This window comes from Stenotrophomonas sp., assembly GCF_032056425.1.
Classification (GTDB): domain Bacteria; phylum Pseudomonadota; class Gammaproteobacteria; order Xanthomonadales; family Xanthomonadaceae; genus Stenotrophomonas.
This window is the reverse complement of sequence record NZ_DAMBCN010000007.1, coordinates 1-56596: the sequence shown is the minus strand read 5'-3', so window position 1 is coordinate 56596 and position 56596 is coordinate 1. Positions and strand designations below refer to the sequence as shown.

Here is a 56596-nt window from a genome sequence, read left to right as displayed (position 1 = left end):
GCGTCCGCGCTATCCGACGCGCAAGCGAATGATAATCCGGCCGTTGAAGGGCGCCGCATCCGGGACGCGGCGGGCTGGGAAGCCGCGTCAGTCTCTTCATTACTGTCTCCATCTCCGCCTGCGACTGCGAGGCGCTCGTCCTGCTCCGGTGGTAGGACAGTGTTCTGAGGCCAGAGAATACCAGTGAGATAGACGTCCGATGGTCTAGCATCGATGATTTCGTCGTTAGCTAGCGGGCCGATCAGATCGATAGCAAGCTGGTCGACAAGAGTATCGCGAACGGTCATTGACGGGGCCTCGGTATAGCAATTGAGAGGGAGCTGAGGAGGGGGGCAAATAGAAAGCCGCTCGATTTCCACGGTTCAAGCATGCTTTCCGAGTAACTGCTGTCCGGCGCAACAACCATTGATCGAATGCCGATTGACCGACAAGCACCAAGCCAACCAATACGCTTTTGTATTTTCCATGAAATAAGATTGATATCGGACTTGAAACGCTCGCTCAGTCCAGCCAAGCGCTGCTCTCCATCATTCAATACGTACTGCCAGCCTGCGCTCTCCTGGGCGCGCAGGACCATGCGTTGTCGAAGCGATTGGGACGCCCAAGCTGACTGCGCAGCCATCGCGTCGTCTTGACGCGAGAAGAATGGTCGCCCTACAAGTCCCGGAGGATCAATGTCGTAGGGTCTGCCAACCTCCACCTGAATTGACTGTCCGGTGTTGCGCCACAAGCGGTCATTTGTGACTCTGCAGCTCGGCCCGTTGGTCGTACCAACGAGCAACCGCTCACGTGGTCTGGTAGCGCCGACAAGCATTACGCGAGACTCTTCACCCGTGTCATCTATTGCTAACCGCTCTTGCAGATAGAGATAAACAGTCGGCGCCTCGCGCCCTTTGCTTGCATGAATAGTTCCAAGAATTGGCCCTGAGGTACCAAACTCTGGCGTGCAGAAAATCATCGGCGGATTGGTGCGGGCAAGGACTTTGCGCAGCATATGTAGATCGACCGTCACTGCAGATTCGCCGGCTACTTCCACGCAGCGGCTCCATGCCTCAGCGCAATTGATGGGCGCCTGTATTCCACGTTCGTGCCAGCGTCTCTCGAACTCATCACGTGATATTCGCCGATGTACATAGTCCCAGAACAGGTGCGCAACCCACGCTCGCACGCAGATGGGCATGTTTGAAAGCCGCAGGCGATGCGGGGTCGTTCCAGCATGACTGGATGCGATAAGTACGTCCAAGCGATTGCGCATTAGCACTAACGAATCGCTCGAGACCATCGAAAGATCAAGTTTTCCTACGTCCCCAACATCCTCATGTGCCAAGCGCCGGATCTCGCTCTGGACATGCCTTTCGATGTCTGGCCTCCGGCTATCCAGTACTGTGCGACGAAGATCAGTGAAAATTGCAAGAAGATTGGGGTCGTTGGTGCGATGAACTTTTGTCAGGTAAAGCTGCCGAAATCCGCGCTTCACTAGTTCGTCGAGGAAGTTGGTGCATCTGCCCTCTTGGTTAAGCTCAGCGAAGCCGTAGATTGCCTGTGCGCGATCAGCGAATACGGTGATGCCACTCTCCGGATCGAGAGCGTCAATCATCGCAAGGATTAGATCGGCACGAGCTCCAACAATGTCTTGAGCTTCATCGATGATCAGATGCTCTATGCGGACGAGATCGTCACGAACATCAGGATCATCCAGCACAAGGCGGTGCGCGGCATTGATGTTGTCTTCATAGCTTCCCGTAAGACGGGCATTCTTCGTAAATCCTGATTGGACAGCCCACGCGAATGCATCGAGTGTAATGATTCGAATGCTGGCAGAGTCAGCTGGATCTTCAAGTGCTCTAGCGATGCGGTTGCGGATCTCTACGACTGCAGTGCGGGTGAAGCTGATCAGACTGATTCGAGAGGCTGGAATTCCGCTGTTCACCATAGATGCGACGCGCGCGCACGCGGCGTGCGTCTTTCCTGTTCCTGGACCTGCATCAACAATGAGGCGTGCGCTCGGCGGCTCAGTGATAGGGTCGTCCTGCCAGGTGGCTTCGCCAGCAGCACGATTCTCCTGTTCCTGCGCAGAGGCAGCCGGTGCCGCTACGGGGCCGGGATTGCCTGTTTTGCTTTCTGCCTCTGTGTGCTCACTGATTTCGGGAATGCCTACCTCGATTACGCCATCAGCGAGTGGCCATAATTTCCCTCTAAAGCTGATTGCTGGCGCCCCCCCCAACTCCAGTAGCGGCCTGCATATTGTGGCAATAGTTTTGCCAAGTCGCTTTACCCGGACCTCTACTTCCTCTGTCACGCCGCCTCCCTGTAGCGCCAGCCTAAGTCTGCTGTATTGATGTATCACTCTTCACAGAGGGGCGCTCATGGCAATTCACCTCATTTCAGTGGATTTTGATCCAATTTCATTTGAGATTTCAAGGGGGCATGTTAGGCAATTAGTCGCAGCGGTCTCCTGAGGGCGCGGGTTGTCGGCGATTGAAGTGATACAGCCCATGCTGCTACGGCGCGGTCAAATATTAGGGTCGTCCGGGGACTTGCCGCTGCCGCGTTCTGCGCTAAATGACCTTAAGGATCGGTACGGAGTAATACCGCGTAGTTCTGCGCCTGAGTTTCTTCGGCATGGCTTCGTAGCTCGGTTCTCGGCAAAAAAGTACCGCATGAGTGCCAAGCTTGTAGCTCGCTGAACGCGCGAGTGAAGTTGAAGTGGCGCGGTTGGGCTGTTGGAGCATAGCTCTGGTCAGCTTTGGCAGAGCTAATTTTTGGCGAAACGGTGGTCAATGACTAACTGCCAATCATCCCCCGTGAGTATGACAGTCGATGTGGGGCTCATTAAATATGTGGCGGCTTCGTCGCCACGCGTGACTCTGTGCGCAGGCTTAGTCCACCAAAAGGAGGGATGGCCGCTTGCGCGCCAACTCTTCGTCGAAGAACTCCCGGAAGGAAATCACGTTTGTGTCGTTGTAGTAGAGAGACTCATTGTTCTTCGTCTTCAGCGACTCGGGAACTACCAGCGTAATCTCTGCCTTCTGCAGATCTGCAAGCGCTTCCTTTGATACCCGGTCATCCACTGTCGCAAGGAAAATTGCACAGTTGAAGCGTTCGTGGGTGATCTGCTTCCAGCGCTCGCGTAGAGTTGTCTTGGCCGAAAGAATGGCCGCGTCTTCATATCGCCTTTGTGTGTCCAAGGCAACCGTTGCCTGGTCAGGTAGGACGAAGTCTGGGCGTCGCTGACCAAGAATTGCCTGCGCCTCGAATCTAACTCCGCCAGCCTGCAACATGGCTGCCAGATGGGACTCAAACGACTTGCCGGCGCGGCTCTTTCTCTGTTGGCTTGCGGATAGAAAAAGGGCGTTCAACGACGCAAACCCGCGCACAGCGGCCGTGGCAGTTCGATCATGCTCAGCCAGGACTTTGGAGACCTCGACAGCCCTCATGCGAAGCTCGTGTTTACGGTAGATCGCAAACTCAATATCCCTGCTCACGCGCATCAGAGCGTCACCAGGCTTCTTGATTTCCCATGGATTGAACGTCCGTGATCTCACTGATTCAAGGAAGTCTGCTCTCGCCTCGTCAGCCAGTACGTCCGGATCCGGCATTCTGGAGTACTTGGCAGCAAGTGCCTCGATGGAGCCAGTACGAAGTGCGGCGTCGATTTCGCTGATCAGTTCGGCAGCCTCATCGGAATCGATGGCCGCGGCCCGCTTGAACTTTGATGGACTGAAGAGCTCGAAGTGGAAGGTCGATTGGATATCCAAGCGACTCTCAAGCAACTCCGCTTCAGTAGATGCTGAGTCGATCACGATGAACCAGTGATATGCGCTCCCTTCTGCCTGCAAGAGCGACCCGGCCAACAGCCAGGATGCGGGATTCAGATCAGCAAAGAGCTCTGCAGGAATTCTCGTGAAGTGGCATTCAGAACGCTTGTTGCTGAAGTACTTGATCCCGGAATCAGTCCTTACTTCCCCGGTTTGGGGCCAGAAGGAGGGGCAGTTGGCCTCAAGGATATGAGGCTTGTCTTCCCGGGCATGAAGCTCTGGAAAAAAACCGGACTCGCGGATGTCGCGAGGTACGTAGAAGCCTGACTGATGACCTCCACCCTCATTTGCCCACGACGCATCATTGAACGACAGCTTCTTCAGGAAGAGCTTGTCGCTGCGACCGACAAATGACTCAACCAGCGACCATTGATCTGAGTACCGTTCCAGAAAATCCATCTCCACTCCCGTTCTCCTTCAGTGGGAAGCCTGCCGTAGGATTTCGGCCAACTGATCCAGAAATGAAGCCTGCTCACTGGCGGTCTTGCCGCGTAGGGAGCACTCCCATACGGTCAGTACCCGCCAGTTCATGGCTTCAAGCTCAGAGGTAACGCGGTGGTCTCGCGCTCTGTTCCTGCCAATCTTATCTGCCCAGAACTCCGGGCGCGTCTTGGGCAGTCGATACAGCGGGCAATCATGCCCGTGCCAGAAGCATCCATGCACGAACACCACGGTCCGATACTTCGGCAGCACGATGTCGGGCCTGCCAGGCAGCTTTGCACCACCCAGCCGATACCTTAGCCCCCGGGCATGGAGGCCCTTGCGGACAAGGACCTCCAGCTTGGTGTTCGAACCGCGGATCCGCGACATCTGCGCGGATCGCTGCTCCGGGGTGAGGCTGTCTACCAAAGTCAGGCCTTGGCCTTCTTCTTCGCCGGCTTGGTCGGCTCGGAAGCGGCTTCCTGGACGAGATGGGGCGTCATGATCCGCGCCACCTCTCCAATCATCGGGACGACCACGGAATTGCCGAACTGCTTGTAGGCGCGGGTGTCCGAAACCGGGATCCGGAAATTGTCATCGAACCCCATCAGGCGCGCACATTCGCGGGGCGTCAGCCTGCGGGGATTCTTCTTCGCCCCCTGAGAGATAAGGATTTCCGAGCCGTCCTTGTAATAGCGCGCGGACAGCGTGCGGCAGGTACTTTCGGGCGTCACCAGGCCGAAGCCGAAGCCATTGCCCTTGTCGCGGTGCTTGGCTGCATAGTTCTGCAGGTACTCCCACAGCTTGTCCGACAGCGTGTACTTGTCCAGCACCTTGCCCTTTGCCCCGCCGATGTAGGGCTGATCCTCGCCCTCACTGCCATCCTGCTTGTGCAGGACCGAGCCCATACGGGGCGAGATGCCGAAGTCAGGCAGCTGCAGGTCGTCCCAGTTGAAGGCGGTCTCTTCGCGGAAGCCCACGATGATGATTCGCTCACGGTGCTGGGGGCCGAAGTGCTTGCCGTTGATGACCTTGGCGTGCACGTGGTACCCAAGCTCATTCTTCAGCACGTCCATGATGGTCGAGAAGGTTCGACCCTTGTCGTGGCTCATCAGATTCTTCACGTTCTCCAGCAGGAAAGCGCGAGGACGCTTGGCATCGATGATGCGTGCCACGTCAAAGAACAACGTGCCCTGAGTCTTGTCCGAGAAACCATGCGGACGACCGAGAGAGTTCTTCTTGGACACACCCGCGATGGAGAACGGCTGGCAGGGGAAGCCCGCCAAGAGCACGTCGTGATCCGGCACGTCGTTCTCATGGACCTTGGTGATGTCCGAAGCGAAGAGGTGATCGGGGCCGTCGTGAAAATTGGCCTTGTAGGTTTTGACCGCGTAGGGGTCCCACTCGCTGGTGAATACGCAGCGGCCGCCTTGCTTCTCGAAAGCTGTACGGATGCCGCCGATGCCGGCGAAGAGATCGATGAACCGGAATTTGCCCTCGCCCGATGGCGGCTCACCGAAAGGCAGCAGGCGCTGACGAATGGCGTCTGCGATGTAGGGCTTGGGTTCGGTTTCACGCAGCTGCCAGCGGCGGACCGTCTTCGGATCAACTCCCAGTGCCTGGGCGACCTCCTTGGGGCTGAAGCGCTGGAGGGAGAGGTCGATCAGTTCGTACGCGTTCATGGGTGCTCCGGGAATTCGGGGGACAGTATGTCCAATTTCTTCCCGTGGGAGAAGTGGGGCAATCGGAATTCACCTCTGGGTGGCGTAGGACTGGGCCGGTGCGACCCTTCGGGTTCTTTGCTGCGCGAGCGATGTGATCGTTTCAGGCTCCTGTCGCATATCCTGCGACCGCAAGGTTGTCAGACCCTGCTGGGCGAGCGCGGCATTGCGGCGTCTGCTCCTCACGATGAACACGTTCGCCATGAGCGGCAATTCATGCGCGGGATCAGCGCACCTTCCGGTGACCGCGCATCAGTTCGCGGGTGCTCGCTTCCACTCGCTGCCATTCGATCAGAAGCACCCGCGCGTAGCTCATCTCCACAGCCACGCCATCCGCCACATCCACCATCGAATGCCGGCACATCGCCACCCGGTCCCCACTAGACCGAACAAGCTTCCCACCCTCGATCATCACCCCATCCGGCATGTACTCCCACGGGTCGCAGCTGATGAACGTCCTCACCCGTCCAGCCCCGTCCCGCACCACATACCAATCCGGCGCCGTCTCCCACGTATCCCGCGCCACCCACGACCGATCCACCGCATAAGGCGTCAGCCCCCAGCGCGGCGTCAGCGCCACGCGCTCGCTCAGATCCTGCGCCAGGTAATCCGCCGCCGCCGCGCCACCCACATACCGCAGCTCAATCGAGACCTGCCGGTACCCATCCTCCACCGACCGCACCGGATGATCCCCCGGCGGCGCGGCATCGAAATCCGGCCAGAACACCGCCAGCATCACGCCGCCACCGGCAAACGGGCCGATCTGGTTGTAGTAGAGATTGGCCGGGAACATGAAACGGTGCGGGCCCAGGTTGGCCTCCACCGGCTGCGCCGTGTAGGTGCGGCCGCCCACGGTGCGGGGGCTGTTGGTGCCTTTGAGCGTGGCGACGATGTCGTCATCCAACGCCGTGGATGGCGGCCGCGCGCAGCCGCTGGCAGCCAGTACGGCCACCAGCGCGGCGCAGGCCAACCGGCGTGCGGGTGTGCTGGTCATGGTGAAACTCCTTGCGCGTGATCGAGGGGATGCCGGGGCAGGGGCCTACCGCTGCCCCTGCACCCGCTCGCTGGCCATCACCGTCAGCGACAGCACCGCCATCAGCAGGCCCTCCATCTGCCGGTCGCCCAGACGCTGCTCGGGCGCGCCGTTCTGCCGCGTGCGCTCCTCGGCCAAGGCCATCTCGGCCACGGCGCGCAGGCCGCCCAGGGTGCAGTCGGCGTCGGCCAGCTGCATGCGTCGGCCGAGGCTCAGGTTGCGCTCGTGCCATGGCTGGCCATCGGCGCCGGCGCCTGCCGCAATGCGGCGCAGGGTAGCGACAAACCCGTTGGGATCGGTCGCGGGATCATCCTCGTGATCGGCGTTGGCCGGATCGCGCTGGGTGTGCAGATCAGGGAGTTTCGTTGCGCTCATGGCAGTGCTCCGTGCAGGAAGACAGCAGCCACCGATGAAGGTGGCGGACGATGCGTGGTTCGAAAGCCGGTCTATAGCGAAGCCGGTGGGTCCGAAGACCCCCACGCACCGCCCGCCATGGAACGCGAACGGATTGCCAGCCGGCGCCACGCAGAGGTGACGCCGGCTGACAAGCGTAAACACATCGCTATAGAACGGGCTTTCGACACCCGCGCCACCCGTGTCAGGTGGCAATGCCAAGGTGTACTCGCACGGTTGCGAGATGCCAAGAAACCGTAGCCCTGAGAGGCCGCAAGTGTTGACGCTTACGGCATTGTTGCATGCAGGCCCCAGCGCAGATCCTTTGTGCTAACGCGGTTTCGGCCGGTGTTAAGTTACCGCCCGGACGCGCCTGCAAATTCACGGTTTGCAGCAGCGCATAGTTCCGATTGCGACAGTCCACTTGTGTCGCAGATGCCGGAAGTGTGCCGATTGCGTCACCGCTTAACTGTGCAGGACCAGTCTCGACACCGGCCACAGCTAGGGCTTGCGGGCCAGGTCGCAGTCATTGCCGTAGGCCATCGCCGCCTCGCGCGGTGGCAAGTCGGCGTAGAGGGTAAGCGCGTGCTCATCCATGTCGGCGTCCGATTGGTCGATGGAGAACAGGTAGCGCAGCTCGCGGTCGAAGGCCTGCAGCTATTCGGTTTCGATTGGAGTCATGATCATCCTTCTGGGGGCAACAGAGGATGGCGTGGTGGCTTTTCAGAAGCTGGTAAAGGCTGAAAGCCATATCGGCGTTCCAGAGGCTCAGTGCTCAAGGCAATGCATCTGATGGAACGCGAGCTCAACCTATCCGCTCATCCGGTGCATCTTCCGTACTGCATTCCAATCCGTTCAATCGCGTCCTCCTCCAAACCTGACCGCATAAGCACAGATTCTGGCATTGGGCCCTTCCTCGGCTCGATACGTTAAGAGGCTGGTATGCATGTTCTGCTTGCCGTCCCTGCTGGATCGCCAGTACGGCCTCACACCCCCTCGCTGGAACGGGGCTTCCCCACCGGTTCTGTATCCGAGGCTTTCGAGCGCTCGACCTGCGCTTTCTGCATCCCAGTAGCACACCCCGTCCGGGGCTTCAGTTACCGGCGGCTTGCCCCGCTGATAGAAGGTCACCTCGTGGTGGGGAAAATCACGCGCCGACTCGACCGAAAAGTACGATGCGCCATAGTTGTAGCCTTCTGCCGTAACAAGGTCTCTGGCGTAGGTCCTGATACTGACCTTCTTGTCTTGTAGCAGAGTGAAGCCGATTGCGGCGCCGAACTTTTCCGGGCTGATATCCCCCCGCGACCTGAGTGAATCTGCGTAGGAGAGAATGCGCTTCTGCAGCTCGGTCATCGGGATACCGGACTGATGATGATCTGGTGCTGAGCTACCTTTTTCACTGACAGGCGCATCCGGTTGAGGTGCGCACCCGACCGCCAGTGCTGACACAGCCAAGAGCCAGCAGGCGGCGGGAGAAAGGGCAGATAGTCCTCGGCGGTTCCCGATCATCAGCAACTCCATTGCGGCATTAAGACCACTCTACGGGCTGCGGCGTGAGGAGCCCAGAATGTTGGCTTGCCTCGGTTCGAACTACCCGCGGGTTCCCACCTTCGCGACTCAGCTGTGCAGCACCAATCCCGGCATCGGCCACAGCAATGGCGTCCGGGCCAGATCGTAGTCATTGCCGTAGGCCATCGCCGCCTCGCGCGGCTCCAGATCGGCATAGCAACTCAGCAGGTAGGCATCCATGCCGGCCTCGCGGTGGTTGGTGGCAAACAGGCTCAGCAGGGCGTGATCAAATTCTTCCAGCCACTCGGCGTCGATCGGGGTCATGGTCATCCTCCTTGGGGGAGGGGAGGATGACGTGGCGGTGTCTCATGCGCTGGGACGGGGGCTGGCAAGCTCCGAACGTTGCTCGCGCCGATGTGTGGCAGAGCGCAAGGTTCTGACTGTTCCTAAGGACACCGTGAGGCATCAGTGGCAAAGTCGGCTACGGCACATGATTCTGAAAAGCCGTTGCGCAGCGCGAACCACAGCGCAGGAAATAAACTGGGTTGGGTATGAACAAGAGGGATCACCATGGGCGGAGCAAATCAACCCAGGAAAGGCGAGTTCTATCTTCTAAAGCCCGATGTTCTGAGCGGTGGCCGCGGGCATGGCGTAGTGCTCGACAACTCGCGATCCGTACCGCTGCCAGTCTGCCTTGACTCAACCTCAGAGAGAGCGGGGTTGGCTTCCATGAAGGAGCTTCCACGCCTCCGCTATGACAACAGTGTTGGCGACTTTCCTGGTGACCTGGAGAGTGGGTTCAGGGGCTACTGGCTTGTCTCGCAGCCGCTGAAGGATGTACTTGAATCCGTTGATCGCGCGGGATTCTCCTTCCTGAAATGCGAATTTGCTCTTGAAGATGGATCGGCCGCCCCGCCCCATTACCTGTGTGAAGTCACCAGGATGTTGGACGCCATTGATGAGGCAGCATCCACGGTGAACGTGCTCACAGAGGGCTATCCGCGCGGAAAGTTCTACAGCACTGTCGGTGGTGCGCGCTTTGCGATCAAGAAGGACACGGTGGGAGAGGCCCATGTCTTTCGAACGCCCTATGCCGCAGACGTGTTCTGTGATCGTGTTCTGCGCGACGCACTCATCCAAGCCGGATTCGCCAGGTCGCTAGCAACGCGTGGTGTCTGCTTGATAGATGCAGCCGATGTTTCACTGAGTTGATGTGTCGACCAACCGACTTCAAATGCCTGTCGAAGGCTGGTCAGTCCACTCATGGCTCTTCCTTGAATACAAACTACGACGTCACCCTGTGATTCCGCAGCAACCCGCGAACCGCTGATTCGAGACGCTGCCAGTCGCGCAGCATCACGCGTGCATAGCCCATCTCAATGGTGATGTTGTCGTCCATGTCCACCATGGAGTGGTGGCACAGTGCGACCCGCTTGGCACCTGTAGATACCAGTGCGCGGCCTTGCACCGACAACCCGTCGGGCACCCGATCGGCTGGGTCGCAACTGATGAAGGTGGTCAGCCTTCCATCGGTCGAGCGCGCGACATACCAATCGGGCTCCAGCGCCGGGTTACGCCGATAAGGCACGCCAAGTTCAGCCTCCGAATCCTTCACGTAGGCATCCATCAGTGCGGGGTTGATTGCATAGGGCGTCAGGCCCCAGCGCTCGGCCTGGGCGTCCCGCAACTCCAGACGCTGGGCCGGGTTGCGGCTGCGCAGGGAACCCGCTTCGGCCGTGGCATCGTTGCTGGAGCGTCGGCCAAGGTAGTCAGCGATCGGCACGCGATCCAGGTAGTTCAACTCGATCAGCACCTGCCGCTGACTGTCCTCTACCGACCGAACCGGGCGGTTGCCCGGTGGCGCGGCATCGAAGTCAGGCCAGAACACGGTCAGCATCACCCCGCCATCGGGGTGCGGGCCGATCTGGTCGTAATACATGTTGGCCGGGAACATGAAACGATGGGGGCCCAGCCTGGCCTCTACCGGCTGCGTCGTGTAGGTGTGACCGCCAACGGTACGTGAGCTCGATGCGTCTTGAGATAGGATGCCGTCGAAATCCTTTTCCGTGGATGGGGCCTTGGCACAGGCGGTGGCGCCGAGCGCGGCCACCAGCGCGGCGCAGGCAAGCCGGCGAACCGGTACGTTGCTCATGGGCGAGTTCCTTGCGCTCGATCGTGACCATTATGGAGAGTGCTTGGCTCCATTGCGACCAGGCAGGTGCGGCGGGCGTCTGGATCTCCCTGCATGCGGGAATGCACTGTCGAAAATAGCGCAACCATTCTTCACCGAGGTGTATAAGAGATCGTCAGGCATTGCCCTGGTAGTCATTTGATGCAGCAACGAGGGACCGCAATGCTTCCACAAGGAAGAACACTGCTCTGCGTGGCCATGACCGTGTGCATGGCATTCGTCGCCGGTTGCCAGTCCGAATCCCGGCCCCAAGCGGAAGCCCATTCAGCAGCGGCCCGGTTGGACCAGGCGCCGCTGGTCAGACCGTTCCCGCTGGTGGCAATGGATAGCCCAATGGTGGTCGAATTCACGTTGCTACCCCCTGGGAACAGTGGGTCATCCACCTTGTTCCTCGGCATTCGTGTGCGCGGAGAGGATGGACTGAAGTCCCTCGATGCCGCTAGCGAAGTGCGCGCCCTCGGGCTGCCTGCCCAGTTGAAACTGGAGCGTCTGGACGGGCAGCAGTCCACGGTGGTTCCGTTGGTGCGAGTGGAGTCGGTGGCAGGTGGTCCAGCCAGGATTGAGCCTATCGGGCCAACGGGCAACGTCGCCGGCGGCTGGTTGGATAACGTCGATCATCAGTCTCTGCAATCTGCGGGATTGCAGCCCGCTGGCAGCCACTACACACAGGTGGGATTGGCGTGGGCCCAAGGACAAGCGCCCGGAAGGTACCGGTTGACTATCCAGCTGCTTGCGCCCGACGGGAGATTGTCATCGACGCCTTCTGAGCTGCTGGTGGCCTATGTAAACAAGTCGAAGTAGGGGGGATTCAGCCAGCCGGGACGCCTCCAACTGCCCGCGAACCCACCTGGGTGACCATACGGCCAGGACCGCATCACGCAACAAGGATGGTCAGGCATGGCGTCACTTACCTAAAACGGATGCCCAACCCATGGCGTAGCCAAAGCGCATCGCCGCCTCGCGTGGGAGGAGACCGGCGTAGCAGCCCAGCAGGAAGGCGTCCGTGCCAGCACCCTGGTGAATGGAGAACAGTTAGAGAGGGTGCCGCCGACTCATGACGCAGCCGGCAGCGTAATCGACTTGATGTTGACGAATTCCTTCAAACCCTCCGGCCCATGCTCACGCCCGTAGCCCGATGCCTTCACCCCGCCGAAGGGCAGGGTGGGGCCGGCCACGTTGAAACCATTGATGCAGACCATGCCGGTATCGAAGTAGGTGCTGGCCAGCTCGCGCGCGCGTTTCACATCGCGGCTGAAGATGCCGCCGCCCAGCCCGTAGCGGCTGTCGTTGGCAATGCGCATGGCGTCATCATCGTCCTTGGCCTTGATGATGGCCGCCGCGGGGCCAAACAGTTCGTCCTCATACGCCACCTGGCCCGGCGCCACATCGGCCAGCACCGTGGCGGGGTAGAACCAACCGGTCTTGGCCGGCACTTCGCCCCCCACCACCAGCCGCGCGCCCTGGGCGACGCTCTTGCTGACCTGCTGGTGCAGGGTGTCACGCTGGGCCTTGGACACCATCGGGCCGAGCTGGGTGCTGCCGTCGTTCGGGTCGCCCATGCGGATCTGCGCGAACTGCTTGGCGTAGGCCTCAACGAACGCGTCGTAATTCTTCTCGGTCACGATGAAGCGCTTGGCATTGACGCAGGTCTGGCCGTTGTTGAACAGGCGCCCCTTCACGCAGGTCTTCACCGCCAGTTCCAGGTCGGCATCGTCCAGCACCAGATAGGCATCGTTGGAGCCGAGTTCGAGCATGGTCTTCTTCAGTGCCTTGCCGGCCTTCTCGGCCACGGTGCGCCCGGCCTTTTCACTGCCGGTGAGCGTTACCGCGCGCACCAGGTCGTGGTCGATGATGGCATCGGACTGGTCATGGCTGATCAGCAGTACGCCGAACAGCCCCTTGGGCAGGCCGGCTTCCTCGTACAGGTCGCGCAGGAACAGGCCGCTGCCGGTGCAGCTTTCGGCATGCTTCAGCAGCACCCCGTTGCCGGCCATCAGGCTGGCAATGGAGTAGCGCACCGCCTGGTAGGCGGGGAAGTTCCACGGCTGGATGCCGTACACCACGCCAATGGGCGAGTGGGTCACGATGCCTACGCCATTGGCCGAGGGGCGCTCTTCATCGGCCAGCACCTTCGGGCCCTGCTCGGCGGTGTACCTGCAGATGGCCACGCACAGGTCCACCTCGCTGCGGCTGTCATCGATCAGCTTGCCTACCTCGTTGGTCATCAACTGGGCGAAGGCTTCCTTCTTCTCTTCCAGCTTGCGCGCAATGGCGGCCACCACCGCAGCGCGCTCTTCCAGGCTGCGCAGGCGCCACTGCAGGAAGGCTTCATGGCTGGCCTTTACGGTGTCTGCTGCCTGGGCGTCGGACATGTAGGCATAGGTATCCAGCACCTGTTCGGTGAGCGGGTTGATGGTGGTGAGCTGCTGCTGGGTCATGGTCAGGTCAACCTTGTACTGGGGAGGGGAAGGAGAGCGTGATTCGTAGCGGCGTCAGCCGTAGCGACGGCGATGGCGGTGCAGCGCGCCCTGCACGTTGTGCAGGGCCTTCAGCATCTCGTCGCGCCAGCCATGGGCCGGAAGCGCGCGCACCGCGGAGTGGGCGGCGCAGACGAACGGGGTGCCGGCCCAGCGCTCGGCCAACGCGCGGGCCCAGCGATCAAACGCATCGGCGGCACCGGCGCGGGCCTGCAGCGCCCGCGCCAGCCTGGGGTGGAACTTCAGCCGAGACTGGGGCAGCCACCTGCCCAGCACGCCGGGCGCTGCCAGCACGTTCAGGGTGTCATCCACATGCACGATGCCGCTGCGGCGGTGGCGGACCAGCACCGAGCTGGCGTGCACGCTGTCATCGGCGGGCACCAGATCCAGGCCGGCGGGAATGGAGAAATCCAGGTCATCGGCGAAGTCGGCCTGGGTGGCCACGTCCTCGATCACGTGGGGATCCCACGGCAGGCCCGGCGCCCGTTGCAGGTGGCGGCGCGTGCCGATCAGGCGTGCAGCGGGCAGCAGCTGGTGCAGGGGCGCGCAGTGCAGGGTATGGAACGGGTGCACATTGATGATGGCATCCACCCGCGTGCCGCCGGCAGTAAGGTCCAGCAGGGCCTGGCGCTGGGCCTCACTGGGGGTGTAGCTGTCCAGTACCACGAACCGGCCATTGCGGCGGCGTAGCAAGGAAAGCTGCGTACCGACGTTGAGCAGCCCGGCCACCTTGAAGGTGCCGCGCAGGTTCCAGAAATCGGGGGCGAGTTGCTGCATCAGGATCAGTTGGCGGGGCGTTGTGGGCCATCGCCGGGGTTTGCTTGGGGGTGTGACTGATCGTGCGCAGGCCGCGATTCCAGCGGTGTGAAAGCGGGTGATGGGGATGTCAGGGGCGGTGGCGGTTCGGCTTCCTCAACGGACCAGGCACAGGCTTACTGGCAGATGCGTGCAGCCCCCCGGCTGGCGCTGGGTCTGCGCTCCGTCAGTTGGGAATCATCGGGTAAGCCACCTCGCCCAGATCGGGTGCGCCTTCCTTCAACATCAACTGCAGGATAGCCGGCACCAACTGGCCGAGGATGGCGGCGCCATCGCGCAGCTGCGCGCGATTGGCCTGGCTGTCCCAGGTGGCCCCGCCGTGCACCAGCTGGTTGCGCAACACATACAGGCGGTCCAGCACGATGGAAATCACGACCTCGGTGCGCCGTTCAACCACGGCCTGCAGCGCCAGCCGCTGGTCTGTGGCAAAACGCTCGGCCCAGCGGTTGCTGCTGTCATGTTCACGCAGTGCCTGCCAGAAGCGTGCGTACACGAAGCGGTTGGCAACAAGCGTGCGGATGGGGCCGGGGAACTGTTTGAACAGAATGTCCTGCAGTCGTTCTTCGGTGTCGTGTGCCAGCAACGCGTTGAAGAAACGGCGCAGTTGCTCGCGCTCGGCATTCTCGAAGCCGAACTCCTGCGCGTAGGCTGCGTTAAGCGCGATCCACAGGAACAGGAAACGGGCATCCGTATCCTGGTCTTCCTGTTCAGCGCGGTTAAGCCAGCTTATGGCGCGGTGCAGGCGCACGCGCGCGGAGCCCGGCTGCGCATCGCGAACGTGGCGGTGCGCTTCCTTCAGAGCAGTCGAATCCATTTGTCCCCCTGTCAGCTGGGCCATTATGCATGCCGAATCAGCCAAGGGAACTACTCCGAACGTCGTGCGCTGCGCCACGCTTCGGGCAGCCCCTGCCATAGCGTGTCCAGCGCGCTGGTGTTACCGCAGTCCAGTGCAGTTGACCGGCACTGTGGGCAGTTGCGGAACCAGGTGAGGCCCTCGATGCGCACGTCCCCGGTTGGGGGCGTGGTGCGCTTCCAGCCGCAATCCCGGCAGCGATAGGTCAGTTTCTGTGCGCGGCCCCACATCGTCCGGCGCGCCTCAGTCATCTACGCCGAAAGACGGCTGGTCGGCCAGCCAGCGGCCCAGGCCATAGAGCGCAAAGCCATATACCACCGTGGCACCAATGATCTTGAACATACAGTCCCTCTGCTGATGATTGAGTGGAGCATCCCTGCCCCGGTTCGATCCGTCGACGATCAGTCTGCGCAGATGTGCGACAACCGGTGTCGGGTGCAAGAGGTCGATTCGAACGTCCGTTTCCCTGTCTCAATACTGGCGTGCGCGCCGCGTGCCACTGCGGGCGCAGCCCGCTGGCGTCGCTGCAGGAGCGAATGGCATTTCAGGCCATTCCTAAAGACGCGGCGCACGCGTTGGCGATAGATTCTTCGACGACGGGGAAGGCGCGCTATCGGCTGGGCGTGCGATTACTTGAGCCAGGTTTTGGTGCACAGATCGTTCCACGCCGACGCACACAGAAGACCGCTCTGCCTGCTGGGAAAGTGTGACTGGATTCACCATAATCACGCGATCAAGGGGAAGGAACCCGTTGCCGACCGAAGTGCCAGCTTGCGACATCAGATGTCGCAGCCTCCGGTTGAATCGGCTCATCCCCGCTCGGGACGCTGTGCAATACACAAAGGATTGGCACCATGGACAACGACAATCGCTCTTCGCTGGCGCGCCAATGGCGCCTGCTGCAGTTGCTGCATCCCGCTCCGCATTACCGCACGGTCAAAGAGCTGTCCCAGGCCTTGGCGGCAGAAAGCTACAAGGGGGGCACGCGCACCATCGAACGCGATCTCAACGCCCTTTCGCTGCAGTTCCCGATTGAGAGCAATGATCTGCAGAAGCCCTATGGTTGGGCATGGATGCGCGGTGCATCCGCCTTCAGCATGCCCGGCATGTCTGTGTCGCAGGCTGTGGTGCTGTTGACGGCGCAGCGCAACCTGCAGGGGCTGCTGCCGGCCAACCATTGGCCGGCACTCACGCCGTTCTTTGAACAGGCTGAAAAGACGCTGGCTGCGGTACGCACGACCCGTGCCCTCCGGCGCTGGCACGACAAGGTGGCCGTAGTGCCGGCCAGCCAGTCACTGCTGCCGGCAGCGGTGGATACCGACGTCGCGGTGAACGTGCACCAGGCACTGTTCAGCGACAAACAGCTGCACCTGGACTACGTGGCCCGCGGTCGCAGCGACCCCAGCGAATACGTCTTCCACCCTTATGGAATGATCCAGCGCGGTACGTCCAGCTACCTGGCCGGTCGTATCGAGGGCCGCTCGGAAACCACCACGCTGTCGCTGCACCGTATCCAGCGTGCCCGCATGCTTGATGCTGACACCGAGGGCGCCGAAACCTTCGAGCTCGGCAACTATGCGAGCCGCGTGGCCGCAGGCTTCGAGAGCAAGGGGCCGTTGTCTGTCGAGCTTGAGCTTGACGAAGCGCTTGCCCAGCACCTGGCTGAGACCCCGCTGTCGCGCGACCAGCAACTCGATGTCGGTGATGGCCTGGTACCGCGCCTGCGGGCCACCGTTGACGATTCGGCCCAGCTGCGCTGGTGGCTGCTGGGTCTGGGGGCATCGGTACGCGTCCTGGCGCCCGCAGCACTGGCCGACGACATCGCCGCCCGCCATCGCAGCGCTGCACAGCGCTACTGAAGCGCGTGTGCGACGCCGGATGTCGCATGCCCACCCAACAATCACTCCGCACCACATCACCGAACTACACGCCACACAGGGGATATCGATGTTCGCTGTAAAGAATCAATGCCTCAGTCTGCTGGACCGGATCACCACACTGGTTGACAACGCGGGCATCGAGCTTCCGGAAAACCGGGTGCTGGCCGAGGAAATGCAGCAGGCCGAGCTGCTGGTCCCGATCATCGGCGCCTTCAGTGCAGGCAAGAGCTCGTTGATCAACACCTTCCTGGGGGCGGACGTGCTGCCGGTCGGGATCACCCCGGAAACGGAGCTGGCCACCGAACTGCGTTACAGCCAGGATCCGCACATCGTGGCCCATCGCGCCGACGGTGGCAGTGACAGGCTTGCCGTGCAGGAGCTGCTGTCGATCAAGCCGCGCGCATCGCTGTACACGCACCTGGAACTGCACCTGGATGATCCCCGTCTGCAGGCGCTGTATCCGCAGGTACTGGTGGACATGCCGGGGTTTGGCTCGTCGTTGGAAAGCCACAACAAGGCTATTGCCTATTACCTGCCGCGTGGTGCGCACTTCATCGTCGCTGTAAGCGTGCCCGACGGCACCCTGGCTGAGTCGACGCTGCGCCAGCTCGAGACCATGCAGACCTATGAAGCCGGGTTCTCCATCCTGCTGAGCAAAGCCAACCTGCGGTCGGCCGAAGAAACCGATGCGGTGGAGATGGCGGTGCGCGAACAGCTGGAACTGCGCCTGGGCGCAAAGCCTGCCATCGCACGCGATGACCGCAAGCCAGGGAATGGCCTGGCCTTGCTGCTGCCGCAGATTTCGGCAAGCGACCTCTGGCTGGCGCGCTTCCTGCCGCGCATTTCGAGCCAGCTCTCCCACGCCCGCGTTCAGGTGAAGACGGCGCGCCGAGCGCTGGATCAGAGCGGTGCGGAGATTGCCCGCAGCGTGCGGCAGTTGAATGAAGCACTGGATGATCTGAATGCCGAGCGTGACGCGCTGGTCGCCCGCTTGGGGCGCAGCCATCTGGCCCCGGTGGTCGAGCAGTGCGTGCAGGAAGTGGGCGACGCACTGCGCGAAGCGTCCAGTGAGCTGCAGGCGGCCGCCGCCGGCGGCAACAATGCCCGGTTCTCGCAGGTGGTCAGCGACATCTCCCGCCAGCGCCTGAGCCGGGTTGTCAAAGAGCGCATGGATGGGCTGAGCCAACAGGCGGTGGCCGATCTGGCCACGTCGCTGTCGCAGCGGGAAATGCATGACGTCGGCAGCGTGGGCGGGGTGGAGTGGACGCAGCAGATGCAGGTGCGCGTACAGGAGACCCTGGCCCAGACCAGCATGGCGCTGGACCGCTGGCAGAGCACCCTGCAGAAAGCGAGGGAAAGCGAACAGGTGCTGCGCCCCGACATGGGCGACGGCGAGAGTGACCGGGAGAAAGTGCAGCAGGCCAAGCTTGCCTTCCGCAGCGTTGCAACGGTTCTGGCAGTCACCACGAACGTTGTGGCGCCGGCCATCGAACTGGTCGTGATCTTCCTGCCGGAGATCCTCGGCTTTGTCTCGCGCAAGCTGCGTGAGGAGGAGCTTCGCAAGATCATCGACAACCAGGTCATTCCATCGGTGCAACGCGAGTTCCGTACCCGCTTGCCGGAACTGCTGCAGCAACAGGTGGATGGCCTGATCCAGCAGGCAGTGCAGGAATTCCGAGCCGCCATGGATGAGAAGCGCACGCTGCTGGAAACCGTGGTGGCCGAGCACGACAGCCCGGCGCGCGCTGCGCGCATGCACGCGCTGGATGCCGCTGACGCGGGTCTGGCCGCTGTTGCCAACGACGTTGCCGCACTGGAGGCTTCCCGATGAGCGCGCAGGTTCTTCTGGACCGCCAGCAGAAGCTGGTGAACTGGCTTGACGCAAATGCGGATGTCCTGAACGGTGCGGTGGGTGCGCAGGCACAGTGGCAGATCGATACGGTCGATGGCCTGAAAGAGGCGCTGCTGCGCCTGGATGACGAGCATCGACTGCTGGACATCGGCATCGTGGGTCGGGTGAAAGCCGGCAAATCGACGCTTCTGAACGCGCTGGTCTTCAATGGTGAATCGGTGCTGCCGCAGGCGGCTACCCCCATGACGGCCGCGCTGACCACCCTGACGTATGGGGAAACGTTCAAGGCGACCGCACGCTTCTATTCGAAAGCGGACCTTGCCAACATTGAATACGCCGCCACGGCTTACGAAGAACGGCTTGCGGCGCTGACCGCCGAGGAGCTGCGGCGCACCGAGGGGCGTGCAGGGGTGGATCCGGCACGCCGCCGGGAGCTGGCCGAGCGGTCTGCGCGACGCGCTTTGGCCACCAACCAGCCGTCGTTGCAGGCGTCGCACGAGCAGTGGGAAAAGATCACTGCGTCGGGGCTGTCGCTGGCCAGCCTGGGGGAGGAGGCACAGCTTTCAGCTGCCGATCTGCAGGAACTGGCGGTGCTCTTGGGCGGCTACGTTGCTGCTGAGGGCCGGTACATGCCGGTAACCAAGAGCGTAGATATCCAGATGCCGATGGAATCGCTGCGTGGGCTGCGCATCATCGATACCCCGGGGCTGAATGATCCGGTGGCGTCGCGTGAAGCGCGTACCCATGATCTGCTGAAGTGCTGCGATGTGGTGTTTGTCGTCAGCCCGGCAGCGCAGTTCATGAGCCAGGAGGACCTGGACGTCATGGCGCGCATTACCGCTTCGGAAGGTATCCGTGAGCTGGTGCTGGTTGCCAGCCAGGTGGACAACACACTGCATGGATCGGAGATGCAGGCATCGCTGCACGCCTCGCTGACTGGCCTGCGGCGCGAGCTGGCTGGCCACGCGCGCAACGTGCTGGACGGCCTGAAGGCGTCCAATCCTGAAGTGGGGGACGTGTTCCAGAGCCTGGTGGACAAGGGTGAAGACGCGATCATCCACAGTTCCGGCATGTGCCATTCCATGTCGGTCGAGTTCGCCAGCGTGTCGGGCTGGGAGGGCGGACGCCTGAACGCCTGGAACAATCTGAAGGAGACGTATCCCGACTACTTCAAGGACGACAACGTCGGCCTGTCGCGTACGAATCTCGACCAGTTGGCCAACATGGATGGCCTGCACAAGGTGGTGGAACAGACCCGTCTGGTGAAGGCGAAGGTTCTGGCTGCACGGCGACAGGACCTGCTGGACGCCAAACACCGTAAACAGGTGGAACTGCTGCGTGACCTGCGCAGGCAGCTGTCGCTGCGCCGCAGCGACATTGGCGAGGCCGGTCTGACCGACCTGAAGAAGAGAAAGCGTGCGCTGGAGCGTCTCAAGCTGGAATTGACGGTCGAGCTGGACGATAGCCTCAAGACCATCAAGACCAAGTTCGTGAGCGGTCTGCGCACGTCCATGAAGCAGGTCATCGATGCGGCCTATGACACTGCGGGCAACGGCGTGGAACGGACGGTGGGCAGCGTGACTACGACCCGCCGGGAAGCGTCCGACGGCGCCTTCAACTGGGTTGCCCGGAAGCTGTGGGACGGTGGCTACCGTGAGTACAAGGACGAGCATCTGACTGTACGGCCGGCGGCAGCAAAAGCCGCCGTGTCGGGCTTTGCAAACGCGCTTCGGACCGACCTGGACAGCAGGGCAGGTGAGCAGCAGCACAGGTTTGCCACGGAGTTGTTTGCAGATCTGCTGGAGCGGGCACGCCGCAAGCTGGACGACGAGCTGGACATCGAGGCGGTCTATGCATCGCTGAAAAGCATCATCAACAGCGTTGAGTTCCCGGCGGTCTCGCTGCGGGCCCCGGTCGTGAAGTCGCCGGCGGCGGCAAAGCTGAAGGGGGAGGCCGCCGAAGCCTTCCTTGAGCAGGTGAAGGATGCCGTGGAAACGCTGCGTGAAGCTGCCGACGCGGCCGCCATCGAGCACATCGAAAGTGTGAAGAAGGCAGTTCCGCGTTCCGTGGCGGGCGATTTCATCGGACATATCCAGGCGCAGTTCGACGCGCTGCAGGCACTGATGGAAGACGCAGAAAGGACGCGGGCGACGCTCGCCCGGATGGATGCCGAGCTGGAGGCAATGCAGTGAGTGGTAACAACCGCACGCCCTTGTTCAACGGTAGTACCACGCAGCATCTGAACTACCTGGCGGGATGGAAGCCTTGGGGCCGCCGGACCCACGCGACCGCGCTCCAGCAGCAGATGGACGCGGCCGATCAGCGCTGGAGCGCCATAAATGAGGAGTGCCGGCAGCTGGGCGCCACTGTGGAGCAGTCCGCGGCGACCTTGGCTGAGCGCACCACCCAACTGGGCGCCGTGACCACTGCCCTGGCGGAAAGCGAGGCCATGCGCGGCCGCGAACGCGGTGAAGCGCAGGCGCGTGAACGTGCACTATCCGGCGAGCGGGATGCGCAGGCGCAGGCAAACCGTGGACTGCAGGAGGCACTTGAAGAAGCGGGGCGGCGGGAACTGGACTTGAGCCAGCGCTACAGCGCCGAACAGATGGCTCGCACCCAGTTGACCACAACGCTGGTGGATGCCCAGGACCGTCTGAAGGTCCAGTCCATGCAGCATGCGGCAACGCAGGCAGCCCTTGAGAACGAGCAGGAACAGCGCCGCCAGCTGGGCGGCGACCTGGACCGCCTGGAAGCCGAGCACGCCGCCACGCAGATCCGCTTTGCGCTGGTGTCGCGCCTGCTTGCCGTGCCGCCGCCGCGCAACGAAGGGGTCGAGGCGTTCCAGAAGCTGCTGGATGACGACTACATGCGCTTCGCCAGTGCCGAGGCGTCCCTGGCCGACGAGGCTAAGGCACTGCGGCTGTTGCAGTCCATCCAGCAGGAGCTGCATCTGATGGCGGCCAACCCGGACATCTTCCGCCGCACGGTGGTGGGCGTGGTAGGGGGCTTCAGCAGCGGGAAGTCTGCGTTCATCAACAGCTTCCTTGGCAGTGACTTCAAGCTGCTTTCCAGTGTTACCCCGGCCACCGTCATTCCCAGCTACGTCTATCCCGCAGCGCAGACGAGGATCCAGGCCTATTCCTTCAACGGCGGCTGCATCGACCTGGACGCGGGCTTCTACAGGGAAATGTCCCGCGCGTTCGTCGAGAAGTTCAGCTTCGATCTCAAGCGCATCATGCCGCTCGTCAGCGTGGGCGCCCACATGGATACCGAGCGCACCGGCAACATCTGCCTGATGGACACGCCGGGCTACAATCCGGGCACCGACGGTGCGTTCAGCGAAAGCGATCGCGCGGTTGCGGTGTCCCATTCGCGGAAATCCGATGTGCTGTTCTGGATCATCGGTATTGATGCGAACGGCACGATTCCGCAATCCGATATCGACTTCCTGACGGAGATCGGATTCGAAGGACGCCCGGTCTACGTGGTGCTCAACAAGGCCGATCTGCGTTCATCGGACGACATTGATTCGATCCTGGACGCAATCGAGGAGGAGATCGAGCTGCATGGCATCAGCGTCGAAGGCATCAGCGCGTATTCCTCGAAGAATTCCAAGGAGCTGGCGTTCCGTGGCAAGCCGATGCAGGCGTTCCTGCACGAGCGTCCGAACGGTCGTCTGCCCATGGCGCACGTGGAAGAGCGGATCAACGAGGTCTTCGAGCTGTATCGCAGTGCCATTGCCGAATCCATGGCCACGGCCAAGGCCTGCCGTGCTGCGGCCCGGGCGCTGGCACTGGATCTGATGCAGAGCGAAGTGCAGGAAGAGGCCACCATGCGCGCTGCAGCAAAGAACGTGGAGACGATCAACGGGGCGATGAACCCCGACGCGCTGGAGAAGCTGCTGGCCGAAGCGGAGCGGATCAACACCGCCTTCCTTGAGGCGGCACGGCGGGTACTGGCGGCGGGCTGAGGCCAGCGTCGCGGAAGCACGCTTCACCCACACCAGAGAAAGGAACAGGGAAAAGCAATGAACCAGCAGATTCAGCGCATGCGCGGTGTTCCGCGAGGTGCGTTCACGCCCACATGTTCCAGCGGGGGCGCCTGAGATGCCTTCCAGCCTGACATGGCTCGACCATGATGCCGCTGCGCATGCGCGCAGCACGACCCTGCTGGCCCTCCTGGATCAGCCCGAGACCCGCGACGAACTGGGCATCGGCAGCATTCGCGATGCGCTGTCCGACCAGTTGTTTCCGGGAACGTCGGTGATCCAGACCCGGCTGCGCTACATGCTGCTGCTGCCGAGGCTGTTCATTGGCCTGGAAGCTTCGAAGGTGCGCTCCAAGGACTTTGCCGAGCGTGCGCGGGCGGAGGAGCTGAAGCTCAACGACCGTTTACGTGGGCAGGACGGAGCGTTCGGAGGGCAGTCGGGCCACAAGCTCAAGCGACTGGCCAGCTCGGTGTACTGGGCGGGCATGCGGTCCTGGGGCATCCTCGCCCGCTCCGGCTCGCAGCAGGACTATTTTTCCGCGATCGCGCAGATCCGCCATGAGCGCAGCAGTGCGCTGGCGCGGGACGACGGGATGGAGGACCTGGAACCCACGGCGCAGACCTGGCATGCATCGCTGGAGAAGACGGTAGCACCGGAGGCGTTGGAGGAAGGCTCGCTGTTGCTGAACGCCGAAGAAGCCAGGTTCATCCGCGAGCAGTGGAAGATCCACCATCCGCAGACGCTGCTGGTGTGGCTTGCGCAGGATGAAGGTCGATTGAAGGAGTGCGCTGACGCCCGCTTCCCGTGGCTGCACCCGCAGATCGCCACGGCGCCGCAACCGCTGCGTGAGCTGGTGGAACATGCACGCCAGTTTTCCCGATTGGCCCATGGTGCTGCACTGGTCTACAACCTGGCGCTGGCGGAAGCCTCTGGCAACGATGAGCGCCGCCAGAAGTACAGCCAGGATCTGCAGGCATGGATGGACGGCGTGCCGGCGTCCGGACTAGGCGACTGGAACGTGGAGCGCTTCTGGGAACAGGTAGAGCGCGCAGGACGCCCGATCCCCACCCGCACCCGCAGGTTCGTGAACGCTTGGTTGGGGTTGGTCACTGCTGGCCATGCCGATTCCGCCCCTGCGCGCGCCCTTGTGCGTGAGCGCGAAGGCGACCTCAAGAAGGGACTATCGCGCTTCAAGGGCGAGAACCTGGATCGATGGGGCGGGGCTTCCGGCCTTGGCGTTCTGGACTACCGGTGGGGTATTACCCGCCGCCACCTGGCAGACCTTCTACACGGCCTGGAGGCCGCATGATCCAGCCATCTGAACGCAGTACCCTGACCGAAGCGCTGCAGCCGCCGAGCGGCTACCGATTCGATGCAGGCATTGCCACCACCTACAGCTTGTCCCTGGGCGCGTTGCTTGGCTTGCCGGCGCATATCGCGCTGCTGGCAGACCAGGACGACAGTGCCGAGGAAGACCCGTTGCGTCTGGTGGAAGGTCTGCGGCGGGCCAGCCGCAAGCTTGCCGTGTTCTGCGAGCGTGGCCGGATGGACGCGCCGCCGGCTGGCAACGCGCTGGCCGTGCTGGCAGAAGGCATGGTGCACGAGGTATGTGCACCACACGGCGGCGCCTTCCATCCGAAGCTGTGGGCGCTGCGCTATGTCGCCAACGACGCCGCCGCCGAGACGCCCACCGTGGTTCGCCTGCTCGTTCTGACCCGTAACCTGACCTGGGACCGTTGCTGGGACGTCAGCCTGCGATTGGACGGTGTACCGCAGAAGGCCAAGCAGGCTGACAACAAGGCCCTTGCTGACTTCCTTCGCTGGCTGCCACAGAACGTGCAGGGGACGCCACCGGACCCGGAGCGACAGGACATGATCGCATCGCTGGCCAGGGACGTTGAACGTGCAGCGTGGGAACTTCCAAAGGGCTTCACCCGGTTGGCATTCCACGTGCTCGGCACCGGCAAGCGACCGGTGGCGTGGGCGCCGTTTGAAAACGATGGAAAGACCCAGGATGTACTGATCGTCTCTCCCTTCGTGCGCGCGGGCGCATTGCAGACACTGCGTGAGGGCTGCGGGGGCGACTTCAGGCTGGTCAGTCGCGCTGATGAGCTGGATGCGCTTGCGGACAGCGCTGGGCTGAGTGACGGCGAGGCGTACGTGTTGCAGCCAGACAGTATCCTGTCCGAGGGCGACGAAGCGGGCCACGCGGATCTACTGCAGGGGCTGCATGCGAAGATGGCCGTGTTCCAGCGTGGCCAGCGCGTGCATGTTGCCGTTGGTTCGGCCAACTACACGAACGCGGTTGTGCAGAAGGGCAGCAACGTGGAAGTGGTTGCGGAGCTGAGCGGCACAGTGAACCGTATTCCCGCGCCAAGGCAGTGGCTCGACGAGCATCTCCACCCGCTGCTGCAGGCCTACACGCCCGACCAGAGCGAGGGCGTCGAGGCAGCCGAACGTCGGCAGCTGCAGGACCAACTGGAAGGCATGCGTCGCCAGATCGCGCTGGCGGCATGGACGCTGCGCTGTGAAGCCCTTCCGGGGTCCGGCTGGTCGCTCGCGCTTTCCTGCCCGGGGTTCGTTCTGGAAGGCGCTGTGGTGCAGGCGTGGCCGCTGGCAGTGCCCGCCGAGCGGGCCCGTGGCGTGCAGGCGGGCCATGTGGATCTGGGAGCGTATGCGAGCCACGAGGTGAGCGCACTGGTTGGCTTCCAGGTGACATTGGTCGACGCGCGCGCCAAGGCGCTGGACGTTGCACCGCTGCGCTTCGCACTGGAAGTTTCATTGGACGGTGCTCCGCACGACCGGGCGGATGCCCTGATGGCGCAGCTGTTGGGCAGCCGCGCCGCGTTCCTGCGCTATCTGGGCCTGTTGCTGGACGAGCCGGCCATTACCGGCGGTGGAACCTCTGTTCAGCCAATGGGCCGTAGCCGGAATGGGCCGGATGGATACGGGCTGGCGGCCAACTATCCGCTCTTTGAGCAGATGCTGCGCATCTATGCCCGGGAACCTGCGCGGCTCGAGGCGATCGATCGCATCGTCAAGCGTCTGCAGGGCACCTCGTTCGACGGGCAGCCGTGCCTGCCCGACGAGTTCCTGGCGCTCTGGAACGTTGTTGGAAATGCGATTGGCAAGGAGGCCGCATGATGAGCAGGAACCACGGTACTTTCGATCCCACCCCCGTTCTGGACCGGCTGAAGGGGTTCCAGCGCAGGACAGTGGACCATGCCTTCCGCCGGATGTACGAGGATGCCGATCCGGCCCTGCGCTTCCTGGTGGCCGATGAAGTCGGGCTGGGCAAGACGCAGGTTGCCAAGGGCTTGATTGCGCGGGTGGTTGCGCACAAGGCGGCCGGCAAAGAGCGCATGGACATCATCTACATCTGCTCCAACGCGTCCATTGCGCTGCAGAACCTGGAACGGTTGCGCCTTCATTCCACCAAGGCGGTACGCGCGACGCGGCTGACACTGCTTCCGCTGGCGCTGGCTGACGGTGGACTGGACGGTGCCGGCGTCAACTTCATCAGCTTCACTCCAGGCACGTCGTTCGAGACAACCCGGGGCGGCGGCCTGGCCATCGAGCGCAGCCTGATCCACCGCATGTTGCAGGATGTTCCCGCGCTCAATGCCAACGGCTTGGCTTGGGTGCTGCGCGGGGATCTGGGCGAGCGCTGGCGGCAGCGGTTCGAACACCAGGAGGGCGTCAACGAGCCGGACCCGACCATCACCCGTGCTTTCGTCAAATCACTGGACAGAAAGCGGCTGAAGCAGCTCATCGAGGTCTGCGAAAGACACGCCAGGCGCCGGAAGCCCGCGCTGGAGCCTGATGAGCGCGCAGAAGCCCGGGAGCTGACCGCGTGGCTGCGTACCACGCTGGCGCATTGTTGCCTGAAGGCCTTGAAGCCGGACCTGGTCGTACTGGATGAGTTCCAGCGCTTCCGTGAGCTGCTGGTTGTCCAGGACCCGGAGGCCGATGACGATGTGGCCCCAGGGTCTTCGGCAGCAAAGCTTGCGCAGCAGCTGTTCGACCACGAGAGCAAGCCGCGTGTACTGTTGCTCTCGGCCACGCCCTACAAGATGCTCGTGGCACAGCAGGACCAGGAGGATCACTACCGTGACTTCCTGGCAACAGCCAGGTTCCTGTTCAATGATGCGAGCGAAGAGGCTGCGCTTCGCGCTGACCTTGCCGCGTTCCGGGCGGCGCTGGTCGGCGTTGGCGCCGCACAAGCGGATGCTGCATCCCTCAAGCAGGCCATCGAGTCGCGCTTGAAGCGGGTGATGTGCCGGACAGAGCGGGTCGGTGTGACCCAGGGGCGCGATGCCATGGTGAAGGACGTGCCGCTGGCGCTGTCGCTGACGGCGGAGGACCTGGCCGACTATGCATGCGTGGATGCGCTGGCACGCGAGGCCGAGGCCAACGACGTGATGGAATTCTGGCGCTCAAGCCCCTATCTGTTGAACTTCATGCGCGCAGACGGCTACACATTCAAGCGCCGCCTGATGGAACGCGCAGGCCCCAAGGCCATGGGCAGCACGCTGTCCCGGCATGGTGGCTACCGGATGCTGAGCCAGGAACGCTTGCAGACGTACAGCCCCCTGGTTGCCGCCAACCCCCGGATGGACCTTCTTGCCAGCGAGATGAGGGACCAGGGTAGCTGGCGCCTGCTCTGGGTGCCGCCATCCATGCCCTACTGGGCGGGCGAGGGCGCGTACGCTGATGCGCCGCACTTCAGCAAGACGCTGGTGTTCTCAAGCTGGAACATGGTTCCAGACGCCATCGCAGGACTTCTGTCGTACCACGCCGAGCAGTTGGCGATGTCGGGCCATGCGCTGCAGCCCAAATACGATGCTGCGGCCACCACGTTGAGTGCGCGACTGCGCTTCAACGGTGGAAAGAGCGGGCATGAGGACATGAACGCGCTGACGCTGCTGTTCCCTTCGCTCATGCTGGCCACAGTGGTCGACCCGCTGGCGCTGTCGGTCGCTGCCGGTGGGCGCCTGCGACTGGCCGAAGCACGGCAGGAGGCCATCTTGCGGATCAGGACGCAGATCGATGCACTGGATCTACAGGAGCCGAGGTATTCCGGTCCGCCGGATGTGCGTTGGTACTGGCTGACGTTGCTGCTGCTTGAGCGCGCACACGTTGGGATGGATGCCGACCCGTGCTGGGGTGAGGAAGAGCTGGCCATCGGCGCTGGCGAGGACGAGGAGGAGGGTGCAACGCGTATTCCCGGGCTCGGTTTTGCTCGCCACGTCGCGTACTGGCGACAAGTGTGGGAGCGTGGCTTTGATGAGCCTTCGCTGCAGACGCTTGGGCCGCGTCCTGACGACATTGCCGAAGTGCTGGCCGACCTTGCGTTGGGGGCGCCCGGCGTATGCGCCCTGCGTTCCCTGCTGCGCCTGTTGCCGGACGACGATGAGGCCGATCTGCGGCTGGCGGCAGTCAAGATCGCTGACGTGTTCCGGCGCCAGTTGAACATGCCTGAAGCCGTCGCCATCATCACCCACGAGGAGGGCGCCGTGTACTGGCGGCGCGCCGTTTCCTATTGTGCAGAGGGCAATCTGCAGGCATTGCTCGACGAATACCTGCATCTGCTGCACGAGCAGAAGACAGCGGGAGAGGCGTTGACGCATGCACAGGCCATCGCGAAGGGGGTGGGCGACGCGGGCCACGTGCGCGCAAGTCAGCTGCATCCTGAGGGAATGCAGGTGGTGGACGGCAAGCTCGTCCGTGGCGACGCGCTGTCCCTTCGCTGCCGCTATGCCATGCGTTACGGGAATGCCACGGAGGATGACAAGGTTGTGGCACGCAAGGATGCCCTGCAGAACGCCTTCAATTCACCCTTCCGCCCCTTCGTTCTGGCGTCCACGTCAGTGGGACAGGAGGGGCTGGACTTCCATTCCTGGTGCCATTCGATCGTCCACTGGAACCTTCCGGGAAATCCTGTGGATCTTGAGCAGCGGGAAGGCCGGGTGCACCGCTACAAGGGGCTTGCGGTCCGCCGCAACGTAGCCCGCTTGGCCGGCTTTGTACCCGATTGCGCAGCAGGCGATCCGTGGCAGGCGGTGTTCCAGAAGGCGGAGGCCCCACACCAGGACACACCGCTGGCGGGCCTTGTGCCGTATTGGATCTGCGAAGCGCCTGGTGGCGTCGCGGTTGAACGCAAGGTGTTCCACTTCCCACTCAGCCAGGATCAACTTCGCTTTGATCGGCTGAAAAGCAGCCTGGCGTTGTATCGCATGGTCTTCGCCCAGCCGCGCCAGCAGGATCTTCTGGGGCACCTTCAGGCGCGTGCCGACGGCGGAGAAGACATCCAGGCCCTGCTGGACACCTGGCGGATCGAACTGCTTCCCGATTGAGCCATAGAGGAAGTACGCCGGTCAGTCGTGCCGCCGGGGGGTAACCGGCGGCACCCCGGCTGAAGTGGCAAGGGGCGGGCCGATGTGGGGCTTGAGCCACTGCACGAACAGGCACTGGGCGCTTCGTATCGATCACGTTTGTCGTTAATCGCGATGGGCACGGCTCAGGTCGATCTGGCGATGTAGTCCTGCCGAGAGGGCCCTTCGCGTACCCGTAACAGAGACGCTGCACTCGGTCCCTGACGCGCGGAAGCATCCTCCGGTTCAAGCAATGGGTGCTGCCCTTGCTGCTGCTGGCCGGCTGTGGCGGCGGGCACCTTCCCGCCTATGGCGATGGCTTCCCGGTCACCACGCCGATGGATCTTGTTCGCGCGGGCGCTGTAGTGGAGGCACGGTTCGATTCGCATGGCTCACGCTCCTCGCCAGTCGCAATTGGCACGGCTCAGGTCTGTCCGACGTTACTTTCCAGCCCAGAGAGCCCCTTCGCATCCCAGTAACAGCGACGCAGCGCTCAGTCCCTGACGTTCGGAAGCATCCTTCAAGCGTTCCACCGCAACGGCGTGTATAAACAGACCGCGCGCCCTGTTTCGATATGCATCTACACAGTTCGAGGTGAGGATGAGGAACCTGTTCAAGCAGTGGATGCTGTCCTTTCCGCTGCCGCTGCTGCTGGCTGCGTGCGGTGGCAAGCAACCTCCCGCCTATGGCGATGGCTTCCCGCTCGCCAAGCCGATGGATCTTGTTCACGCGGGCGCCGTGGTGGAAGCGCGGTTCGAGTTGCCGCCGCGGGGGGAAGAGGACTCCGGGCCGCGGACCTTCCTCATTGGTTTCCGCACGGGCGGCCCACCGGGGCGCCCTGACATGAAGCCCGGCGATGTGGATTTCCTGGAAAAGGCGGAGCTGCCGTTGCGGGTGCAATTGTGGAAGGTGGATGGGAGCGATGAGACCCCGGTGGCCCTGCATCGGCTCAATCCAGCGACAGTGCCTGGCAACCCGGTCTTCGTTCAGGCAAGCAGCGATGTTTTCCCTCTGCGCTCGTCGACAGGGGCCGATTCAAACAGTTTGGTGAAGGTCGGGAAGTACGACATGTCCATGGCCTATCGCCAATTCGAGGTGGCCAGCGCGACAGCCGAGAGTTTGTCGCCTGGACGATACCGCCTGCAGGTGACGAACCTGCAGGAAAATCCGCGCATCGCACACTTGAACGTTGAGCTTCTTGTTGCCAACTACAACGTGAAGTAAGACATGGAGGTTCAAGTGCAGACATCATCCCAAGCTGGCGCGGGTGGCGTGGCGAACGCTGGAGAGGGCAAGGGCCCCTACACCGTGACTGTGTATCTGGCAGCACCGGGTACCACGGTGGCAAACCAGGACGGATCGCTCCATTCTTCCTCTGCTGGCCACGCGTACTTCATGGTATCCAACTCGAAAGACAAGCATGGCTATGGGTTCTCTCCCATAAGTACCGGTGTCATGGGGCCCGGTCAGGTGGTAAAGGATGAGTACAAGACGTATCAGAACCCGCGCTACGCCTATCGGTTGGAGATCACCGAGGAGCAGTACGAGAAGTTGAAGGCGTATGGCGAGGCTGGCGTCAATAAAAGCGAAAAGCAGTTTGGTCTGTACTACAACGGAGCATCGAACAGCTGTGTCGACTTCGTATGGACAGGCCTGCGTCAAGCGGGGCTGCGGCCAAAGCTCGACAGTCCGGACCGGGACTTCGATGGGACGATGAAGGTGCTGCCAAACCTGGATGCGCTGAAGAGCATCCCCAAGCCATTCCCCAATAGCACGCTCAACACGCTTGAGGAAAATCCGCTTCCGAAGAAGCCAACGCGCTTGCAGAAGCTGTTGACCGAGGTGGAAGGTCAGCATTCTCCTGAGCGCGTTGCACTCTCGAAGGACTCGCAACAGTTGTTTGATCGCATGCGCTCAGAGCTGGCGACCACTGTTAGTGATGAGCAGGTGCTGTCTGCCGTCAATGCGACAAGGGAATGCGGCATACAGAAACCAGAGCAGTTGCGTGAGACGGTGCTTCACGACGGGAAGATTTTTGTCATGGGCACGACACCCGGATATCGGGCAATGGTCGATCTGAACCAGCCGCAGCAGACGCTTGCCGACGAGGTGAATCGAAGCCAGCAGATCGACGCGCGATTGGCTGAGCAGAGTCAGCAGGAGAGCCAGCAGCGCGATGCTGCCGCGCAAACGGCAAGGGACATACGCATGGGGTGAACGAGCTGGATGGCTGGCGGGGCCTGGCCGCGCCGGACTCAGCTTCCAGGTGCCGTTACGGCATTGCGCGATCTTGGGTGGTTGGGCTCAATGGCAACCTCCATCCCAAGGGTCTGCTCCAGCAGCTTCACTTGCGGGTCCAGGCTTCCAGCCAGCGCCGCATCGCCCTCGATCAGGATCAGCACGCGGTTGTCACCAGGGGAGCCCGAAACACCCGTAATGCCTGGAATCACGCTATGGATCAGCGAGGTGTTTCGTTCCAGTATCTCGTGGAATTCCTGCGCCGTATGCAGGTTCCCGATTTCGAACACGACGCGCGTGATTCCGCTTTGGGTCTTCACCACCCGGTCGGGCACCGGCTTCGTTCCGATCAGCTCCACGAAGACGTGCTGATCTGGGGAATGCCGCAATGAAATGGCAGACAAGCGGTCCGCGAATTCGCTGCTGAGACCTTCGAACGTTGGATTGAGTTCGCCCTGAAGGTTGAGCCGTGTGATGGCGGCATCGATCGAGACGCCGGGGTGCTCGCTGATGTAGTTGCGCGCAAGGATTGCCATCTCTGCATCTGCATCCGCATCGGCGGCGGCCGTCTGGGCATGGGCGCTTCCGCAGAAGAGCGCGAGTGCGGTGGCAAATGCCAGCGGTTCTGCCTTCATGGTTAACTCCTTGATATCACTGGCTGGCGAGTGGTGTTCAAACTCCGGGAAAGCCACTGGAGACTACGCTCCCGCAGCTGCGCAGGCTGTGTTCAAGGTCACCCATGTGTCGTTCCTGCTGAACCGAGATCGGTTACCGCAGCTTGTAGCGGGCCAGCAGAGCGCGCGTGGCGTCCTCCGTGGCCTTCCAGTCCTTGAGCAGTACGCGTGGGTAGATCGCGCGCACCGACAGGCCATCCTGCGGGTAGGTGAAGGTATGCGTGCAGACGGCGACCGGCACATCGGGGTCATCCAGCAGCGTGGTGCCCTGCAAGGTCAGGCCTTCGTTCCCATCGCGAGGCGGGTTGCAGGTGATGAACGTGGCCAGCGCGCCCTGTGCGTCCAGGGCGATGTACCACTCCTGGTCGGTTTCGGGCGTGCGCACCGGCGGCGCGCCGCGCTGTGCCGCGTAGGCATTGGAAAACTGCCTCATGCGGACTTCGTCGATGGCGTACGGGGTGAGCCCGAAGTGCGGCGTGCCCCCTTGCGGTGTACGAGGCACTATAGGACAGGCCCGGTGGCGTATTCCACGACAGAGGGATGCGGCTGAACAGACCCGAGCGGTGATCCAGATGCACTCATGTCCTGGCGGGTTCCTCAGTCCTCCGCCAGAAACTGCACCTTCACCCGCAACCGCACCGGCACTGCAACGCCATCAATCACCACCGGCTCGAACCGCCAGTTGTTGACCGCGCTGAACGCTGCACGATCGACGTCACGCAGGCGACTGGAGCGCGCCACCATTACCGTGGTCACCACGCCGGTGGCATCAACATCGGCTGCCACGATCACTGGCAGCGCCGGCGTCTCGACATCGGCGGGCAGGCGCGGTGGTGGCGCGTGCAGCGTGGTGGGAGCATGTTCCAGTTCGAAGTTGGTGTTGTCGCCGGGTTCTACAAATACTTCGGTAGTAACGCTGGGTGTAGCGGCGCCAGCCGCCGCGCACGGTGTACCACGCGCGAGCGCCGCAAGTGCCAGCGCCAGTGTTACGTTCAATCGAGTCATCGGGAATCTGCTTCGGAGAGTGGGCCCTGCATTCGGCTGACGACAATTCGGATGCTGCGATCATCCACAGGTGCACGTAAACATCGTGGTTGGAACATGCCAGACATCGTTGGTCTCCATGAATGGTGCAGGGTAGTGGGTACGCGGCAGGTGGGATCTGCTGCATTCAGTGCTTTTCGAACCGTGCCATGGCGCGGCGGGTGGCAGATTCAATCCTCTTCCAGTCTTTCAGAATGACGCGGGGGTACGTCGCGGTGATGGAGATACTGCGGTCCATATCCACGAAGTAATGCACGCAGCCGGCCACCCGGTTGTCCGGCGTGTCGATCAGTCGAGCTCCGGCAATCGTCAGGCCATCGGGAAAGTGGGCTTCGCTATCGCACTTGATGAACGTTGTAAGTGCGCCCTGGTCGTTGCGCGCTATGTACCAGTCCTTCTCCATGCGGCGATTGCGACGTTGCGGCATGCCTGTTTCCTTCTCCAGTGCCGCCTCGAAGGCGGGCATCAGTGCTTCGTCGATGGCGTAGGGCACCAGCCCGAAGCGCTTGGGCTGGGGGAGTCGCAGGTCCAGCCGTTGGTTTGGATCGTTCCGCCATGCCGAAGTGGGCGTCGATGTCTGCTCCGTGCTCGTGTAGCGCTCCATCAGACCGGTGATCGGGGTGCGGTCGATGTAAGAGAAACTGAGCACTACCGAGCGCTGGAAGTCTTCCATGGAGCGGTCCGGGCGCGTTCCCGGCGGGGCGGGGCCCAGGTCTGGCCATAGCAGGGTCAACCCCAGGCTTCCATCGAAGTAGGGACCCATCTGGTTATCGTAGTAGTTGGCGGGGAACAGGAAGCGGTGAGGCCCCAGCATGGCTTCCACCGGGTCGGTGGTGTAGGTGTGTCCCTTGATCGTGCGACGCACGTTTGGATCTTCCGTGGCCCCGGCATCGTTGCGTCCCGCATCCATGGAGGTGGTGTTGACACACCCACTAAGCGCGAGCGCCATGGCAACCGCGATGGCGTGGCCCGGTGATGCCGTCTTCATGAGGCAGTTCCATTGCGCATGAGGAGGTCAACTATAGCCAAGCGCGGTGCCGCCGCGGCACTGAGTGCCGTGGCACGTTCCGGAAGCTGCCGGAATGCTCGCTGGTTCACACATTCAGCAAGCTGATTGCTGCACTCGCCGCCCCTCCACCTGCCGCTCCGCCCAGCTATGCGATCATCCGGCCAGGACCGCAGTACCCAACAAGGCAAAGCAGGCATGGAGCAGGCAACCCGCTATACCGTCACCGTCTTCCTGGCTGCACCGGGCACCCCGCTGAGGAGCGGGGGCGTATCCCCGCGCGGGCAGATGTATCTGCAGGTCGCCGAGGGTGAGGACACACACAGCTACGGCTTCGCGCCGCCGCGCCTGCCGCCGGGCGAGACCGCCAGCGGCGTGCAGTACGCGCAGGTGCGCCACGACGATGCCGATGAGCACGTGGATCCGTACTACAGCCGCACGTTGGAGATCACCCAGGAGCATTACGGTTGTCTGCGCGATTTCGCCGAGGCGCCGGCCGAGTTCGAGTTCGATGTCGACCGCCCCGCCACCATCAACCGCTGCAGCGACTTCATCTGGGCTGCGCTGAACTACGCGCGCCTGCACCCGCTGCCCGCGCCGCTGGATGGCGGCAGCGATCTGGGCGAGTTCGCCGTGTTGTTCAACCTGCCGGAAATCCAGTGCATTGCCGCACCGTTTCCGGACAGCGAACTGAATGCCGAGCATCACCACCCGATGCCCGAACGCGAGGCCGAGCAGCATCGCCAGGGGGAAGGGCGCAGCGATGAGCCGCCGCCCACGCCCATTGAAGTGGCTGGCACGCTGCTGGACCCCTCGCACCCCGACCATCGCTTGTTCGCGCAGTTGATCCAGAAGGTCGCCGAGCTGGATGCCGCGCACGGCCGCACCTTCGATGCCACCAGCCAGCGCATCAGCGCCAGCCTGCTGGTGCTGGCCAAGCAGAACAACCTGTCACGCGTGGACCACGTGCTGCTCAGCCGTGCCACCCAGGACAGCCCCGCCGCCGGCAGCATCTTCATCGTGCAGGGCGACCGCAACGATCCCGGTCACCGCCGCGCCAGCATCGCCACCGAAGTGGCGGCGCGGACCGACGTGGCCGATTCGCTGCGGTTGAAGGAGCAGTAGGGCGCCGTTCGCGCGGGGCGTGCATCCGCCGCACGGCTGCACGCGGGCGCACGCTGCAGGCTCACCTGCTACCATTGGCCTGCTAACCCAGCCAGCCCACCCTGCGCAGACAGATGCGGGGCGGGCCGTCGCAGTACGGCCCAGCGAGCCAGGACACCCTCCCGTGCCCTTTCAAGGATGCTCGCATGACCCGTTTGTCGCTTTTCCGCTCGGCCGCACTGGCTGTGGCCATCTCGCTCAGCGTGGGCGCACCGTCGGCGTTTGCCGATAACGCCGCCGCCGCCCGCACCACCACCGCCGTGCAGCGCCAGGCCGTTGCCCAGGGCCTGTACGAGCTGGCCTACAGCCCCAGCCAGAAGGCCGTGTTCGTGGCCTCCTCCGGTGGCTTCGGCGACGATGCCGGCCCGTCGCAGGTGCTGCGCCTGGACCCGGCCACGCTGGCCGTGCAGACCCGCATTCCGCTGGAGCGCAAGGCCTTCGGCGTGGTGCTGGATGACGCGCACAACCGCCTGTACGTGGGCAACACCGTGGACACCTCGGTGACCGTGGTGGATACCGCGCAGAACAAAGCCATCGGCACCGTGCAGCTGATGGAAAAGAAGGTGGGCAAGGATGGCAAGGCCAGCTACACCCACGACCTGCGCGAGCTGGTGGTCGACAGCGCGGCCAACCGCCTGTACGTCACCGGTCATTCCGGCGAAGGCAGCGTGCTGTTCGTGGTGGATACCACCACGCTGAAGCTGATCGACACCATCCCGGGCCTGGGCAAGGCCAAGGCGCCGGGCCTGGCGCTGGATGCTGCCAACAAGCGCGTGTACACCAGCAACCTGCTGGCCGATCTGGTGGTAGTGGGCACCGATGCGAAGAAGGTGGTGGCCGAGCACAAAATCGCCGCCGAGCAGCCGATGAACATCGCGCTGGACCCGGACGGCAAGCGCCTGTTCGTGACCGACCAGGGTTCGGAAATGCTGCGCAACTACATGACCAAGAGCAGCGAAGGCTTCACCAGCAAGCACCCGGGCCAGCGCGTGCTGGTGCTGGACCGCAACACCGGCAAGGAACTGGCCAGCATTCCCACCGATGCCGGCCCGCTGGGCATCCTGCTGGATGCACCGCGCAAGCGCCTGTACGTGACCAACCGTGAGGCCGGTACCGTGACCGCCTTCGACAGCAACAGCTACCAGAAGGTGGCCACGTACGAAGTGCCCACGCACCCCAACAGCCTGGCGCTGGATGCGAAGAACAACGTGCTGTACGTCAGCATCAAGAACGGCGAGAAGGATGCAAAGGGCAGCGAAGAAAGCGTCGCCCGCATCCAGCTGTAACGCGATGGCGCCGGGCCATGCCCGGCGGCTTTCCGCAGGAAAGGCAGGGTCGCAGACCCTGCCTTTTTCGTTGCCCGGTTGCAGGCGCCACAACGGCCCGCTACGGTTGCACTCCATGGCAGGGAGCCAAAGGATCTGAATCGTGCTGGGTATCCATCGCTGGCTGCGTGCCGGCCTGCTGTTCATGCTGTCGGGCGTGCTGGGTGCCTGCAACAACCGCATGCCGGACGCGCCGGAGCCGTTGGATCTGGTCAAGCCCATCGACGTTGCCGAATCCGGCCAGGCCGTGCGGTTCGAATTCGAGACGAATGCCCGCAATTTCCATCCCGGCCGCACCTATGCGCTGGAACTGGAGGTTGAGCGCCGAGGGCCGGAGGATGCCAGTGAGCCAGATATGAACGGGGCTCACATTCCATTTGAGGTTTCTCTGCAACGATTGATGGCTGGTACGTGGCAGGACGTTGCGATCTACGACAGCTACCAGGCAATGGCCCGAAATGCAGGGGCCGCACTTCCCGACTGGCATGCATCCAGCGCGTGGCGTTATGCATCGCTGAACTCGGGCAGCGGCGGCAGCCATCAATGGAGTGTCGTTGCGTTGCCGATGGACATGGACACCCGCTACCGCTTGCACGTGCGCACGGTACAGGTCACCGAGGCATTGCAGGACTACTCGGCGCGACTGCGGGTCCATGCGGCGCGTCCCGTCGGGAAGTAATCCGCATTTCATGATGGGAAGGAACTGAAGGAGTCATCTTATGGACAAGCCACGCTATACCGTCGAGATCGTGATCGCCGCTCCGGGAACGCCGTTGATCGACAAGAAAACCGGTCGCCAGGAAGTCACTGAAGGTGTTCCGCAGACATCCGCGCCGGGCCACATGTTCTATGTGCTGCATGGGCCGAACGGTGAAGTCCAGAGCTTCGGGTTCGCGCCTGTTGAGCATGGAAAAATTCAAGGCCAGGGCAAGGTCATGAATGATGATGCGACCATCTACAAGGACCCCCACTACAGTCGCACACTCGAAATCAGCGAGGAACAGTACAAAAAGCTTCAGGCGTTCGGCACGGAGCCCGGCAGGTTCGGCTTTGATCTGAGGTATCAGGATGTGCGCAACAATTGCGTGGACTTTACCTGGGATGCCTTGAACCACGCGGGCATCGAGCGGAAGAAGAGTCTGGACGTGAACGTGCTGGGAGGCGCCTTGGGTCAGTTGATTCCCGACGTCCGCATTCCCTTGGATAGCAAGGGCGAAGGCAAGGATGCGTATCGACCTCTGCGCAACATCCATGGTGTGGAAAGCATCGATGCGCCTTTCCCGGACAGCAAGCTCAACCGGACGACAACCCATCCGCTGCCAAAGCGCAGTCTGCAGCAACGCCTGCTGAGTGATGCCGACGGCATGCAGGGGCCCGCAGGCGATCATCCCGCCCGCCACAGCAACGACCCGCTGCTGGCACAGATCAACCAGCGCGTTGCGGCGCTGGGTGCAGACAACGGACCGTCGTTCGACCACCAGAACACCAGCGCCAGCCTGTACGCGCTGGCCAAGGCCAACGGTTTCCACACGGTCAACCACGTGCTGTTGAGTGAACGGACGCCCCAGGCCGACGCCGCACAGACCCTCTTCATCGTGCAGGGTGAACGCGGCGACTCGGCGCATCTGCGCGCCAGCATGCCCGCGGCCGTAGCCGCGCAGACGCCAGCGGAGACCTCGTTCGCCCGCGCCGAGGAGCTGTCGCAGGTCGCGCAGGCGCGCTCGCAGGAAGAACTGCAGCAGCGGCAGGTGCAGGAGCAGTCTGCGCCGCGGATGGGGTGATGAATGTTGAAATTTGCCCATTCACCGCTGCACCCTTGGCTTCGCGCGGGTCTGCTCATCGCAATGGCCGCTGGACTGGACGCCTGCAGTGGGCGCCTTCCGGACGCGCCGGAGCCGCTGGATCTGATCCAGTCGATCAACGTCGCCCAACCAGACCAGGCGGTCAGATTCGAGTTCGAGACCAGCGAGCGCAATTTCTACCCGGGCAGGCCGTATCAGCTGGAGTTTGAAGTTGACAGGCACGGTTCTGATCCCGAAGGCGGACCGGACATGTTCGCGCTCCATATTCCGTTCGAAGTGTCCCTTCAGCGGTGGTCCGCGGGTACGTGGCAGGCCGTGCCGACATCGGACAGCTATCAGGGACGGGCCCGCAACCTGGGCGAGCCGATGCCCGAATGGCACCGGTCATCTGCCTGGCGCTACGCAAGACTCAGCTATATGACCGCGGGTGAGCACAGCTGGTACATCGTTACCTTGCCCATTGAAAACGACGCTCGCTATCGCCTGGACGTACGCACCGTAGAACCCATTGAGGAATTGCAGAGCCATTCGCCGCGCTTGCGGGTACGTGCCGACCCCATGCCGGGCAAGTAACCGCTTCTGCCCACACCTTCATCGCGCAGGCTTCGGTAGGCGCACGGCCGGGCCCCCCTGCAGCTCCACCGCGGGTGGTTTCAGCCCAGGCGGTGCGCCGGATTCTGCTGCTGTTCCTGCTCGCGGGCCTGCTGTTCGGCCTGCAGGCCCATGCTTGGCTGCTGTGCCGTGATGCCCAGCTTCTGCAGCGATTGCTCGGCCGGCACCTGAGCCGCTTCGGCGGTAGGCAGCATGGCGCGCAGGTGGGCGGGGTTGGCCAGGTCACCCTGCACCACGAAGATGTTGTGACCGGCCGGGTGCTGTGCGGTCGCGTTGCTGACCACCACGTGGTCGGCGCGCTCCAGGCCCTGTTCGCGGGCCTTCACGGTCAGGCTGGCGGTCAGGTTTTCGCTGGTGGTATCGAAGGCACGGCCATGCTTTTCGTCCAGCGCGGCCACGCCCTGGCGGATCTGCTGGTGGAGGCGGTAATCGGGATGGTCGGGATTCATCGGGTGCTCCATGCGGCCGCATCTGGTTCTGGACTGGCAGTGTAGAACGCCGGTGGCTGCGTTGGTAACCGCTTTGTTGCTAGCCTGTGCGCCTGCAGCGCAGGGGATGGCGCGCAGGGTTTCCAGGACGCTTCGGGGAGAACGGCACGATGGACGTGCGCACATTCAGGCGCCGGCTGCTGGGCATGGGGATGCTCGCACTGGCAGGGTCGGTTCATGCGCAGTCGTTGCCTGCGCAGGGCGATGACCCCAGCTGTCCTTCACAGGACTTCGCGCAGTTCCTGCGCCATTTCAGCAATCCGGCCGATGACCGGGTGCGCATGCGCTACACCACCGATCCCCTGGAGTACGAGACGCCCGCCTATGGCGCGGCCAGCGACGATGGCCCCGTGGCTACCGAGGTGCGCCGGGAAGCGGGGCCGGCCCGGCTGCGTCGCGTGCGGGGCGCCACGCAGACCACAGCCCCGGCCATCACGCCGCTGGCCGACGGGGGCCAGCAGGTGCGGCTGGGCGACGATGCGCTGGGCGAGCAGTACACCTTCGCGCGCCGCTATGGCTGCTGGATGCTGACCCGGGTGGCGCGTCTGCAGGACTGACCCGGCGGGCGTGCCAGACCGACCGACGGGGGCTGCGGCGTGTACACGATGTCATGACCGCAGCCGATTCCCTCACGGCCGCTACCGGTGGGCCTGCCTAGGGTAGGTGGCTCCTTCCCCACGGGAGTTGCCATGACTGCCCCTTCCATCCGTCTGCATGTTGAGGACACCGGCGGTACCGGTCGTCCGGTCATCCTCATCCACGGCTGGCCGTTGTCGGCCGAAGCGTGGAAAGCGCAGGTGCCGGTACTGCGCGATGCCGGCTATCGCGTGATCAGCTACGACCGCCGTGGCTTCGGGCGTTCGGAGAAGCCGTCCGATGGCTATGACTACGACACGTTGGCCGCTGATCTTGCGGCGATCATCGAAGAGCGCGACCTGCGCGACGTTACCCTGGTCGGGTTTTCGATGGGCGGCGGCGAGGTCGCCCGCTATATCGCCAACCACGGGCAGGAGCGATTGCACAGCGTGGTATTTGCCGCGGCGGTACCGCCCTATCTGTTGAAGACCGGTGACAACCCCAATGGCCCGCTCAGCCAGGACAAGGCCGATGCGATGCGCGAGGGCCTGCAGGCCAACCGGGAGACGTTCTTCGATGGCTTTACCCGCGATTTCTTCAGCGCCCACGGTCAGTTGATGGTGACCGAAGAGACGCGGCAGGCGGCCATTGCCCTGTGCCACCAATCCGACCCGCGCGCCGCGCTGGGCTGCATGCAGGCTTTCGCCACCACCGATTTCCGCGCGGACCTGGACAGGGTGAGCGTGCCGACGCTGGTGCTGCACGGCGACAGCGATGCCACGGTGCCGCTGGAGGGCTCGGGCGCGCGCACGCACAAGGCCATCGATGGCAGTGAACTGGTGGTGCTGAAGAACGCACCGCACGGCTGCAACACCAGCCACACCGATGACTTCAATCTTGCCCTGCTGAACTTCCTGAAGAAGTAGCGCGGCACAGGCATACTGCGGCCATGGCCAGCCCCCGCACCCCACCCTGGAAGAAGCCCAACCCGAAGGGACAGAAAAGGCAGCCGCTGTCGCCGGCGCAGAAGGAGGCCGCGCGCCAGCGTGCTGAGGAGAATGGCCGGCGCTATCCAAACCTGGTGGACAACATGTGGGCGGCAAAGCTGCCGCGCGGCTGAGGTGTCTTACCGCACCACGCGCGGGCCCCAGGCCCGCCAGCCGCTTTCCCGCCACGGCGCCACGTTGCGCTCTGAGATCTCCGCAGCCTTCGCGGCCGCCGGGGTGAGGGTGGCGAGCGCGGTGCGCAGCCGCTGGGGCTGCACGGGCTGGCCGGTGGCAATCTGCAGGCGGTCGCCCTGGCGGCGCACCTGCACTGGAATCACCGCATGGGAGTCGGTGGGGGGGCCGTAACGGCTGCGCCGGTAGCGCATGCTGATTGGCCGCACCGCCTGCATCAGCACCGGGCTCCACGCCTGCAGCAATGCATCCTGTTGTTGTTCGTCGATCGCAATGTCGATGACGGTGGACGGATAGCCCACGGTGCTTTCCACCATCAGCTGGAAGCGCGCGCCTTCTGGTGTCAGCACGGCGCTGCCCACCGCCACGCCGATGACCATGGCGACGGTGATCAGCAGCCAGTGCCGCGGTGCCTGTGGTGGTACCGGCAGATGAGTGAGGCCCGGCCTGCGCCGACGCATGCGGCGGTAGCGGCGCCGTGCTGCGGGGCTGTCCAGAAGGCTCTCTGCCGGCAACGGAATCTGCTGCGCGGGCAGCCTGGCCAGGCGCGCGTTGATCCAGCGCGAGGCCAGCAGTGCCACGACCACGCCCAGCAGCAGCGGCGCCGCCAGTCGAACGAACAGATACAACCCCAGCATCGGCATCCCTCCTGCGCAGGCCGCACATGATGGCGTACCCGAGCGCCGATGTCGCATCTGCCAGCCGACAGCGCCCGTGTGCTTGGCTAGGATGCGCATCCCTCAACGCCATGATGCAGGTGGCCGATGACCGCTTCCTTCGGCCGCATTTTTGGGCCGGGCTTGATGCTGTTGGTGCTGCAGTGCGTGTCACTGCTGGCAGTGGGACTGGAGGTCGGGTACTTCCACCACCGCGTTGCATTGCTGCTGGAGCCGCTGTCACCGGCCTGCGGCGGCGATGATGCCACCGAGCGCATGCATGTGGCCGAACACCTGCTGGCGCGCGCCAACGCGTTGGACGACTGGGATCCGCTGGCCTGGGTGCCCGCCGCCACGCTGCTGCTTGCACTGGCCGGGTCATTGGCAGCGGCGTGGGAGCAATGGCGGCACAGCAGTGCGGCATGCCGGCGCAGTGCGGGCCGTCTGCTGGCGCTGCAGGCCGGTTCGCTGGTGCTGGGCGGCGCGATGCTGCACGCCTTCGATCGTGTCTGGCAGGCTTACATCACGCTGCTGCCAGCGGCCTGCATGTCCGACAGGCTGATGAACGATGAAGCGTCGCTGGCGGCATCCACCGCATGGACCTTCCAGGTGTTCGGCGCGGCGCGGGCAATGCCACCGCACGCCCCCGATGCGATGGCGATCATATTGTGCGGGCTGCTGCTGGCATCGCTGGCCGTTGGCATCTGGCTGTGGCGGCAAACACCGGCGCCGTCGGCCCTGTAGCGCACGCGCCGGCCGGGTGCTGGCGTTGCGCTGTCGGGTACGGCACGCTATGCCCATGGAAAAGGATGTTTCACTGACACAGGCCAGCCGATTCCTGAGCCTGGTACTGCGGCATGAACCGCAGAGGATAGGCCTGCAGCTGGATACACAGGGTTGGGCCGACATCGCAGATCTGTTGCAGCGGATTGCCCTGCACGGTCACGCGCTGGATCGCGCCGACCTGCAGCGGCTGGTGCAGAGCAACGACAAGCAGCGCTTTGCGATCAGCGAGGATGGCCTGCGTATTCGTGCCAGCCAAGGACATTCGATCGCCGTGGACCTGGGGCTGCAACCGTTGGAGCCGCCCGCGTGGCTGTACCACGGCACCGTGCCGCGCTTTCTGGAGGCCATCAGCACGCAGGGCCTGCGCCCCGGTGAGCGCCAGCACGTGCATCTGTCGCTGGACCGCCAGACAGCCCGGGAGGTGGGCGCGCGTCGCGGCGCACCGGTCATCCTGAGCGTGGACGCCGGTCGCATGCATGCCGACGGCCACCGTTTCTACCGTTCGGCCAACGGGGTGTGGTTGACCGACCACGTGCCACCGAAGTACATCGCCGGATGAAGCCTTCAGCGCTGACGACCGGGCGGGGCGCCGGGCTGTTCGTGCTGCCGGTGATGGCACTGCTGGCGCTGGCCCTGGCCGAGGGCGGCCTGCATCTGCGCGTGCAATACGTGCTGGAGCCTGCCGCCGGCGCCTGTGCCCATCCCGATCTGGCTGCGCGTACGGCAGTGATGATGGCGATGCTGGAGCGCGCCCAGGCGCTGCAGCTCTGGCAGGCGTTGCGCTGGTTGCCGATCGCCGGTGTGCTGCTGGCCCTGCTGTCTGCACTGTGGGCAGGGCTGTCGGCGCTGCGCGGCGCTACGGGGCACGTGTGGCGCATGGCCGCCGCCTATGTGCTGCTGCAGGCCGGCGCGCTGGGTCTGGCGGCTTGGACCCTGTTACGGCAGGAACGTGCGTGGGCCAGCGTGAAGCAGCTTGCGCCGGTGGTCTGCGCGCTGGATTCCAGTGATCCGTCGGTCCCGGTGGCACAGACGCCGCAGCTCGCCTTCGATCTGTTGCTGGGGCGCAGTGCTGCGCTGCTGTATAACCCGGGGCAGTTGGCGATGCTGTTGGCCGCCGTGCTGCTGGTGGGCGTGGTGCTGGGGCTGTGGCTGTGGCGGGGCGCGCGCAGGTAGAGTGGCGGTTCCTGCCCGAACAAGGATGAATGGATGCGTTCGTTGCTGCGTGCCGTACCGTTGTTGCTGCTTTCGCTGGTGGCCCACGCCGCCGAGGTGGACCGTCGTATTGCGGTCACCATCGACGATCTGCCATGGGCGCGGCTGGACGAGATCGTTCCGGCAGATCTGCCGCAGCGCCACGCCGCGTTGCTGGCGCAGCTGCACCAGGCCAACGTGCCGGTGGTCGGCTTCGTGAACGAGAACAAGCTGGAAGTGGATGGCCAGGTGCAGCCGCAGCGCGTGCAGATGCTGCGCGACTGGCGCGATGCTGGCTACGAGCTGGGCAACCACACCTGGTCGCACATGGATCTGAACGCCAAGGGTGTGGCGGCGTTCCAGCAGGACTTCCTGCGCGGCGAACAGACGCTGCGGCCGCTGCTGGCCGAACGTGGCCAGGTACCGCAGTGGATGCGCCACCCCTACCTGCGTGCCGGGCGCAGCGCCGAAGAGCGGGCGCAGATGGATGTGTTCTTCCAGCAGCACGGCTACCGGGTGGCGCCCGTTACCGTCGACAACGGCGAATGGGTATGGGCATTTGCCTATGCCAACGTGATGAACGAGCAGGCCGATTCACCCGAGCGCGAGGCGCTGCTGCAGCGCCTGCGCCGTGGCTACGTGCCGTACATGCTGAACAAGGTGGACTACTACGAGCGGCAGTCACAGGCGTTGCTGGGCTATGCGCTGCCGCAGGTGTGGCTGATGCATGCCAACGAACTCAATGCGGCCACCTTTGCCGAACTGGTAGCCGCCACGCAGCGGCGAGGCTATCGCTTCGTGTCGTTGCAGGAAGCCTTGCAGGACCCGGCCTATGCACGCGGTGCCGAAGGCTACAACGGCCGCTACGGCCCCAGCTGGCTGCACCGCTGGGCGATGGCCGAGAACAAGCCCAAGGACTTCTACGCCGGTGAACCGGTGGTGCCGCAGTGGGTGAAGCAGCTGGCGAGGGTGGACTACGAATAACAATGAGTGGAGTGTGTACTTCGTGCGGCACCCGCAGCTTACTCCTGGCGTAAGTGCGGGTCTGTTTACCGTTAAGCGCTAAGGTTACGGGAAGAATGAGTTCTGTAGTTGGACGTTCTTCACCATTGTTTTGGCAATGTCTGCAGCGGAAATGCTTTCAGGCCAGCGCAACGACATTCCGCCGAGCGCGAATGTGTAGGCAATGAGCATCTGGAAATAGTAATTTTTATATCTGTCCATGCTGGATTTGCTTGCACGGAAGGGGCTCATTCCGACGCCGTGAGCGCGCTCGTTCCTGATTTGGAACAGCAGCAGTGAAAGTAGAAGCTCGATGCGCTTGCAGTCGCTGGGTATGTTTACTGCTTTTCCCAGATCAAGCAAAACGTGCGATGCCGCATTCTTTGGCTGTTTGGGCTTGGCGCGAAGATAGGCTCGAAGGAACAGTCCAAGTTTCTTCTCGTTTGAATCAGTTATATCAGTTCTAGGGGACTGAGTCGGCAGACCAAATTTCATCATCAGCGCCTGATACCGGTTTGGGCCAAAGCAGCTGGCCGCCCGTGCACTTAGCTGAGATTCAAGTGAGGTGGTCGGCGCGTTGTTGCTCGCAACGAGACGTTTTGCCAGGTATTCAAAAGTTCGAAGAGGGGCGTTGCTTGAAATTGAATCAAGAACTACCTTCCAGGAGCTCGGATCATTGGCGATAAGTAGCGGTCCAAGGCCTTGAGTTGTGCCTTTAATTCCTTGAAAATTGAGGTGCGCGCCGCAGGAGTCGATGATTTGAAAGCAGTGGTCGAAAAAAAAGTCTGGCCGCTCTGGTAATGCTACTAGTCCGTCAATTAATCGACCTACGCATTTCTGGTAGTGATGGTCAGAGAGTAATTTGAGAGGCGCCGGAGAGAATAGTTGTGATGGAGATCCTCCAACTGCCTGCAATCTTGCTCGGAACTCATTTTCAGAAAAAGACGTGGTGATAGCTGGCCAGTTGTTGTGATTATCAACACGAAACTTAGAGTAGTCCATTTTCTGTTACTCCTGAAATACACGGCGCGGTACGTTCGCGAGATGTTCCGGCATCTCTTATTGGCCCGTCAATTGAATTGTGTCTGCTATTGGCTCCGGCTTGAGTCGGGTGGAAATCGTTAGAGCATAGATGAGATCGCTCGTATCAACTCAGAATTAGCGGCAGTTCTATGAAAGACTCAAGGCTTAGGCACTAGAGTGTCAGCGCTTGACGGCCAGCACGCCGTCCAGCGCCAGCTCGGGCTTGAAGCCGGCCTTTTCCAGGCGCTTGGCCACTTCGCGCGGCACGTCGCGGCCGCTGGTCAGCTTGTTCGGCGCGCCGGTGTAGTGGAACAGGCGCCCGCCCTTGCGGATGACGCGGGCCAGGTGGTCGTAGAACACCTGTGAGTACAGCTCGCCGGCAATACCAAAGCGCGGCGGATCGTGCAGGATGGCATCGACGCTGTTGCTGGCCACCTGCTCGATCTGCTGCGAGACGTCGCCATGGCTGAACTGCAGGCGCCCGCCCGCGGAAGCCGACTCCGGATCGGGCGACCACGGGTTCAGCGTGCGCAGCCACATCACGTCGGCGTTCTTTTCGAACGAACGGATCTGGCCGACGCCCGCTTCCAGCGCACAGGCGGCGAAGTAGCCCAGACCGCCGCAGGTATCCAGGACGACTTTGCCGGCCGGCGCCACCAGTTCCACCTTGCGCCGCGCATCTTCGAACGGCGACAGCTTGGAGGTCGGCAGCATCTTGATACCGTCGATCTCGAAGGTCGGTGCGCCCCATTCGGTGGGCACCAGCTTGATGAGCGAGCCGCTGAAGCGGGAAATGGGCGCGAATTCCTCGCCATCCCAGTAATACAGCGTGCGGTCCTTCAGCTTGCCCGGCCAGGGGTAGTGCTGGCCACGGAACTGGAAACCTTCGGCGGCCAGGACGACCGTGTCCTGGGTGCGGTCCAGGTCCAGCGAGCCCTGCCAGTCGCCCGCGCCCTTGTCGTGCGCGCGCTGCAGCGCCAGCGCGCTGTCGCGGGTGAGCAGGGGGCCGGAGTAATGGGGCACGGGCGGTACCGGGGGGCAGGTGGGGGAAGGCATGGTACCTGACCGGCCGTGAGTGCGTGGCGGGCAGGCACCCGCCCACGCTGGCGCTAGCGTGGTTGCGTGGCGGGCCGCGTACGGACCGACGTGCAGGAGAAGCCGTGGGTGGTTGCCTCACCGCCCAACCAGGACGTTCCGTCGCCGGCCACCATGCCGTTTCTCGCGCAGGCGCGCTGGTGCGCTGCACGGGTGGCGTCTGGCTGGCGATCAAGTTCGTAGCGCATTCGGCCATCGTCCTCCAGCACCCAATGCACGGTCACCCGCTCGCTCGCGTCCCCGTCGATCGGCCAATCGATCGTGCGCAGTACCAGCGTTTCACCTTCGGCAGTGGTGAGTATCTGATCGAAGGCGCCCTGCGTGGCGGGCGTTGCGGCGGCGAGCAGAAGACTGAGCAGCATGGTGGTCCCCCGGCAAAGCTTCAGCCTGGGGCGCGTTGTGCAGCAGCGCCATCAGAAACCTTGCAGATCACTCACATTTCACCGCGTACACGGGCCCGGCGCCGATCAGCAGCAGGGCCATGTAGTCGCTGTCGCGGGCCTTGGCTTTCAGCGTGGCGCCGTCCTTGGCGTGGAACAGGCCGAACCCCCCGGCGCTGCGGATCAGGGCACTGTCGATCTGCTGGGCATCGTCGGGGAAGAATTTGCCGATGTCGCTGCGGCTGGCCTTGTACAGCGCGTTCGGTTCACGCTGCCAGCTGCCGTTGCGCTCGAAGGAGACGAAGTACTGGCCGCCATCCTTGTCGATGCGGAACTCGGCGGCGCGGCGGCTGCTGGTTGCGAAGCAGCCCAGCAGGGGGTCGCTGGAGAACGGCAGGTGGGTGTCGCCACTGCAGGCGGCGAGCAACAGGGCACCGGGCAGCAGCAGGCAGAGCGCGCGCATGGGATGTCCCCACAGGGCAGGTGCGGCTAGTGTAGGCAGCAGCCGGGCGCGGCCCGTGCAGATAATCGGCAAGAACGAGGGAGCGGCGATGGCACAGGGCAGGGCACCGTGGTGTGGGCTGGCGAGCTGGCTGGGGCTGGTGGCCGGCTGGGGCGCGGGTTGGCTGGCGGCATGGGCGTTCGGCGCGAGCGCGCCGGTGGCGGGGCTGGCGGTGGCCGTGCTGGCATCGGTGCTGGTGGGCGGCGGGTTTGCCGTGGCCGCGCGGGTGCGCGGTGAGCGCCATGCGTGGCTGGGAATTGGCGGCGCGGCGCTGAGCGCGTTGCCGCTGGCGGCGTATCTGTTGCGGATGATGCTGAAGCTCTAGGGTCAGTCGCCTCAGCCTTTCGTAGAGTCGAGCTTGCTCGACTGCCTTGAACGGGAGCAGTCGAGCAAGCTCGACTCTACGAGGGCAGGGAAGTGCGTTACGCGCTGCGGTGGATTTCCAGCGTGATGTGTACCAGCTCCTCGTGCAAGCCCAAGGCTGCGCGCAGGGTGTCGGCGTCCAGGGCGGCATCGTGGGTGACCACACTGGCGGCCACCGCGTACTTGCCACGCCCCACCTGCCAGACATGCAGGTCGGCCAGCCGCGCTTGCCACGGCCCCTGTTCGATGACCTCGCGCACTTCGGCCACCACCGGTGCATCCATCTGCGCATCCAGCAGGATGCGTCCACTGTCCCGCAGCAGGCCGATGGCCCACACGGTTACCAGCACTGCGCCCACCAGGCCCATCACCGGGTCCAGCCACGCCACGCCCCACAGCTTGCCGCCCAGCAGCGCGACGATGGCCAGTACCGAGGTGGCCGCGTCGGCCAGCACGTGGATGTAGGCCGAGCGCAGGTTCAGGTCGTGTCCGTGCGCGTGGTCATGAGCGTGATCGTGGCTGTGACCATGGTCGTGGTGATGCGCATGTTCGTGGCCGTGACCATGATGATGGTGGGCATGCCCCGGGCTGTCATGCAGCCACCACGAGCACAGCAGGTTCACACCCAACCCCACGGCGGCGATGGCAATGGCTTCGTCGTAGTGGATGGGCGCCGGTACCCACAGCCGCTGCACCGATTGCACCGCCATCAGGGCAGCCACACCCAGCAGGGCGATGGCACTGGTGTAGCCGGCCAGGATCTCGACCTTCCATGTGCCGAAGGCGAAGCGCGGGTCATGGGCATAACGGCGCGCACAGCGGTACGCGAACACCGACAGGCCCAACGCCAGCGCATGTGAACTCATATGCCAGCCATCGGCCAGCACGGCCATGGAGTTGAACCACCAGCCGCCGACGATTTCCACCAGCATCATGCCGACGGTCAGGCACAGGGCGCGGCGGGTGTTGCGTTCGGCCAGCGGGTTGCCGTCGTCGAAGCGATGGTCGTGGCGGCGTGCGGCGGCGAGGGCGTCCAATTGCATGGCGGTGGGGTCTTCATGGATACCCCCATAGGGTATATGATTCGCGCATGGCACATGTACACAAACATCGGAAACAGTTGCTGGCCCGGGTGCGCCGTATCGGCGGCCAGGTGGCGGCGTTGGAACAGGCCCTGGATCGACCCGAGGGAGAGCCCGGCGATTGCGCCGGCGTGCTGGTGCAGGTGGCCGCCGTGCGCGGCGCCGCCCACGGCCTGCTGATGGAACTGCTGCACGAGCACCTGCAGGAACACGTGGTGGCCGCCGAAGATCCGCAGCAGCGCGCTGCCGAGGCCGAGGTGCTGGTGGAACTGCTGCGCCGCTACGGCAAGTAGCGCCGGGCCATGCCCGGAGGCGGCACTGTGGATGGATCTGGAAATGTTATACAGTAACATTTCCATCCGCAGCCTCCCGCCCCGCATGAACCCTGTTTCCCGCGCCGACCGCCGCCTGCCGGTTACCGTCCTGTCCGGCTTCCTGGGCGCCGGCAAGACCACCCTGCTCAACCAGATCCTGCGCAACCGCGACGGCCTGCGGGTGGCGGTGATCGTGAACGACATGAGCGAGGTCAACATCGATGCGCAGCTGGTGCGCGACGGTGGCGCCGCGCTGCGCCGTACTGAAGAAACGCTGGTGGAATTCAGCAACGGCTGCATCTGCTGCACCCTGCGCGACGATCTGCTGCAGGAAGTGCGGCGCCTGGCCGACAGCGGTCGCTACGACTACCTGTTGATCGAATCGACCGGCATCGGCGAACCCATGCCGGTGGCGGCCACGTTCGCTGTGCGCGATGAACACGGCTTCAGCCTGGGCGACATCGCGCGCCTGGATACGATGGTGACCGTGGTGGATGGCAGCGCCTTCCTGGCCGACTTCGGTTCCACCCTGCGCCTGGCCGAGCGCGGCCAGCAGGCCGGCCCGGACGATGACCGCGGCGTAGTGGATCTGCTGTGCGAGCAGGTGGAGTTTGCCGATGTGATCGTGGTCAGCAAGGTGGACCAGACCGACGATGACGTGCTGCAGGACACGCTGGCCGTGCTGCGCGGCTTGAACCGCGAGGCGAAACTGCTGCTCTCGCGCTTCGGCGATGTGCCGTTGACTGAGCTGCTGGATACCGGCCGCTTCGATTTCGAGCGCGCGCAGCAGGCACCCGGTTGGGTGAAGGAGCTGCGTGGCGAGCACACGCCGGAAACCGATGAGTACGGCATTGGCAGTTTCGTCTACCGCTCGCGTCGGCCATTTCACCCGGCGCGCTTTGCACGCGTTCTGCAGGAGGGTATGCCGGGGGTGATCCGCAGCAAGGGCTGGTTCTGGCTGGCCAACCGCATGGACTGGGTGGGCGAGCTGAGCAGCGTGGGCGCGGCCACCCGCACCCAGGCCGCCGGCTTCTGGCATGCCGCGCGCGCGCGCGTGCGGGCGGGAAACGAAGACACCACGCCGTTGCTGTCGCCCACGCCGTTGCCGTACAGCGATCTGGGCTGGGCGCGGCAACAGGCCGATTGCTGGACGGCGCCGCTGCCTACGGCTGCCGAATTGCAGGATGACACCGCCCATGCGGCCATGGCGCGGGTCTGGCACCCGCTATGGGGTGACCGCCGGCAGGAACTGGTGGTGATTGGCGTGCACATGGACGAACGCGCGGTGCGCGCCACCTTGGATGCCTGCCTGTTGAACGACCAGGAACTGCGTGCCGGGCCGCTGTTGTGGCAGCAGCTGCCGCAGGCGTTTCCGGTGTGGAAGCGTTGAAGCAACGGCATCCACGCCATGCGTGGGTGGAGGCGGTGCCGGCGTCGTCGGTGGGGTCAAAGCCCTTCTGCATTGCAGAAGGGATCCGACCCCGGCTGTGCGTCGCGCCACTGCCAGCCTGTGGCGCCCACGTGCAGGATCTGCGTGGGCCGCAGTGCCTGCAGCAGGTGGGTGTCATGGCTGACCATCACCAGCCCGCCTTCCCACGCGGCCAGCAGTGATTCCAGCGCCTGCAGGGCGACCAGGTCCAGCGCGTTGCCGGGCTCGTCCAGCAACAGCAGCTGCGGTGCGGGATGCGCGTACAACACGCTGGCCAGTGCACCCTTCAGCCGTTCGCCATCGCTGAGGCTGCTGGCCGGGCGTTGGATGCGCTGTGCATCCAGGCCGAGCAGGGCGAGCCGCGTGCGCAGTTCGGCAGGGTCGGCTGCCGGGTTGGCGGCCTGCACTGTATCGAGGATGCTGCGGTTGCCGGCCAGTGCCAGCAGCTGCTGGTCCAGCAGGGCCAGCGGCGCGTGCCGCTGCACGCAGCCACTGCGCGGCTGCTGTTGACCGGCCAGGACACGCAGCAGGGTGGACTTGCCGCTGCCGTTGCCGCCGATTACGGCAATGCGCTGGCCACGGCGGATGTCCCACTGCAGCGGCGCCGCGCAGCCATGGGGCAGTACCAGATCCCGCGCCTGCAGCAGCTGCATGCTGCCACGTTCGCCCTCGTGGGCGAACAGGGCCAGCTGTGGCGCCGTCTGCACGGCGGCGGCATTGCGCAGCTGCTGCGCGCTGGCCTGCAGGCGGTCGGCCTGGATCTGCTGCGCACGGCCCTGCGTGGCTTCGGCACGCTGCTTCTGCCCACCCAGCAGGATCGGCGCCTGGTTGGCCTGCTTTGCATCACGGTTGCCGCGCGCCTGCCGCTGCTGCTGGCGTTCGTGCTGCTCGCGTGCGCTGCGTTGCTGCTGCCGGTGCTGTGCACGGGCGTGGTCCAGTTGGGCGGCGGCGGCCTCGCGTTCGGCGGTACGCGCATCCACGTAGTCCTGCCACGCACCGCCATAGCGATGCAGGCCGCGCCCATCCAGTTCGACGATCTGCTGCATGTGGGCCAGCAGGCCGCGGTCGTGGCTGATGACCAGCAGCCCGCCGCGCCACTGCTGCAGCTGCGCGTACAGCTGCTGGCGATGGCGCGCGTCCAGATGGTTGCTGGGCTCGTCCAGGATCAGCCAGTCGGCGCCGCTGGCCCATGCGCCGGACAACGCCACGCGCATGGCCTGGCCGCCGCTGAGGCGCGCGGCAGGTTGCCCTGCGTGCAGATCGTCGGGCAGGCCCATGGCCTGCCATTGCTGCTGCAGGCGTTCGTGCAGATCCCAGCGCTCGCCCACGCAGGTGAAGTCGCGTTCATCGATGCTGCCCGCTTCGATACGGGCCAATGCGTCCAGCACATCGCCTACGCCGGCCAGCTCGCCCACGGTGCCGCGTGGCGGATAGCCGGGCGTAGGCAGCAGGAACACCTGTCCACTGCTGCGCACCCGCCCGCTGTCGGGCGGCAGCTGGCCGGCGAGCAGGCGCGCCAGCACGCTCTTGCCCATGCCATTGCCGCCGACCAGCCCGGTGGCCAGCGGTTCAAAGGAAAAGGACAGATCGGAAAACAACGGACGGCCATCGGCCAACCGATACGACACGCGATCAAGCGTGAGGGAATGCGAAGTCATGCGACCTCCAAGCAATGCCATGTCTCCCCTGCGCGCAGGGGCGGGAAGAGTCAGGCCGTCCGGTTTGCAGACGGCGGCATTACTGGCGCATTGGTCGCGAGCCTCTTGGAGGAATGAACGGAAATTATAGCGTGGGTGCCTGAACGGGGGCGCGCGGGTTGTAGAGTCGAGCCACGCTCGAATGCATCAAGCAAGACCAGTCGAGCAAGCTCGACTCTACGGGAGATGCGGAGCAGTCGAGCATGGCTCGACTCTACGGGTGCGCGCGGGTTGTGAAGTCGAGCATGGCTCGACTCTACAGAAAGGGTTACGGCACGGTTTCCAGGCGGGCGCTGACGAAATCGATGAAGGCGCGCAGCTTGGGCAGCACGTGGCGGCCGGACGGCCACAGCAGGTGGAAGATGCCGCAGGAATGCACGTGCTCGTCGAGCACGGTGACCAGGCGGCCATCGGCCAGTGCGTGGCGTACCGAGTGCACGGGCACGAACGCCAGGCCGCCATCGCGCAGCGCCATGGCCACCCGGGCTTCGATGGTGTTGGCCACCATGTTCACCGGCAGTTCCTGCGCCACTTCACCGTCGGGCCACTGTACCGGCCATGTTTCCAGTTTGCCGGTGCTGGGAAAGCGGTAATGCAGCAGGCGATGCTGCAGCATGTCTGCAGGCGTGCGCGGTACACCGTGGCGCTGCAGGTACGCTGGCGAGGCCACCACGCGCCGCGGGAACACGCCCAGGCGCCGGGCGTTCATGCGCGAATCGCTGGGCTCGCCCACGCGCAGCACGGCATCGAAGCCTTCTTCGATCACATCCACCAGGCGGTCGCTGAAATCCAGTTCCAGGCGGATATCCGGGTAGGCGGCCATGAAGTCGGCCAACAGTGGCAGGGTCAGGTCGCCGACCAGCGACAGGCTGATGCGCAGGGTGCCGCTGGGCGATGCACCCTGCTGGGCCAGTTCGGTGCGCGCGGCATCGCGCTCGTGCAGGATCCGCCGGCAGCGCGCCAGGAACAACTGGCCCTCGGCGGTGAGGGTGATGCTGCGCGTGCTGCGGTGGAACAGGCGCACGCCCAGCGCGTGTTCCAGCCGGGCCACGCATTTGCCCGCGGCCGATGCGGAAATGCCCTGCAGGCGCCCGGTTTCCACGAAGCTGCGGGTTTCGGCGGCATGGATGAAGGTCTGCAGGTTGGCCAGGTTGTCGAGCACGGACATGGCGGGCGTTCCGGGGGGCATGGCGGTAGTGTGGGTCCGCTCATGGTGCCGATTGCGGACTTCACAGTCCACGATGTCGGGAGCGTGCCTTGGCTTTTTCCCGCGGACAACGGGCTCTAACGTGGCGGCCCTCCCTCCCAAGGATTGCCGTGATGAATGCACTACCTGCCCTGGCGCCAGCCCCGCTGCTTCCTTCCGTGCAGCGCGTGCTGCAGCAGGCCCACCCCCGCCAGATCGTGGGGGCGGTGGTGCTGGTGCGGCACCGCGGTCTGTGGCGCCACGCCAGTGCCAGCGGACTGGCCGATCGCGAGCTGGGCACGCCGATGCGCCGCGACCAGCTGTTCCGCCTGGCCTCGGTGAGCCGGTGGCGTGGCGGGCGGCGTGCTGTTGCAGGCCGCCGGGGCGCGGGTGCTGGCATGGCTGCCACTGGGCCTGCTGCTGGTATGCGGTGCGTGGTTGCTGCTGCGGCCGCGCGCCTGGTCATAGGCCACTGCCGCGCGCCGGTCAGGTGTTGGAATACTCGCGCTCGATCGGCACGCTGCGCGGGTTCTGCATGTGCTCGCGCGCGGCGCCGTACTGCTGCTGGCGGCGGTGGTGGAAGGCCACGAATTCATCGCGTGGCAATGGGCGCGAGAACAGCCAGCCCTGGCCGAACTGCACGTGCTGGCTGTGCAGGTAGGCCAGCTGTGCTTCGGTTTCCACGCCCTCGGCCACCACCCACAGGCCCAGCTCGCGGGCCATTTCGATGATGTGCGGGGTGACCGGTGTGGTCGCGCTTTCGGTGCCGATCGCATCGACGAAGGACTTGTCGATCTTCAGCGCGTCCAGCGGCAGCTGTTCCAGGTACTGCAGGCTGGAATAGCCCACGCCGAAATCGTCGATGGCGATGCTGTGCCCGGCCCGCCGTGCGGCGGCCATCATGGTGCGGGCGCGGTCGATGTCCAGGAAGCCGCGCTCGGTGGCTTCCAGCCAGATCTGCTGCGGCAGGATGCCGCTGCCGGCCATGCGCGCCGAGACCACCTTCAGCGCACGTCCGCTGCTGATGTCTTCCGGTGCCAGGTTGATGGCGATGTGTGCGCTGCGGTCGGAGACCAGCAGGTCACGCATGTCCTTCACTACGTTTTCAATCACCACATCGGTGAGCGCCTGGATCAGGCCGTGTTCTTCAGCCAGCGGAATGAAGATGTCCGGACGCACCTGGGTGCCGTCGGGGTGCTGCCAGCGCACCAGTGCCTCGGCTCCCACGCAGATGCCGGTGTCCAGTTCGATGATGGGCTGGTAGTGCAGGTACAGCTCGCGGCGGCGGATGGCGGTGGCCAGTTCGCCGCGCATGGACAGGCGCCGCTGCGACAGCCACACCACCACGCCCACGCCCAGCGCCGCCAGCAGCAGGCCGACCGGAACGAACAGCCAGGCCTGCTGGCGGAAGGTGGCTGCCAGGGCGGTACGCGGCGCGGTGGCGATGGCCAGCCATTCGTCGTTGCGCGCGCTGGCATACAGGGTGTCCTGGACCAGTCCCTTGCCCGGATCGCGCAGCAGATCCAGCAGCAACGGGAGATCGATCCCGTCCTGCTGGGTCAGCAGGCGCCCGTCGGGGGTGGCCAGGGCCAGCCGCACGTCCGGGTCGGCAATGACACCGACGAAGTGGCGCGGGTCCACCAGCACATCGTAGGAACCGTACAGGATGGCCAGCACCTGCCGGCCACCGGTCGTGGCGGGGCGGATATCCACCACAATGCCGGCGCCGTCGCTGGAGACGTGGTCGGCATGGGGCTGGTCCACGCTGCCTTCGAAGGCGCCCCAGGACGTGCAGCGCAGCTTGCCGGCCTCGAAGTAGCCCATCTGGTCGATGGACGGCGTGGTCATCACCAGGGTCTGCATGCGCTTGATGTGCGCACTGCCACAGGGAGGCATGGCGCTGGCCTCGGCCGATTTCAGCGCGGCCAGTGCTTCTTCGTAGGCGATATCGGCCCGCCGCAGGGTGCGTTCGGCGATGGCGTGCAGGCGCTGCTGTTCCACCGCCACGGCACGGTCCCAGGTGGCATAGACCATGGCGGCGATGGGCACCACGGCGGCCACCAGTGCTGCCACGATGCCGAGGATGACGACCCGCAGGCGGCTCATGGCCGGTCGTCCAATCGAGTGGGCAGGGCTGGGGGCATGGCGACCGATCCTTGGGCGGATGCGCTATCTGAGCATGTTGGGCGGCTGTGCGGAATGGGGACGGGGCATTAATTCGTCACATTGTGGCAATTGCGACAGCAGTTGACTGCAGCGAGCCGCCGCCGGCTGGCGCTCCGGGCCGTACAGGACTACCGTCGGGGGCTTCACCCGCCCCTTCCAGCGCCCGTCCATGACCGAACCCGCCCCGCCCCCCGAGCACCTGCGCCGCAGCCTGTCCAACCGCCACCTGCAACTGATCGCCATCGGCGGTGCCATCGGCACCGGCCTGTTCATGGGCTCGGGCAAGACGATC

General features: G+C 63.9%; 53 protein-coding genes and 1 pseudogene (1 of these 54 cut by a window edge). 27 read left to right on the top strand and 27 right to left on the bottom strand.

Annotated features, from left to right (window positions below; genetic code table 11):
* From RTY46_RS07205 to RTY46_RS07165, 9 genes are all read right to left on the bottom strand, one after another.
* Positions 1–287, bottom strand: the start of a protein-coding gene (locus RTY46_RS07205; RefSeq protein WP_312707476.1) for a helicase-related protein. Its footprint begins 2797 nt before the window's first position; the window shows 287 of its 3084 coding nt (coding positions 1–287); the start codon lies at positions 285–287; its stop codon lies off the left edge, out of view.
* Positions 284–2299: a UvrD-helicase domain-containing protein gene (locus RTY46_RS07200; RefSeq protein WP_312707475.1), complete on the bottom strand. Its 2016-nt coding sequence runs from the start codon at positions 2297–2299 to the stop codon at positions 284–286. Before RTY46_RS07200 ends, RTY46_RS07205 begins: the two co-directional genes overlap by 4 nt.
* A gap of 580 nt (positions 2300–2879) precedes the next feature.
* The gene (locus RTY46_RS07195) at positions 2880–4217 is read right to left on the bottom strand and encodes a type II restriction endonuclease (RefSeq protein ID WP_312707473.1); all 1338 of its coding nucleotides are present in this window, start codon (positions 4215–4217) and stop codon (positions 2880–2882) included.
* Positions 4218–4235: 18 nt separating this feature from the next.
* Positions 4236–4667, bottom strand: a complete 432-nt coding sequence (locus RTY46_RS07190; protein WP_312707471.1) for a very short patch repair endonuclease — start codon at positions 4665–4667, stop codon at positions 4236–4238.
* 2 nt (positions 4668–4669) lie between these two features.
* Positions 4670–5920 (bottom strand): DNA (cytosine-5-)-methyltransferase, encoded by a 1251-nt coding sequence (dcm, locus tag RTY46_RS07185; protein WP_312707470.1) that lies wholly within the window; start codon positions 5918–5920, stop codon positions 4670–4672.
* Between the two features lie 265 nt (positions 5921–6185).
* Complete coding sequence (locus RTY46_RS07180; RefSeq protein ID WP_312707469.1) at positions 6186–6953, bottom strand: hypothetical protein; 768 nt, start codon at positions 6951–6953, stop codon at positions 6186–6188.
* 45 nt (positions 6954–6998) lie between these two features.
* The gene (locus tag RTY46_RS07175) at positions 6999–7367 is read right to left on the bottom strand and encodes a hypothetical protein (protein ID WP_108767543.1); all 369 of its coding nucleotides are present in this window, start codon (positions 7365–7367) and stop codon (positions 6999–7001) included.
* Between the two features lie 873 nt (positions 7368–8240).
* Positions 8241–8738, bottom strand: coding sequence for a hypothetical protein (locus tag RTY46_RS07170; protein ID WP_312707468.1), 498 nt, complete (start codon positions 8736–8738; stop codon positions 8241–8243).
* Between the two features lie 264 nt (positions 8739–9002).
* Positions 9003–9218 (bottom strand): hypothetical protein, encoded by a 216-nt coding sequence (locus RTY46_RS07165; protein WP_199912218.1) that lies wholly within the window; start codon positions 9216–9218, stop codon positions 9003–9005.
* Between the two features lie 246 nt (positions 9219–9464).
* On the opposite strand from RTY46_RS07165, the gene RTY46_RS07160 reads away from it, so the two are divergent.
* On the top strand, positions 9465–10106 hold the full coding sequence (locus RTY46_RS07160) for a DUF1629 domain-containing protein (RefSeq protein WP_312707467.1): 642 nt from the start codon (positions 9465–9467) through the stop codon (positions 10104–10106).
* Between the two features lie 73 nt (positions 10107–10179).
* Here RTY46_RS07160 and RTY46_RS07155 read toward each other — a convergent pair whose 3' ends face one another.
* Complete coding sequence (locus RTY46_RS07155; RefSeq protein WP_312707466.1) at positions 10180–11046, bottom strand: hypothetical protein; 867 nt, start codon at positions 11044–11046, stop codon at positions 10180–10182.
* A 249-nt stretch (positions 11047–11295) separates the two neighbouring features.
* Here RTY46_RS07155 and RTY46_RS07150 point away from each other — a divergent pair, with 249 nt between their 5' ends.
* Positions 11296–11886 carry a hypothetical protein gene (locus tag RTY46_RS07150; RefSeq protein WP_312707465.1) on the top strand — a complete coding sequence of 197 codons (591 nt, stop codon included), beginning with the start codon at positions 11296–11298 and terminating at the stop codon, positions 11884–11886.
* 251 nt (positions 11887–12137) lie between these two features.
* On the opposite strand, the gene RTY46_RS07145 is transcribed toward RTY46_RS07150, so the two are convergent.
* The 3 genes from RTY46_RS07145 to RTY46_RS07135 form a co-directional block, all read right to left on the bottom strand.
* Positions 12138–13523 (bottom strand): NAD-dependent succinate-semialdehyde dehydrogenase, encoded by a 1386-nt coding sequence (locus tag RTY46_RS07145; protein WP_312707464.1) that lies wholly within the window; start codon positions 13521–13523, stop codon positions 12138–12140.
* Between the two features lie 54 nt (positions 13524–13577).
* Complete coding sequence (locus RTY46_RS07140; protein WP_312707463.1) at positions 13578–14339, bottom strand: hypothetical protein; 762 nt, start codon at positions 14337–14339, stop codon at positions 13578–13580.
* A gap of 205 nt (positions 14340–14544) precedes the next feature.
* A complete protein-coding gene (locus RTY46_RS07135) occupies positions 14545–15192 on the bottom strand; it encodes a HEPN domain-containing protein (protein WP_312707461.1) in 648 nt (215 codons plus the stop codon).
* 893 nt (positions 15193–16085) lie between these two features.
* Between RTY46_RS07135 and RTY46_RS07130 the strand changes: the two genes are divergently transcribed.
* The 9 genes from RTY46_RS07130 to RTY46_RS07090 all read left to right on the top strand — a co-directional run bounded on the left by RTY46_RS07130 (position 16086) and on the right by RTY46_RS07090 (position 31542).
* A complete protein-coding gene (locus RTY46_RS07130) occupies positions 16086–17090 on the top strand; it encodes a WYL domain-containing protein (RefSeq protein WP_312707459.1) in 1005 nt (334 codons plus the stop codon).
* Positions 17091–17178: 88 nt separating this feature from the next.
* On the top strand, positions 17179–18942 hold the full coding sequence (locus RTY46_RS07125) for a dynamin family protein (protein ID WP_312707457.1): 1764 nt from the start codon (positions 17179–17181) through the stop codon (positions 18940–18942).
* Positions 18939–21155 carry a dynamin family protein gene (locus RTY46_RS07120; RefSeq protein WP_312707455.1) on the top strand — a complete coding sequence of 739 codons (2217 nt, stop codon included), beginning with the start codon at positions 18939–18941 and terminating at the stop codon, positions 21153–21155. Before RTY46_RS07125 ends, RTY46_RS07120 begins: the two co-directional genes overlap by 4 nt.
* On the top strand, positions 21152–22933 hold the full coding sequence (locus RTY46_RS07115) for a dynamin family protein (protein ID WP_312707453.1): 1782 nt from the start codon (positions 21152–21154) through the stop codon (positions 22931–22933). The genes RTY46_RS07120 and RTY46_RS07115 overlap by 4 nt, the downstream gene beginning before the upstream one ends.
* 136 nt (positions 22934–23069) lie before the next feature.
* Entirely contained in the window at positions 23070–24260 is a 1191-nt protein-coding gene (locus RTY46_RS07110; protein WP_312707452.1) for a DUF6361 family protein, read from the top strand.
* A complete protein-coding gene (locus RTY46_RS07105; protein ID WP_312707451.1) occupies positions 24257–26095 on the top strand; it encodes a phospholipase D family protein in 1839 nt (612 codons plus the stop codon). The genes RTY46_RS07110 and RTY46_RS07105 overlap by 4 nt, the downstream gene beginning before the upstream one ends.
* The gene (locus RTY46_RS07100; protein ID WP_312707450.1) at positions 26092–29307 is read left to right on the top strand and encodes a helicase-related protein; all 3216 of its coding nucleotides are present in this window, start codon (positions 26092–26094) and stop codon (positions 29305–29307) included. The genes RTY46_RS07105 and RTY46_RS07100 overlap by 4 nt, the downstream gene beginning before the upstream one ends.
* Positions 29308–29925: 618 nt before the next feature.
* On the top strand, positions 29926–30549 hold the full coding sequence (locus RTY46_RS07095; protein ID WP_312707449.1) for a hypothetical protein: 624 nt from the start codon (positions 29926–29928) through the stop codon (positions 30547–30549).
* A gap of 3 nt (positions 30550–30552) precedes the next feature.
* A complete protein-coding gene (locus tag RTY46_RS07090) occupies positions 30553–31542 on the top strand; it encodes a lytic enzyme (RefSeq protein ID WP_312707448.1) in 990 nt (329 codons plus the stop codon).
* 38 nt (positions 31543–31580) lie between these two features.
* Here the strand turns inward: RTY46_RS07090 and RTY46_RS07085 are convergent, their stop codons facing one another.
* The 4 genes from RTY46_RS07085 to RTY46_RS07070 form a co-directional block, all read right to left on the bottom strand.
* Positions 31581–32198 (bottom strand): hypothetical protein, encoded by a 618-nt coding sequence (locus RTY46_RS07085; protein WP_312707447.1) that lies wholly within the window; start codon positions 32196–32198, stop codon positions 31581–31583.
* Between the two features lie 133 nt (positions 32199–32331).
* The gene (locus RTY46_RS07080; protein ID WP_312707446.1) at positions 32332–32670 is read right to left on the bottom strand and encodes a hypothetical protein; all 339 of its coding nucleotides are present in this window, start codon (positions 32668–32670) and stop codon (positions 32332–32334) included.
* A gap of 164 nt (positions 32671–32834) precedes the next feature.
* Entirely contained in the window at positions 32835–33242 is a 408-nt protein-coding gene (locus RTY46_RS07075) for a TonB family protein (protein WP_312707445.1), read from the bottom strand.
* Between the two features lie 166 nt (positions 33243–33408).
* The gene (locus tag RTY46_RS07070; RefSeq protein ID WP_312707444.1) at positions 33409–34269 is read right to left on the bottom strand and encodes a hypothetical protein; all 861 of its coding nucleotides are present in this window, start codon (positions 34267–34269) and stop codon (positions 33409–33411) included.
* Between the two features lie 216 nt (positions 34270–34485).
* Here RTY46_RS07070 and RTY46_RS07065 point away from each other — a divergent pair, with 216 nt between their 5' ends.
* The 5 genes from RTY46_RS07065 (at position 34486) to RTY46_RS07045 (ending at position 39151) form a co-directional block, all read left to right on the top strand.
* Positions 34486–35412 carry an XVIPCD domain-containing protein gene (locus RTY46_RS07065; protein WP_312707443.1) on the top strand — a complete coding sequence of 309 codons (927 nt, stop codon included), beginning with the start codon at positions 34486–34488 and terminating at the stop codon, positions 35410–35412.
* 185 nt (positions 35413–35597) lie between these two features.
* On the top strand, positions 35598–36737 hold the full coding sequence (locus tag RTY46_RS07060; protein WP_312707442.1) for a YncE family protein: 1140 nt from the start codon (positions 35598–35600) through the stop codon (positions 36735–36737).
* Between the two features lie 142 nt (positions 36738–36879).
* The gene (locus RTY46_RS07055) at positions 36880–37455 is read left to right on the top strand and encodes a hypothetical protein (RefSeq protein ID WP_312707441.1); all 576 of its coding nucleotides are present in this window, start codon (positions 36880–36882) and stop codon (positions 37453–37455) included.
* A gap of 40 nt (positions 37456–37495) precedes the next feature.
* Complete coding sequence (locus RTY46_RS07050) at positions 37496–38557, top strand: XVIPCD domain-containing protein (protein ID WP_312707440.1); 1062 nt, start codon at positions 37496–37498, stop codon at positions 38555–38557.
* A 3-nt stretch (positions 38558–38560) separates the two neighbouring features.
* Positions 38561–39151, top strand: coding sequence for a hypothetical protein (locus tag RTY46_RS07045; RefSeq protein ID WP_312707439.1), 591 nt, complete (start codon positions 38561–38563; stop codon positions 39149–39151).
* Between the two features lie 80 nt (positions 39152–39231).
* Here the strand turns inward: RTY46_RS07045 and RTY46_RS07040 are convergent, their stop codons facing one another.
* Positions 39232–39639 (bottom strand): XVIPCD domain-containing protein, encoded by a 408-nt coding sequence (locus tag RTY46_RS07040; RefSeq protein ID WP_312707437.1) that lies wholly within the window; start codon positions 39637–39639, stop codon positions 39232–39234.
* Positions 39640–39788: 149 nt separating this feature from the next.
* On the opposite strand from RTY46_RS07040, the gene RTY46_RS07035 reads away from it, so the two are divergent.
* From RTY46_RS07035 to RTY46_RS07025, 3 genes are all read left to right on the top strand, one after another.
* Positions 39789–40235: a hypothetical protein gene (locus RTY46_RS07035; protein ID WP_312707436.1), complete on the top strand. Its 447-nt coding sequence runs from the start codon at positions 39789–39791 to the stop codon at positions 40233–40235.
* A gap of 132 nt (positions 40236–40367) precedes the next feature.
* A complete protein-coding gene (locus RTY46_RS07030) occupies positions 40368–41180 on the top strand; it encodes an alpha/beta hydrolase (protein WP_312707434.1) in 813 nt (270 codons plus the stop codon).
* Positions 41181–41203: 23 nt separating this feature from the next.
* Complete coding sequence (locus RTY46_RS07025) at positions 41204–41374, top strand: hypothetical protein (protein WP_312707432.1); 171 nt, start codon at positions 41204–41206, stop codon at positions 41372–41374.
* 6 nt (positions 41375–41380) lie between these two features.
* Here the strand turns inward: RTY46_RS07025 and RTY46_RS07020 are convergent, their stop codons facing one another.
* Positions 41381–42070 (bottom strand): hypothetical protein, encoded by a 690-nt coding sequence (locus tag RTY46_RS07020; protein ID WP_312707430.1) that lies wholly within the window; start codon positions 42068–42070, stop codon positions 41381–41383.
* Positions 42071–42196: 126 nt separating this feature from the next.
* Between RTY46_RS07020 and RTY46_RS07015 the strand changes: the two genes are divergently transcribed.
* Genes RTY46_RS07015 through RTY46_RS07000 form a run of 4 tightly spaced genes read left to right on the top strand, consistent with a single transcriptional unit; the run spans position 42197 to position 45049 of the window.
* Entirely contained in the window at positions 42197–42832 is a 636-nt protein-coding gene (locus RTY46_RS07015) for a hypothetical protein (protein ID WP_312707429.1), read from the top strand.
* A gap of 55 nt (positions 42833–42887) precedes the next feature.
* Positions 42888–43433, top strand: a complete 546-nt coding sequence (locus RTY46_RS07010; RefSeq protein ID WP_312707427.1) for an RNA 2'-phosphotransferase — start codon at positions 42888–42890, stop codon at positions 43431–43433.
* On the top strand, positions 43430–44047 hold the full coding sequence (locus RTY46_RS07005) for a hypothetical protein (protein WP_312707426.1): 618 nt from the start codon (positions 43430–43432) through the stop codon (positions 44045–44047). The genes RTY46_RS07010 and RTY46_RS07005 overlap by 4 nt, the downstream gene beginning before the upstream one ends.
* A 33-nt stretch (positions 44048–44080) precedes the next feature.
* Positions 44081–45049, top strand: coding sequence for a polysaccharide deacetylase family protein (locus RTY46_RS07000; RefSeq protein WP_312707425.1), 969 nt, complete (start codon positions 44081–44083; stop codon positions 45047–45049).
* 84 nt (positions 45050–45133) lie between these two features.
* Here RTY46_RS07000 and RTY46_RS06995 read toward each other — a convergent pair whose 3' ends face one another.
* The 4 genes from RTY46_RS06995 to RTY46_RS06980 form a co-directional block, all read right to left on the bottom strand.
* Positions 45134–46069 (bottom strand): hypothetical protein, encoded by a 936-nt coding sequence (locus RTY46_RS06995; protein ID WP_312707424.1) that lies wholly within the window; start codon positions 46067–46069, stop codon positions 45134–45136.
* Positions 46070–46270: 201 nt separating this feature from the next.
* The gene (locus RTY46_RS06990) at positions 46271–47146 is read right to left on the bottom strand and encodes an MnmC family methyltransferase (protein WP_312707423.1); all 876 of its coding nucleotides are present in this window, start codon (positions 47144–47146) and stop codon (positions 46271–46273) included.
* Between the two features lie 53 nt (positions 47147–47199).
* A complete protein-coding gene (locus tag RTY46_RS06985; RefSeq protein WP_312707422.1) occupies positions 47200–47547 on the bottom strand; it encodes a hypothetical protein in 348 nt (115 codons plus the stop codon).
* A 67-nt stretch (positions 47548–47614) separates the two neighbouring features.
* Positions 47615–48028, bottom strand: a complete 414-nt coding sequence (locus RTY46_RS06980; RefSeq protein WP_312707421.1) for a hypothetical protein — start codon at positions 48026–48028, stop codon at positions 47615–47617.
* Between the two features lie 88 nt (positions 48029–48116).
* Between RTY46_RS06980 and RTY46_RS06975 the strand changes: the two genes are divergently transcribed.
* The gene (locus RTY46_RS06975; RefSeq protein WP_108754710.1) at positions 48117–48392 is read left to right on the top strand and encodes a hypothetical protein; all 276 of its coding nucleotides are present in this window, start codon (positions 48117–48119) and stop codon (positions 48390–48392) included.
* 97 nt (positions 48393–48489) lie between these two features.
* On the opposite strand, the gene dmeF is transcribed toward RTY46_RS06975, so the two are convergent.
* Positions 48490–49473 carry a CDF family Co(II)/Ni(II) efflux transporter DmeF gene (dmeF, locus tag RTY46_RS06970; RefSeq protein WP_312707419.1) on the bottom strand — a complete coding sequence of 328 codons (984 nt, stop codon included), beginning with the start codon at positions 49471–49473 and terminating at the stop codon, positions 48490–48492.
* 47 nt (positions 49474–49520) lie between these two features.
* Here dmeF and RTY46_RS06965 point away from each other — a divergent pair, with 47 nt between their 5' ends.
* Both RTY46_RS06965 and RTY46_RS06960 read left to right on the top strand, forming a co-directional pair.
* A complete protein-coding gene (locus tag RTY46_RS06965) occupies positions 49521–49805 on the top strand; it encodes a metal/formaldehyde-sensitive transcriptional repressor (RefSeq protein WP_164270628.1) in 285 nt (94 codons plus the stop codon).
* An 85-nt stretch (positions 49806–49890) separates the two neighbouring features.
* Positions 49891–51216, top strand: coding sequence for a GTP-binding protein (locus RTY46_RS06960; protein ID WP_312707418.1), 1326 nt, complete (start codon positions 49891–49893; stop codon positions 51214–51216).
* Positions 51217–51272: 56 nt separating this feature from the next.
* Here the strand turns inward: RTY46_RS06960 and RTY46_RS06955 are convergent, their stop codons facing one another.
* Together RTY46_RS06955 and RTY46_RS06950 are read right to left on the bottom strand one after the other, a co-directional pair.
* Positions 51273–52913, bottom strand: coding sequence for an ATP-binding cassette domain-containing protein (locus RTY46_RS06955; RefSeq protein WP_312707417.1), 1641 nt, complete (start codon positions 52911–52913; stop codon positions 51273–51275).
* Between the two features lie 307 nt (positions 52914–53220).
* Positions 53221–54120 (bottom strand): LysR family transcriptional regulator, encoded by a 900-nt coding sequence (locus RTY46_RS06950; protein WP_312707416.1) that lies wholly within the window; start codon positions 54118–54120, stop codon positions 53221–53223.
* A 152-nt stretch (positions 54121–54272) separates the two neighbouring features.
* On the opposite strand from RTY46_RS06950, the pseudogene RTY46_RS06945 reads away from it, so the two are divergent.
* Positions 54273–54482, top strand: a pseudogene (locus RTY46_RS06945) (serine hydrolase); the annotation flags it as partial.
* A gap of 142 nt (positions 54483–54624) precedes the next feature.
* On the opposite strand, the gene RTY46_RS06940 reads toward RTY46_RS06945, so the two are convergent.
* Positions 54625–56244 (bottom strand): EAL domain-containing protein, encoded by a 1620-nt coding sequence (locus RTY46_RS06940; RefSeq protein WP_312707415.1) that lies wholly within the window; start codon positions 56242–56244, stop codon positions 54625–54627.
* Positions 56245–56596: the final 352 nt, after the last annotated feature.

Bases quoted from the DNA above. Each gene is read 5' to 3' on its own strand.
- RTY46_RS07195 (WP_312707473.1), bottom strand. From the start codon at position 4,217: ATGGATTTTCTGGAACGGTACTCAGATCAATGGTCGCTGGTTGAGTCA.
- dcm (WP_312707470.1), bottom strand. From the start codon at position 5,920: ATGAACGCGTACGAACTGATCGACCTCTCCCTCCAGCGCTTCAGCCCC.
- RTY46_RS07180 (WP_312707469.1), bottom strand. From the start codon at position 6,953: ATGACCAGCACACCCGCACGCCGGTTGGCCTGCGCCGCGCTGGTGGCC.
- RTY46_RS07175 (WP_108767543.1), bottom strand. From the start codon at position 7,367: ATGAGCGCAACGAAACTCCCTGATCTGCACACCCAGCGCGATCCGGCC.
- RTY46_RS07170 (WP_312707468.1), bottom strand. From the start codon at position 8,738: ATGACCGAGCTGCAGAAGCGCATTCTCTCCTACGCAGATTCACTCAGG.
- RTY46_RS07165 (WP_199912218.1), bottom strand. From the start codon at position 9,218: ATGACCCCGATCGACGCCGAGTGGCTGGAAGAATTTGATCACGCCCTG.
- RTY46_RS07160 (WP_312707467.1), top strand. From the start codon at position 9,465: ATGGGCGGAGCAAATCAACCCAGGAAAGGCGAGTTCTATCTTCTAAAG.
- RTY46_RS07155 (WP_312707466.1), bottom strand. From the start codon at position 11,046: ATGAGCAACGTACCGGTTCGCCGGCTTGCCTGCGCCGCGCTGGTGGCC.
- RTY46_RS07150 (WP_312707465.1), top strand. From the start codon at position 11,296: ATGGCATTCGTCGCCGGTTGCCAGTCCGAATCCCGGCCCCAAGCGGAA.
- RTY46_RS07145 (WP_312707464.1), bottom strand. From the start codon at position 13,523: ATGACCCAGCAGCAGCTCACCACCATCAACCCGCTCACCGAACAGGTG.
- RTY46_RS07140 (WP_312707463.1), bottom strand. From the start codon at position 14,339: ATGCAGCAACTCGCCCCCGATTTCTGGAACCTGCGCGGCACCTTCAAG.
- RTY46_RS07135 (WP_312707461.1), bottom strand. From the start codon at position 15,192: ATGGATTCGACTGCTCTGAAGGAAGCGCACCGCCACGTTCGCGATGCG.
- RTY46_RS07130 (WP_312707459.1), top strand. From the start codon at position 16,086: ATGGACAACGACAATCGCTCTTCGCTGGCGCGCCAATGGCGCCTGCTG.
- RTY46_RS07125 (WP_312707457.1), top strand. From the start codon at position 17,179: ATGTTCGCTGTAAAGAATCAATGCCTCAGTCTGCTGGACCGGATCACC.
- RTY46_RS07120 (WP_312707455.1), top strand. From the start codon at position 18,939: ATGAGCGCGCAGGTTCTTCTGGACCGCCAGCAGAAGCTGGTGAACTGG.
- RTY46_RS07110 (WP_312707452.1), top strand. From the start codon at position 23,070: ATGCCTTCCAGCCTGACATGGCTCGACCATGATGCCGCTGCGCATGCG.
- RTY46_RS07105 (WP_312707451.1), top strand. From the start codon at position 24,257: ATGATCCAGCCATCTGAACGCAGTACCCTGACCGAAGCGCTGCAGCCG.
- RTY46_RS07100 (WP_312707450.1), top strand. From the start codon at position 26,092: ATGATGAGCAGGAACCACGGTACTTTCGATCCCACCCCCGTTCTGGAC.
- RTY46_RS07095 (WP_312707449.1), top strand. From the start codon at position 29,926: ATGAGGAACCTGTTCAAGCAGTGGATGCTGTCCTTTCCGCTGCCGCTG.
- RTY46_RS07090 (WP_312707448.1), top strand. From the start codon at position 30,553: ATGGAGGTTCAAGTGCAGACATCATCCCAAGCTGGCGCGGGTGGCGTG.
- RTY46_RS07085 (WP_312707447.1), bottom strand. From the start codon at position 32,198: ATGAAGGCAGAACCGCTGGCATTTGCCACCGCACTCGCGCTCTTCTGC.
- RTY46_RS07080 (WP_312707446.1), bottom strand. From the start codon at position 32,670: ATGAGGCAGTTTTCCAATGCCTACGCGGCACAGCGCGGCGCGCCGCCG.
- RTY46_RS07075 (WP_312707445.1), bottom strand. From the start codon at position 33,242: ATGACTCGATTGAACGTAACACTGGCGCTGGCACTTGCGGCGCTCGCG.
- RTY46_RS07070 (WP_312707444.1), bottom strand. From the start codon at position 34,269: ATGAAGACGGCATCACCGGGCCACGCCATCGCGGTTGCCATGGCGCTC.
- RTY46_RS07065 (WP_312707443.1), top strand. From the start codon at position 34,486: ATGGAGCAGGCAACCCGCTATACCGTCACCGTCTTCCTGGCTGCACCG.
- RTY46_RS07060 (WP_312707442.1), top strand. From the start codon at position 35,598: ATGACCCGTTTGTCGCTTTTCCGCTCGGCCGCACTGGCTGTGGCCATC.
- RTY46_RS07050 (WP_312707440.1), top strand. From the start codon at position 37,496: ATGGACAAGCCACGCTATACCGTCGAGATCGTGATCGCCGCTCCGGGA.
- RTY46_RS07045 (WP_312707439.1), top strand. From the start codon at position 38,561: ATGTTGAAATTTGCCCATTCACCGCTGCACCCTTGGCTTCGCGCGGGT.
- RTY46_RS07040 (WP_312707437.1), bottom strand. From the start codon at position 39,639: ATGAATCCCGACCATCCCGATTACCGCCTCCACCAGCAGATCCGCCAG.
- RTY46_RS07035 (WP_312707436.1), top strand. From the start codon at position 39,789: ATGGACGTGCGCACATTCAGGCGCCGGCTGCTGGGCATGGGGATGCTC.
- RTY46_RS07030 (WP_312707434.1), top strand. From the start codon at position 40,368: ATGACTGCCCCTTCCATCCGTCTGCATGTTGAGGACACCGGCGGTACC.
- RTY46_RS07025 (WP_312707432.1), top strand. From the start codon at position 41,204: ATGGCCAGCCCCCGCACCCCACCCTGGAAGAAGCCCAACCCGAAGGGA.
- RTY46_RS07020 (WP_312707430.1), bottom strand. From the start codon at position 42,070: ATGCTGGGGTTGTATCTGTTCGTTCGACTGGCGGCGCCGCTGCTGCTG.
- RTY46_RS07015 (WP_312707429.1), top strand. From the start codon at position 42,197: ATGACCGCTTCCTTCGGCCGCATTTTTGGGCCGGGCTTGATGCTGTTG.
- RTY46_RS07010 (WP_312707427.1), top strand. From the start codon at position 42,888: ATGGAAAAGGATGTTTCACTGACACAGGCCAGCCGATTCCTGAGCCTG.
- RTY46_RS07005 (WP_312707426.1), top strand. From the start codon at position 43,430: ATGAAGCCTTCAGCGCTGACGACCGGGCGGGGCGCCGGGCTGTTCGTG.
- RTY46_RS07000 (WP_312707425.1), top strand. From the start codon at position 44,081: ATGCGTTCGTTGCTGCGTGCCGTACCGTTGTTGCTGCTTTCGCTGGTG.
- RTY46_RS06995 (WP_312707424.1), bottom strand. From the start codon at position 46,069: ATGGACTACTCTAAGTTTCGTGTTGATAATCACAACAACTGGCCAGCT.
- RTY46_RS06990 (WP_312707423.1), bottom strand. From the start codon at position 47,146: ATGCCTTCCCCCACCTGCCCCCCGGTACCGCCCGTGCCCCATTACTCC.
- RTY46_RS06985 (WP_312707422.1), bottom strand. From the start codon at position 47,547: ATGCTGCTCAGTCTTCTGCTCGCCGCCGCAACGCCCGCCACGCAGGGC.
- RTY46_RS06980 (WP_312707421.1), bottom strand. From the start codon at position 48,028: ATGCGCGCGCTCTGCCTGCTGCTGCCCGGTGCCCTGTTGCTCGCCGCC.
- RTY46_RS06975 (WP_108754710.1), top strand. From the start codon at position 48,117: ATGGCACAGGGCAGGGCACCGTGGTGTGGGCTGGCGAGCTGGCTGGGG.
- dmeF (WP_312707419.1), bottom strand. From the start codon at position 49,473: ATGCAATTGGACGCCCTCGCCGCCGCACGCCGCCACGACCATCGCTTC.
- RTY46_RS06965 (WP_164270628.1), top strand. From the start codon at position 49,521: ATGGCACATGTACACAAACATCGGAAACAGTTGCTGGCCCGGGTGCGC.
- RTY46_RS06960 (WP_312707418.1), top strand. From the start codon at position 49,891: ATGAACCCTGTTTCCCGCGCCGACCGCCGCCTGCCGGTTACCGTCCTG.
- RTY46_RS06955 (WP_312707417.1), bottom strand. From the start codon at position 52,913: ATGACTTCGCATTCCCTCACGCTTGATCGCGTGTCGTATCGGTTGGCC.
- RTY46_RS06950 (WP_312707416.1), bottom strand. From the start codon at position 54,120: ATGTCCGTGCTCGACAACCTGGCCAACCTGCAGACCTTCATCCATGCC.
- RTY46_RS06940 (WP_312707415.1), bottom strand. From the start codon at position 56,244: ATGAGCCGCCTGCGGGTCGTCATCCTCGGCATCGTGGCAGCACTGGTG.